This is a genomic window from Verrucomicrobium spinosum DSM 4136 = JCM 18804 (assembly GCF_000172155.1).
Taxonomy (GTDB): Bacteria; Verrucomicrobiota; Verrucomicrobiia; order Verrucomicrobiales; family Verrucomicrobiaceae; genus Verrucomicrobium; species Verrucomicrobium spinosum.
In genome coordinates, this window is sequence record NZ_ABIZ01000001.1 from 3,915,167 (window position 1) to 3,972,837 (window position 57,671).

Annotated in this window: 41 protein-coding genes and 1 pseudogene (2 of these 42 running past the window's edge); 22 read left to right on the plus strand and 20 right to left on the minus strand. The window is 59.6% G+C overall.

Annotated elements, in window-relative coordinates; translation table 11 throughout:
• On the minus strand, window positions 1-575 hold the 5' portion of the coding sequence (locus VSP_RS15765; protein ID WP_009961842.1) for a golvesin C-terminal-like domain-containing protein. The gene continues 82 nt to the left of window position 1, outside the view; only the first 575 of its 657 coding nucleotides appear in the window; the start codon lies at window positions 573-575; its stop codon lies off the left edge, out of view.
• A gap of 80 nt (window positions 576-655) precedes the next feature.
• On the opposite strand from VSP_RS15765, the gene VSP_RS15770 reads away from it, so the two are divergent.
• The 16 genes and pseudogenes from VSP_RS15770 to VSP_RS15845 all read left to right on the plus strand — a co-directional run bounded on the left by VSP_RS15770 (window position 656) and on the right by VSP_RS15845 (window position 22,455).
• A complete protein-coding gene (locus VSP_RS15770; RefSeq protein WP_009961844.1) occupies window positions 656-1,900 on the plus strand; it encodes an MFS transporter in 1,245 nt (414 codons plus the stop codon).
• A 235-nt stretch (window positions 1,901-2,135) separates the two neighbouring features.
• On the plus strand, window positions 2,136-6,080 hold the full coding sequence (locus tag VSP_RS15775) for an FG-GAP repeat protein (RefSeq protein ID WP_232289572.1): 3,945 nt from the start codon (window positions 2,136-2,138) through the stop codon (window positions 6,078-6,080).
• Between the two features lie 68 nt (window positions 6,081-6,148).
• On the plus strand, window positions 6,149-7,564 hold the full coding sequence (locus VSP_RS15780) for a hypothetical protein (protein ID WP_009961846.1): 1,416 nt from the start codon (window positions 6,149-6,151) through the stop codon (window positions 7,562-7,564).
• A gap of 73 nt (window positions 7,565-7,637) precedes the next feature.
• On the plus strand, window positions 7,638-13,868 hold the full coding sequence (locus VSP_RS15785; protein WP_009961847.1) for an RHS repeat-associated core domain-containing protein: 6,231 nt from the start codon (window positions 7,638-7,640) through the stop codon (window positions 13,866-13,868).
• Between the two features lie 13 nt (window positions 13,869-13,881).
• Entirely contained in the window at window positions 13,882-14,475 is a 594-nt protein-coding gene (locus VSP_RS15790) for a hypothetical protein (RefSeq protein ID WP_075090662.1), read from the plus strand.
• A gap of 325 nt (window positions 14,476-14,800) precedes the next feature.
• The gene (locus VSP_RS15795) at window positions 14,801-15,970 is read left to right on the plus strand and encodes an RHS repeat-associated core domain-containing protein (RefSeq protein WP_009961849.1); all 1,170 of its coding nucleotides are present in this window, start codon (window positions 14,801-14,803) and stop codon (window positions 15,968-15,970) included.
• Window positions 15,967-17,004 (plus strand): IS630-like element ISVsp12 family transposase, encoded by a 1,038-nt coding sequence (locus tag VSP_RS15800; protein ID WP_009959040.1) that lies wholly within the window; start codon window positions 15,967-15,969, stop codon window positions 17,002-17,004. Before VSP_RS15795 ends, VSP_RS15800 begins: the two co-directional genes overlap by 4 nt.
• A 21-nt stretch (window positions 17,005-17,025) precedes the next feature.
• A complete protein-coding gene (locus tag VSP_RS41050; protein ID WP_081452568.1) occupies window positions 17,026-17,733 on the plus strand; it encodes an RHS repeat domain-containing protein in 708 nt (235 codons plus the stop codon).
• 9 nt (window positions 17,734-17,742) lie between these two features.
• Window positions 17,743-18,291 (plus strand): hypothetical protein, encoded by a 549-nt coding sequence (locus VSP_RS15805; protein WP_009961850.1) that lies wholly within the window; start codon window positions 17,743-17,745, stop codon window positions 18,289-18,291.
• A gap of 364 nt (window positions 18,292-18,655) precedes the next feature.
• The gene (locus tag VSP_RS15810) at window positions 18,656-18,889 is read left to right on the plus strand and encodes a hypothetical protein (RefSeq protein ID WP_009961852.1); all 234 of its coding nucleotides are present in this window, start codon (window positions 18,656-18,658) and stop codon (window positions 18,887-18,889) included.
• 125 nt (window positions 18,890-19,014) lie between these two features.
• On the plus strand, window positions 19,015-19,398 hold the full coding sequence (gene tnpA, locus VSP_RS15815) for an IS66 family insertion sequence element accessory protein TnpA (protein WP_009961854.1): 384 nt from the start codon (window positions 19,015-19,017) through the stop codon (window positions 19,396-19,398).
• Window positions 19,392-19,598, plus strand: a complete 207-nt coding sequence (locus VSP_RS35710; RefSeq protein ID WP_009961855.1) for a hypothetical protein — start codon at window positions 19,392-19,394, stop codon at window positions 19,596-19,598. The genes tnpA and VSP_RS35710 overlap by 7 nt, the downstream gene beginning before the upstream one ends.
• A gap of 25 nt (window positions 19,599-19,623) precedes the next feature.
• Window positions 19,624-20,202, plus strand: a complete 579-nt coding sequence (locus VSP_RS15825) for a hypothetical protein (protein ID WP_009961856.1) — start codon at window positions 19,624-19,626, stop codon at window positions 20,200-20,202.
• A complete protein-coding gene (locus VSP_RS15830; protein ID WP_009961858.1) occupies window positions 20,199-20,774 on the plus strand; it encodes a hypothetical protein in 576 nt (191 codons plus the stop codon). Before VSP_RS15825 ends, VSP_RS15830 begins: the two co-directional genes overlap by 4 nt.
• Before the next feature lie 263 nt (window positions 20,775-21,037).
• Window positions 21,038-21,328 (plus strand): annotated as a pseudogene (locus VSP_RS15840) (transposase); the annotation flags it as partial.
• A 71-nt stretch (window positions 21,329-21,399) separates the two neighbouring features.
• Window positions 21,400-22,455: a transposase gene (locus VSP_RS15845; RefSeq protein ID WP_009961862.1), complete on the plus strand. Its 1,056-nt coding sequence runs from the start codon at window positions 21,400-21,402 to the stop codon at window positions 22,453-22,455.
• Between the two features lie 658 nt (window positions 22,456-23,113).
• Here VSP_RS15845 and VSP_RS15850 read toward each other — a convergent pair.
• A complete protein-coding gene (locus tag VSP_RS15850; RefSeq protein WP_009961863.1) occupies window positions 23,114-23,443 on the minus strand; it encodes a hypothetical protein in 330 nt (109 codons plus the stop codon).
• Window positions 23,444-23,733: 290 nt separating this feature from the next.
• Here VSP_RS15850 and VSP_RS15855 point away from each other — a divergent pair, with 290 nt between their 5' ends.
• On the plus strand, window positions 23,734-24,402 hold the full coding sequence (locus tag VSP_RS15855; protein ID WP_044134448.1) for a class I SAM-dependent methyltransferase: 669 nt from the start codon (window positions 23,734-23,736) through the stop codon (window positions 24,400-24,402).
• Between the two features lie 74 nt (window positions 24,403-24,476).
• Here VSP_RS15855 and VSP_RS15860 read toward each other — a convergent pair whose 3' ends face one another.
• The 3 genes from VSP_RS15860 to VSP_RS39535 all read right to left on the minus strand — a co-directional run bounded on the left by VSP_RS15860 (window position 24,477) and on the right by VSP_RS39535 (window position 28,031).
• Entirely contained in the window at window positions 24,477-26,282 is a 1,806-nt protein-coding gene (locus VSP_RS15860; protein ID WP_009961865.1) for a hypothetical protein, read from the minus strand.
• Between the two features lie 122 nt (window positions 26,283-26,404).
• Complete coding sequence (locus VSP_RS15865; RefSeq protein WP_029190489.1) at window positions 26,405-26,836, minus strand: response regulator; 432 nt, start codon at window positions 26,834-26,836, stop codon at window positions 26,405-26,407.
• Window positions 26,811-28,031 carry a sensor histidine kinase gene (locus VSP_RS39535; protein ID WP_198141401.1) on the minus strand — a complete coding sequence of 407 codons (1,221 nt, stop codon included), beginning with the start codon at window positions 28,029-28,031 and terminating at the stop codon, window positions 26,811-26,813. Before VSP_RS39535 ends, VSP_RS15865 begins: the two co-directional genes overlap by 26 nt.
• A gap of 518 nt (window positions 28,032-28,549) precedes the next feature.
• On the opposite strand from VSP_RS39535, the gene VSP_RS42330 reads away from it, so the two are divergent.
• Window positions 28,550-28,723, plus strand: coding sequence for a hypothetical protein (locus VSP_RS42330; RefSeq protein ID WP_009961869.1), 174 nt, complete (start codon window positions 28,550-28,552; stop codon window positions 28,721-28,723).
• A gap of 392 nt (window positions 28,724-29,115) precedes the next feature.
• On the opposite strand, the gene VSP_RS39540 is transcribed toward VSP_RS42330, so the two are convergent.
• Window positions 29,116-31,536: a DNA/RNA non-specific endonuclease gene (locus VSP_RS39540; protein WP_009961871.1), complete on the minus strand. Its 2,421-nt coding sequence runs from the start codon at window positions 31,534-31,536 to the stop codon at window positions 29,116-29,118.
• A gap of 573 nt (window positions 31,537-32,109) precedes the next feature.
• Here VSP_RS39540 and VSP_RS15895 point away from each other — a divergent pair.
• Window positions 32,110-32,550, plus strand: a complete 441-nt coding sequence (locus VSP_RS15895; protein ID WP_009961873.1) for a hypothetical protein — start codon at window positions 32,110-32,112, stop codon at window positions 32,548-32,550.
• Between the two features lie 222 nt (window positions 32,551-32,772).
• Here the strand turns inward: VSP_RS15895 and VSP_RS39545 are convergent, their stop codons facing one another.
• The 5 genes from VSP_RS39545 to VSP_RS35730 all read right to left on the minus strand — a co-directional run bounded on the left by VSP_RS39545 (window position 32,773) and on the right by VSP_RS35730 (window position 38,262).
• Window positions 32,773-33,546, minus strand: a complete 774-nt coding sequence (locus tag VSP_RS39545) for a helix-turn-helix transcriptional regulator (protein ID WP_009961874.1) — start codon at window positions 33,544-33,546, stop codon at window positions 32,773-32,775.
• Between the two features lie 106 nt (window positions 33,547-33,652).
• On the minus strand, window positions 33,653-34,585 hold the full coding sequence (locus VSP_RS15905; RefSeq protein WP_029190490.1) for an MBL fold metallo-hydrolase: 933 nt from the start codon (window positions 34,583-34,585) through the stop codon (window positions 33,653-33,655).
• Window positions 34,586-35,459: 874 nt separating this feature from the next.
• On the minus strand, window positions 35,460-37,121 hold the full coding sequence (locus tag VSP_RS15915) for a sulfatase family protein (RefSeq protein WP_198141402.1): 1,662 nt from the start codon (window positions 37,119-37,121) through the stop codon (window positions 35,460-35,462).
• 125 nt (window positions 37,122-37,246) lie between these two features.
• A complete protein-coding gene (locus VSP_RS15920) occupies window positions 37,247-37,765 on the minus strand; it encodes a GNAT family N-acetyltransferase (protein WP_009961881.1) in 519 nt (172 codons plus the stop codon).
• 68 nt (window positions 37,766-37,833) lie between these two features.
• On the minus strand, window positions 37,834-38,262 hold the full coding sequence (locus VSP_RS35730; RefSeq protein ID WP_009961883.1) for a GNAT family N-acetyltransferase: 429 nt from the start codon (window positions 38,260-38,262) through the stop codon (window positions 37,834-37,836).
• A 255-nt stretch (window positions 38,263-38,517) separates the two neighbouring features.
• On the opposite strand from VSP_RS35730, the gene VSP_RS41055 reads away from it, so the two are divergent.
• On the plus strand, window positions 38,518-44,004 hold the full coding sequence (locus tag VSP_RS41055) for an FHA domain-containing protein (RefSeq protein WP_009961885.1): 5,487 nt from the start codon (window positions 38,518-38,520) through the stop codon (window positions 44,002-44,004).
• 214 nt (window positions 44,005-44,218) lie between these two features.
• On the opposite strand, the gene VSP_RS42335 is transcribed toward VSP_RS41055, so the two are convergent.
• The gene (locus VSP_RS42335) at window positions 44,219-46,186 is read right to left on the minus strand and encodes a hypothetical protein (RefSeq protein ID WP_157210928.1); all 1,968 of its coding nucleotides are present in this window, start codon (window positions 46,184-46,186) and stop codon (window positions 44,219-44,221) included.
• A 349-nt stretch (window positions 46,187-46,535) separates the two neighbouring features.
• Between VSP_RS42335 and VSP_RS15955 the strand changes: the two genes are divergently transcribed.
• On the plus strand, window positions 46,536-47,465 hold the full coding sequence (locus VSP_RS15955) for a LamG-like jellyroll fold domain-containing protein (protein WP_009961889.1): 930 nt from the start codon (window positions 46,536-46,538) through the stop codon (window positions 47,463-47,465).
• 150 nt (window positions 47,466-47,615) lie between these two features.
• Here VSP_RS15955 and rpsI read toward each other — a convergent pair whose 3' ends face one another.
• The 5 genes from rpsI to VSP_RS15985 all read right to left on the minus strand — a co-directional run bounded on the left by rpsI (window position 47,616) and on the right by VSP_RS15985 (window position 53,237).
• Complete coding sequence (rpsI, locus tag VSP_RS15960; protein ID WP_009961891.1) at window positions 47,616-48,008, minus strand: 30S ribosomal protein S9; 393 nt, start codon at window positions 48,006-48,008, stop codon at window positions 47,616-47,618.
• 33 nt (window positions 48,009-48,041) lie between these two features.
• Entirely contained in the window at window positions 48,042-48,473 is a 432-nt protein-coding gene (gene rplM, locus VSP_RS15965; protein ID WP_009961893.1) for a 50S ribosomal protein L13, read from the minus strand.
• Between the two features lie 295 nt (window positions 48,474-48,768).
• Window positions 48,769-50,016: a sialidase family protein gene (locus tag VSP_RS39550; RefSeq protein WP_009961897.1), complete on the minus strand. Its 1,248-nt coding sequence runs from the start codon at window positions 50,014-50,016 to the stop codon at window positions 48,769-48,771.
• Window positions 50,017-50,157: 141 nt separating this feature from the next.
• On the minus strand, window positions 50,158-52,350 hold the full coding sequence (locus tag VSP_RS35740) for a TonB-dependent receptor family protein (RefSeq protein WP_009961899.1): 2,193 nt from the start codon (window positions 52,348-52,350) through the stop codon (window positions 50,158-50,160).
• Window positions 52,351-52,823: 473 nt separating this feature from the next.
• Window positions 52,824-53,237: a hypothetical protein gene (locus tag VSP_RS15985; protein WP_009961901.1), complete on the minus strand. Its 414-nt coding sequence runs from the start codon at window positions 53,235-53,237 to the stop codon at window positions 52,824-52,826.
• Between the two features lie 174 nt (window positions 53,238-53,411).
• Here VSP_RS15985 and VSP_RS42345 point away from each other — a divergent pair, with 174 nt between their 5' ends.
• Window positions 53,412-53,816: a hypothetical protein gene (locus tag VSP_RS42345; RefSeq protein WP_157210931.1), complete on the plus strand. Its 405-nt coding sequence runs from the start codon at window positions 53,412-53,414 to the stop codon at window positions 53,814-53,816.
• 45 nt (window positions 53,817-53,861) lie between these two features.
• Here VSP_RS42345 and VSP_RS15995 read toward each other — a convergent pair whose 3' ends face one another.
• From VSP_RS15995 to uca, 3 genes are all read right to left on the minus strand, one after another.
• Entirely contained in the window at window positions 53,862-54,986 is a 1,125-nt protein-coding gene (locus VSP_RS15995) for a tetratricopeptide repeat protein (protein WP_009961905.1), read from the minus strand.
• A 90-nt stretch (window positions 54,987-55,076) separates the two neighbouring features.
• The gene (atzF, locus tag VSP_RS16000; RefSeq protein WP_009961907.1) at window positions 55,077-56,747 is read right to left on the minus strand and encodes an allophanate hydrolase; all 1,671 of its coding nucleotides are present in this window, start codon (window positions 56,745-56,747) and stop codon (window positions 55,077-55,079) included.
• A 118-nt stretch (window positions 56,748-56,865) separates the two neighbouring features.
• Window positions 56,866-57,671: the end of an urea carboxylase gene (gene uca / locus VSP_RS16005; RefSeq protein ID WP_009961909.1), read on the minus strand. It continues 2,809 nt past the right edge of the window; 806 of the gene's 3,615 nt are visible here — the last part of the coding sequence; its start codon lies off the right edge, out of view; its stop codon occupies window positions 56,866-56,868.

Genomic DNA, 57,671 nt, shown 5'->3' on the forward strand with positions numbered 1-57,671 from the left:
GTGCTGATCCGTACGAAGCCGGACTTCCCTGCGGTGAATTCAAAGACGCCCAGACTGCGAAAGAGCCGGTCATGGGCTGGCTCTTCCTGCTGATTGATCCGAACGAGGGTGTCACCCCCGGCATGGTGGATGGTCACCGGGGTGTTGGTCGCACGGCGGACGTTGTAACAATGGGCGACTCGCACCTCATACCGACCCGCCTTGGGCAGATCCGGGGTGAAGGTGACGGACTTGGTGCCTTTGCCCGCCTTCATGTCGTGGAGGTAGCCCAGGCCGATGAAGGGTGGGGTATGGGTGGAGTACTGCCAGTCGCCCACCAGTTCGGCGGCGGTCTCATCCACCACGATGCCCGGGAGTTTGGAGGGATCAGACACGATGAATGGCACCAGCTCTGGTCGATCCACCTCGCCCGGAGCATGGATGTTTGCCACGGCCTTGGGGTGGGGTTTCAAGGTGGGAGGTGGCGGGTCGGCATGGCTCAGGCCCAGCAGGAGCAGGAACGGGGATCCCGCCCTGAGGGTGAGGGGCCAGCGCCGCAGGGTGGCGGGATGAGATGAAGGTCTCGGGCGGGGCACTCCAACGATACGCCAATGTTGATGGCGGCTTGCAGAATTTGCATTGCAGGCAAGCCCGGGCAAAGCGATGAAGGAGGGGAATGTTCGGAAAAGGTGCTCCAGGAACAAAGCGCTTGTGTGCCCTCTATGCACTCAACGCGGCCGCCTTGGGGCTCTGGAGTGTGAACTTTCCCAGTGTGCTCAAGGCCCACGGACTGGAGAGCTTGGTGCCCTACACCTTTGCCTGCAACGCCTCTGCCGCGCTGCTGTCACCCTTGGCGGTGGGGGCGTTGGCGGACCAGCGGATGGCCCCGGAGCGGGTGCTGCGTCTGCTCGGCCTGGGTACCATCTTCTTTCTCGGGCTGCTGTTCTTCGGCATTCAGCATGGCTGGGCTCCTGGCTCGGTATTGGCTCTCGCGCAGATCCACGCCCTGTGGTCGGTGCCCACGTTTGGGCTCACCACCAGCCTGGTGATGTCGCGATTGAGCAAGCCCAAGGAGCAGTTCGGTCCCGTGCGGATCTGGGCCACGCTGGGCTGGATGGGGGCCTGTCTCATGGTGAGCTGGGTCTTGCACGCGGACACGTCCGTCATCTCCGGTTACGCCGCCTGTGTCGTCTGGGCCATCACGGTGGGCATGACCTTCGCCCTCCCGTACAAGGAGCGTCTCCATCTGCCCAAGCCCCGCCGCACGGTGAAAGAGATTCTGGGGCTGGATGCGTTGCCCTTGTTGCGTCATCCGGACCACATTGTGGTGTTTGTCAGCGCGGGTCTGCTGAACATGGCGCTCGCCGCCTTCTATCCCTTTACCGTGCTGCATCTGGCCGACCATGGCATTCAACAGGTGACCGCCGCCATGAGCCTTGGTCAGGTCACGGAGATCATCGCCATGCTGGCGCTGTCCTCCATTATCACGCGGATTCGGCTTAAGTGGATCTTCCTCGCTGGCATCGCCTTTGGCGTGCTGCGCTATGCTTTGTTTGCCTTGGATAACGTCCCGGCGCTACTCCTCGGAATCTTTCTCCACGGGTTCTGCTTCACTTTGTTCTTTGTTACCGCGCAGATCTATCTGGAGCAGCGCATCCCTTGTAAAATGCGCGCCCGCGCCCAGGCCCTGCTCACCCTCATGATGGGAGGCTTTGGCAATCTCTTCGGCTACCTCGGCACCGGCTGGTGGCGGAGGTATTGCCAGTCCACTTCACCAGACGGTGCCATCACCAGCACCGCCTGGTCCACCTTCTGGATCGGCATGACCTTGGTGACCCTGGGTGTGTTTGTGTTTTTTGCGTTGGCATATCAAGGGAGGAAGAGGGGGGCGGGGGGTGAAGGCCATGGCGAGGAAGTTTGAATCGGGATTGCCATCGGCCTGACGATCGCTCTGCAAGGATTGTTGCAGAAACACCAGTGGGTGATGAATGCGACTCTTTATTGCGATGTGAATCTCACGATTTATGCCATGCAGGTTTTGACGGAAAAAACTTGTCACTAGGGGATTGTTTTGGCACTTTTAAAGGAATCCCCCATTTTTTGTTTCTATGCGAGCCTGCCTTCGTGGACTGGCGGTAAGACGCTTCTTGCTGCCCATGTTAGTCATTATCGGTGTTCATTCCCTGAACTATGCGCAAGATAGTGCCTATTACTGGAATCCAGCGCCCCTTGGGATTGGTTCGACACTGCCGACTGGATCGATTGATGCCGTGACGACGCCGGGATCTCGGATCTTGACCACCAATGCGACCGGCTTCGGTGCAGCCACGCCCGCTTCAGAGAGTCTGCTGTTCGCATCCATTCCAAGCAGCCCCTCCGGTCTGATCGAATGGACCGCCCCAGACCCTTCTGGAGGGGCCATGACCAGCGGAAGCGTAGCTGGCGTGATGCTTAGGTTCACGGAAAATACCAGCCCTGGTGCTCCCTTCGTGTTTGCCGGGGTGCGACAGGGAACTTCCGGTGTGGAGTTGCGTTGGCGCGTGGCGCAAGGTGGGGAGGTTAGAGCTGTTGCCGGAGCCATCAGTGGCGCAGATTTTCCCGCGGCAAGCCGACTCAAGTTGGAGTTCATACAGGGGCGGGTATTCCTCTCATACAAGAAATCTAGCGATGCACCCACGGACCCATGGAGAAAGCGGTTGGCCGTAGAAATCACAGGTACGGGTAATGTTTATTCAGGGCTGGTGCTGGCCACAGGCGGCAGCGGTAGTGCCACCCTGACCGTGAGCAATAGTGATGTTCGTGTTGTTCCTGCCAGAGGAGGGGAACCCTGGGTGAGATTGGTGGAGCCATTTGAGCCCGGGTACGGCAATGATAGGATAAGCACCAGAGAGTCAATGTTTGGGTGGGAAGATTGGTCCTTTGAATCCACGGTGGACGTTGAAACGGGGCCAGCAGCCCAGATCTACTCTGGAGGCGACTACTGGAAATGGAGCCGGGAGGCTTCAGCCTGGACTATTGATCCCGATCTGGAAGATCGCGTCACGGTGTACATGACAGACATACACCCGACGACGGCATCAGAAGATGCAACTGACGTCTATGTGCGATACGGTGCCATCACGAGCCACACTGCTTCTCCCTCCGTCGATTCGCTTATCTGGGATGGTGAATCGGTGCTGAGCAGTCACCCTGTTGCCGGTGTGTTGGGAGAGGGTCTCTGGGTTTTCCTGGCCACGCTGCCCAAGCCCGTTTATGCCGATACTTCCCTTCAGCTCATCATGGGCTGGACCTTTACCCAGACGCCTGGCGGGCTAAAGAATGAGGCATCGCTCGACGGATTGCTTCTCGTAAGTCAGGGCCCTCAGACAGACAGCAATGGTGACGGTTTGCCGGATGAGTTTGGCGGGCTTTTTGCCCCGTGGTTGACGTCAGACGGGGATTTTGATGGAGATGGCCTGACCAATGCCGAGGAGTATGTGCTGGGTCTGTCACCTACAACCTCCAGTTCCGGGGTGCCTCCCACCGTTTCGGTGGTTAAACCTGGTTCTTCGCCTTGGCTTCTCGCACGAGGTAGATGGTCCGCAACGCCAGCCGAGGTAAAGGCCGTGTATCCTGGCACCTCTCCCCCAGTGCCGATCAAAGGCTATGGATTTTATCTCAAGACCTCGGAGAACACCATCGGATTCGGCTCTTCCCGGAACGCCGCTGCTTGGAAAGGGGACTATCTCACCACCACCGATTCGTTGGGGGTGGCACGTGCCTACCTCTGGGTTGATGCGGAGTGTCCGACGCCTGCGGGCTCTTCGAGCACAGGCTACGATATCAATGTGCGGGATTTTTATGCCTCCTTCAAGGTGCGGCCCTATGACAATACCTCTCCGGGTCCCATCGACATCTTGGGGGCTGCCCAGTACCGATTGACCCCCTCAACCTTTATGTCGCTTTCCTCCAGTACCTTCAGTCTTTTGGGGGAATGGCTGATCAGCGCCGACACCACGGGGGCAAACCTGTGGCGATGGAGTCCGTGGGATAATTCGTGGTCATCACGGCCTGGTTTGTTTTCTGGCCTTTCGATGAGTTCAATCACAGGGGATTCAGACACCTTTGTCGTGAGCGGAAATCAAGTTCACACCGGGATTTACGATGCTGGGCAGGAGGTGTGGTCAACGTGGGGCACTGCCTTCTCTCCCACGGTGCCTGTGCAGCCCACTCAACCTGTAGGATATACCCCAAGAACGGGCGACTATGAGTGGGCGAGCCAGCTCGGTTTTATCAACCTCTATCAGGGCTTTCCCCGCGCTTTGGCCCTGCGAGGAGGATGGCTGGCGGTTGGTCAGGCCGATTGGAACGGCACGGTCGAGCTCTACAAGAAGGAAGGATCTGGTTGGAGCTTGCACTCAACTCTCGCACCCTCCTCTGGGAGCCACTCTGATACATTCGGCTACTCGGTTGCTTTTTCAGAGGATGGGCAAAGGCTGGTGGTGGGGGCGCCCGGAGACGCGCGGGGACATGCGGCGGGAATGTATGCCCTGTCTTACCTGCCCACCATCTTGATCGACGTGCCGCACACGGAGGATGTCTGGGGTTGGGGGGAGGATGAGTTTGGGAATCCCATTTGGACCGTCATAGGGCAGAATACCTGGAATGAGGTGACGGTAGGTATGACAAGCGGCTCTCCTCCTCCCTCGGCACAACCGTCGGCCTATGTGTATGAGTTAGATCCCAATGACGATTGGAACCAGGTCGCCCGACTCGTTTCTTCAACCACGGGCCCCTCTGTGACCTATGACTTGGAGATGTTTGGTGCCTCGGTTGCGGCAGTGAATAATTGGGTGATTGTCGGTGCGCCATACTTCAACGAAGGTGCTGATATTCCTACATCCGAGCCTTTACCGCAGGGGAGCGTCTATGGCTTCAAACACGATGGCACAGCCTGGGTTCAACAAGATGTGGTCCGCCGGAGCAATCCAAGATTTGGCGAAAAGGTATTGGCGAGTGGAGACCGGGTCCTGGCAGTGACCCCTCCCACGTCCTATCCCATCGAGCAGGCCTCACTGCCGGGTTATGCCGCCGTCCTCCATCCAGGGAACACGGATCTGAACCCGGTGGGCGAAATTGCCAATCCTTACAGTGCTCCTTCATCTGCTGCTGATGAAAGCACATTTGTCAGCAAGACTTCCGCAACCACGGCCCAGGAGTACCAATGGCTGCCTGCGGTGCCTTGGGATGCCACCGAAGGTACCACCAAGGTGGGCTGGCTCACCGTCACCGATGAGGACCTTGCCAACGCGAATGCCAGTCTGGAACAAATCACCCTGCTTGCAGGTGACTCACCGCGCTGGTTGCTGGATACCTCCTTGTCGCAGCCGGGAGCCCCAGCCCATGAGGCCTGGCAATCTGAGCCCAAGGCGCTCAAGGTCAAACTGGGGGCGGACCTTGAGTCCTTTGCGCCGGGCATCGACTGGCTGGAGGTCACCGCCCTGGATCGGGCGGGGGATGCCTACACAGAGTACTTGGGCATTCGTGTCACGGGGCAGGCCCCCAGTGTGCCTGTCTTGCAGTCAGTCAGCGGGGCAGGAGGTCGGCAGGTAAGAGTAGCCTGGAGCGCCTCGTCCTACTCTCCAGCCACTTATATTGTGGAGACGGCTGACCATGCCGTGATTGAGGACTTGTTGAACAACGGCGGCACGCCGCAGCAGATCAGTGATGCCTTCTCAGAACGGGCCAGGGTGATGGGAACTCAGACGTCCTATTACCACCAAGTCGCAGCACCTGGCGATACTTATACCCTGAAACTCGCCTTCCGCGTGCGGGCCCTGAACGAGGAGGGACTTTCGGATCCCAGCAACTACATCATCGCCAATCTCGACGAGGATGATGATGGCCTGCCGGACTGGTGGGAGGCGTTGCATGGGGGCGATCTAGATCCCACCCTGGATGACGACAGTGATGGTCTGACCAACCTCCAGGAATACGCCGCCGGTACGAATCCCCTGGTCGCCGACTCGGATGGCGACGGCACCCTGGATGGGGCGGACTCCGAGCCGCTCAATGCCAAGGTCAACAGTTTGTCCTTCGTGCTTTTCACTCCGGTGGAGTGATTGGCGCAGGGCGACTCGGTCGCTCCCGCCGGACGGGTTTGCTTTTTCATCTCTATTTTTCCGCGCCTATGTCATTGCCCACATGCTTCTCTGTTCCCCTTCTGGGTTGTCTGCTCGCCCTGCCATTAAGAGCGGCGGAGAATCAGCCTGCTGCCGCCAAGCCGGACCAGAACTCCGGCTGGGTCTTGGTCACCCCGCGGCATGCCAAGGAGACTGTCCTGCTTGATTCACATGGCAAGGAGGCGCATGTCTGGCCAGCCAATTGTGAGGCCGCTGGTTCAGCCCGTCTGCATCCGGATGGCAGCATCTTGCGCTTGGGCCGCATGCCCTTGCCCGCTCCCTTTGACAAAGCAGGGCTGCGCGGGGGGCGACTCCAGATCATTGGCTGGGATGGCAAGGTGGAATGGGATTTCCTGGATGCGGTGGGCGATCACTTTGCCTTTGGCGATGCCATTCGCCTGCCCAATGGCAACGTGCTCACCGCCGTGCTTGAGTACAAGAGCCGTCAGGAATGTGAGGCGCTGGGGCGGGCGGGGGATGCGGTGACGGATGCGGGCTTGTATTTCCCGGGCCTCATGGAGTTCAAGCCCAACGGCAAAAATAGCGGTCTCCCCGTGTGGAAGTGGAGCCTGGCCGATCATGTGTTTCAGGGGCATCACCCCAGCCTGCCGCATTACGTTTATCCAGGTGAGAAGGCGGGGAGGGTGGATGTGGGCGTGAAATCCCATCTCAAAGGTCCGGTCTGGCTGCAACCGCTGGAGATCGACTACCATCCGCAAGAGGATTTGGTGCTCATGGTCATGGGCGGCACCGGAGAGGTCTGGGTGATCGACCACTCCACCACCCTGGCAGAGGCGGCCACTTCAGGAGGTGGCAAACGGGGGCGTGGAGGCGACCTGCTCGTGCGCTGGCGGGGACCGAAGCCAGCGCCGGGCATGGAGCAGAAGTCAGTGGTGCTGTCTGCGGAGTGGACGCCCGTTGAGGGAGGTGCTCTGGGTATGAATGTACTGCGCATGGATGGCTCGCCAGCAACGACAACGGTGGAAAGCGTCCGGCTAGAGAAGGACTCCTTTGGTGTTTCCGGCCTGGATCTGGTGTTAAGGGATCGAACCGCCCCGGCCGGAAACGGTGAGGCCAGCATGCTCGGGGTGTTGCCCACCTCCTTCTCTTTTGACCCGGGCTCCAAATCGGTGGTTTTGACAGAAGGCTTGCGCGGCCAGATCCGGTTCACGGGGGCCACTGGCCAGTGGGCTCACAAAAATGAGAGGGGAGGCGTGAAGATGAAGATTCTGCGTGGTGCCTCCACTGGACAGGAGTGCTGTGGGAACCAAGCCCAAGCGACTGGGTCCACGGCACCTCGCACGGGAGGGCCAGTTCCTGCCGCCCTGCCACCACCACAGAAGGTGGAGGAGGTGCAGACGGCCCCCACGGCGAAGGCCCGCCTCTATGGGCCCGATCTCCTGGACCGGCCCCCCTCCGTCTGAGCTGATTCTACCGCAGTCCTTTCACGCGTTTCCTCATTTCTCTCCCCTTCAGGTCATGTTCCTTCGTTCTTCAATGCGCTTTTCCATTCCATTCTTCTGGCTCGCGCTCCAGATCTCGGTTGCCGTCCTGTTGATGGGCAACGGGTCCTCCTTGATGGCTGACTGTTACCAATGCCAGACGATCAAATACGACCTGACGCTCACTGGCGTAGGCACCCTGGAGATCGGGGGGAAAACGTTCACGATCGAGGAGAACGACCCGCAGATTCGCACCACCTTGGAGGTCGAGCCCAACAGTGACGGGGAGGTGCCTTTCAAGCTGACTTACCCTGATGCCATGAACCTGTCGGCTCACTCCGGGTTGATTACGTTGCTGGAGTTCGGCTGCAAGGCGTGCAATGTGGGGCCCTATGGTGCCATCACGGGCGAAGGCCGGATGGTCTGTGCGTATGTGGCAACACCGGAAATTCCCTGTGCTCTGGTGGATGACATGTGCTTTGGCGATTGCGAGTACATGTCGTTCATCGTGGTCGAAAATCCGATCCTGGAAGGGACGAGGAAAGTCATTGCTGACGATTCATCCTCCCGTGACCCGGGAGAGATTCTGCCGCCGACATCACGACCTGAATCTCCGCCCGCAGACCATGAGCGGGAGGATGTTCCCACCGTGGTGTCGCAGCAGATGAGCCTGGGCCGCAATAGCGGTGGCCGTCCCTTGGGCCGCTTGAAGTGGGGCTTGGGGGTGAATGCGGCCTCAGTGGATGCGAGCCAAATCCATCTCGATTTGGCCATCAACGGAGGTTCCACGGTGGAGAAGAGTTTCTCAGGCGGTCATCGTCAGGTGCTCAGCGAAGCCATCCTGGCGGACATCACGCCGGTGGATTCCATGGATCTGGCCAAAGGGTTTGTGGTGACCGCTTACAGGGCGGCGGGTCTGGCCTTCCCTCCGGGTGATGTCTCCATTCCCACCCCAGCCGCCTCCGCCAAGATCTCCCGGGTCACGGTGCAGAAGACTTCGCTGACGCGGGATGCCGTGACGGTTCCTGGCATCAAAGTGGAAACGCAGAACGAGGGCTCGGGCACGCAGGATTTTGCGTTATACGCGGAGACCAATCTCACGGGCGACGCGGGAGAGTGGATTGAGGCTCGCGGGGCCACCGCCACGCGCACGGTGCGCTCACCCCTGGACGGCGGTACGCGTACCGAGTTGGTGGAAGAACTGCGGCGGGATCCGGATACTGGGGACTACTTTGTCACGGCCTCCCGCACGCTGGAGTATGAGCAGTTTGCCTGGGGTGAGGAGATGGTGTCCACGACAGAGGGTTCGGGAGTCAACACCCGAACCTCCACGACGAGCTATTACACCACCCCAGCCGTGCTGGCGGGAAAGGTGCATGTGCAGATCAATGCGGATGGTTCATGGAGCCGCTCGGTTTACAACGAAACCACGGGCGATCTGGTGGCGACTTATCGCCCCTGGCTGGATGCGGGCGGTGCCGGAGCGCTGACTCCGGCGGCGGTGGCCGCCATCCCAGCCAGCGAGTGTGAAGTCACCGAGTACTCGGAATCTCCCGGTTTTCCCTTCACTCGTACCACCACGGTAAAGATCAAAGGCCAGCTCATGAGCCGGCTGGTCACGACGGAGAAGACACTGATCGACAGTGTCACCGGTACGCCCGTGATCGAGGTGCGGACGGAGCAGTTTCGGGCGGACGGTCAGCGTGTCTCGGATGATCGCGCGGGATATGCGCAGGTGGCGGGTCCAACAGGAATGGAAAGAGGTTCCATGGTTTATCAACTGGCCGGCACCGGCGCTCGCACGACTTACCAGGAGACCCTGGTGGAAGGGGTGACGCCCACCCGAACCTCCACTGTGACTCGGGGCACGCAGGCTCATCCGTGGGGAGAGCCTTTCAAAGGCACTCGGGAGATCACGGTTTCGGGAGCTGATGGGGTGATCAGTCAAGAAACCCTGGTGGCGACGGGGGGAGGGCAGTTCTCCAGTGTCAGCCTGCGTACCTACGCGACCGCTCTGGTGAGTGGCGAACTTGTGACGACGGAGACCTGGGACGGCGTGGTGAGCCAGAGCACCGCTGTCGCGGAGGATGGCACCACGACCACAGCGGACGAGGCCGGGCAGGTGACCATCAGCGCGGAAGATCCTCTCACGGGGGTGCAGACGACGACCCGTGTGGGTTTGGCAGTGGTGGACAGCAGCGTAACACTGCATGATGGGGCGGACCTGCAGACCATCGTGCGCTATTCACCTCGGACCACCGGGGTTGGGTACTTGCAACAGATGGAGCGCAAGTCGGGTGCAACCACCTTGTTGGAGTCTGAGCAGGTGTACGATGAGTTTGGGGATTTGGTGGCCTCCAAGGACCAAATGGAACGCATCACCACCTTCACCTACGGGGTCAGGTCTCAGGGCGGGCGTCTGGTGACGGAGACGCTGCCTGGTGGCGGTACCCGCATTTCTGCGTATCATCGGGATGGTCGGCTTGACAGTGTGACTGGCACGGGAGTGGTGCCGGAGTATCACTCTTACGAGATCACCAACGGGTGTGTGGCTGAGACCGTGCGCCTGGGCAGTGCCAACTCCCCTCGCTGGCAGCGCACGTTGGTGGATGGCACTGGGCGCACCGTGCGGTCAGAGAAACCTGCCGCGGGTGGTACGGGAGAACTGGAGTGGAGCAGCCAGATCTACAATGATCTGGGGCAACTGGTGCAGGTGCTCAGGTCCGGTGGTTTGGCACCTCAATTGACCGAGTATGATTCGGCGGGGCGGCCTTGGCGTCAAGGGGTGGACTTGGATCTGGATGGTGCCTTGCTGACCGGCTCTGAGGACCCGCTGGTGGAGACTGAGGAGTTGTACGAACAGGTCAACGGGCAGTGGTGGCAGGTGCAGCGGCGCACGACGTATCTGGTGGCGGGTGGTGACGCTGGGTCTCGCCGGACCGGTGTATCCCGTCAGCGACTGGGCGTGGGTCCCAACAGTGTTTCGGAGTCCATTGAACGCGGACGGCGTACCGTGAGCACGGTTGCCGTGAACCGGTCTTTGAAGAAGCGGGAAGTCGCCACCACCGTGCCGGGAGCGACGGTGACTGGCGTTCAAACTTATTTGAATGGCCTGTTGTTCTTCAGCCGGCAACCTGCCGATCTGGCGCAGACCGTTTTTTCTTACAAGGAGTTTGACCGGCTGGCAGGGAGCAAGGGCCCAGAGGGCACCGTCGTCTATACCTACGAAGACTCGGGCAAGCTGGAGACGGAAACTCGCACTGGCTCTACAGCGGATGTCTGGGTAACGACCTATGAATACATCGCTTCGGACCAAGCTGGAGCCGGAAAGGTGAAGAAGGTGACAGCGCCGGTCAGCCCCATGAAAGTGGCCACGCTGGCCAGCACCTCGTATAGCTATGATTCGCTGGGGAGACGGGAGGGGCAATGGGGAACGGGTGCCTATCCCATCCTGTATGGCTACAACACCTACGGTGAGATGACTTCCTTGACGACCTATCGGACATCATTTGGGGATGACACCAAGCCGTGGGATGACCTCTCCACCACTCCCGCACAGACGTCTGTCACCACTTGGGTTTATGACGATGCCAGCGGGCGCCTCCTGGGTAAGAAAGACGCTGCGAATCAGACTGTCGCCTACGCCTACAATGCTGCAGGCCTGCTGAGCACTCGCACTTGGGCGCGGGGCGCCGTCACGACTTACACTTACGATGGCGCGGGGCGGTTGGTACTGCAGGACTACAGCGACGCCACCCCGGATGTGGCTTACACCTACTACCGTCATGGAGCGGTACGCAGCCGCACGGATGCCGCAGGTCTGCATGTTTTTGACCAGTTGGACGGGTTGGGTTCACCTAGCTTTGAAACGGTGGGTGACGCGCCAGCCGGACCCTCGCTGTTGTCGGGTTTGAGGTTTCACACCCTCAAGGATGAAGCAGGCCGGGTGGCCGGTCATCAAGGGATCCTGACACCGCCCGGTGTCAGCAGTCCACCCCTGGTTTTGCCTGGAGTCCAGTATCAATATGACAGCAAGGGGGAATTGGGCCAGGTGAAGAGCGGCTCCCGGCAGGTGGACTACTTGCGAGCCTTGGTCAGCGGGAGGAAAGTGCTGACAATGAAGAGGCCACCCTACGAGGGGCACGCCACAGGCTTCTCCTCCCAGCGGGTCACTGATCCCGTGGTGGGGATCGTGAGTATGACTCACATCAATGGTCAGGCCTCCGGCACAAGCTTGATTTCACCTGCCGGAGGATTTCAATCTCGCAGCCGGACTGGGTTGAAAGTGGACCAACGAGACGTCGCTCCCACGGCAGTGAGCACTAGCTGGACCTATGGCGTGGACAGCCGCGGGCAGGTGATCAGTGGGCAGAAACGGGTGGGCACCTCGGGCACGGGCACCATCTTCAAGGGGTGGGATGCTGCTTATGCCTATGATGACATCGGCAATCGCATGGAATCACGCTTCGGCGGCCTCGGAGGCACTAGTGATCCGGTCGGGTCAGAGACCATTACCTACACGGCCAATGCGCTCAACCAGTACGAGGAGATTGCCAACCCACGGGCCGCTTATGTCACGGGCACTGCGGCCTATTCGACAACCAATCCGGCATTGCACACGGAGGTGGTGATCAACGGCCAGACGGCAGATCGTGTCGGTGTTAACTTTGTCGAGAAGCTGACTCCGTCAGGCACGGGGCCGAAGTGGGAGCCGTTGAACTTTGAGCTGGTCCGGGACTCTGTCACCCAGAGCTTCCAGCAGCATCTGTACGTGCCCCCTGTCCAGGAGACCTTGAGCTATGACCTGGACGGCAACCTGACTGGGGACGGCCGCTGGACCTACACTTGGGACGGGGAGAACCGTCTGGTGGGCATGACCACGCAGGCCGTGGCCGAGACGGCAGGCGTGCCGGGGTTGAAGCTGACCTTTGCCTACGATGGCGTGAGTCGCCGGGTGCAGAAGAAAGTGGAGGGGCGCATGACTTCAAGTGATCCTTGGGTCTTGCGTTCGGATACGCGGTTTGTGTACGATAGGTGGAACATGGTGGGCGAAGCAGAATACCTGGCCACGGCGGCGGATGCGCCGCCGACTTTTGGCGGCGGCACGGCTGGACCGTACTGGCGTCGGACCTATGTCTGGGGGGAGGATCTCAGCGGCAGTTTGCAAGGAGCCGGGGGTGTGGGCGGGTTGCTCTTGATCAACCGTCATGAACGCGGCAGCAAGCCGTTGCGGACAAGCTGGGCGACCAGCGACCTCAACGGCAACGTCATTGGACTGGTGGAGAGCAACCTGAAGGCAGTGTATGAATACGACCCCTTTGGCAAGCCGATGCGGGTGAGCGAGCCTGAGGAGGATCTCAATCCGTTTCAGTTCAGCACGAAGTACACGGATACGGAGACAGGGTTGTGCTATTATGGTTATCGGTTCTACGACGCTGCGCGGGGACGATGGATCAACCGAGATCCGATTGAAGAGAGAGGTGGGGTTGCGCTTTATCAGATGGCAGGAAACTGCGCGGTAAGCCAAATCGACAGTGATGGTAGAATGGTTTTGCCTGGAACACTCAGTGACAAATTGCCTGCCAACATAATAGTCATTGTGAGGATGCTAAATGAAGGGGGGTTGGCTTTGGAGGAGGCTGCCCGATTTTTGGCAGGGGTTAGTCTTAGCTACCTGTTGGCAGATGGGGTTGCTGATGTTTCGCAAGATTTGTGGCGATATTGGGAAAAGTTGACCCCTGATCAGAAGAGTCAATCGGATAGATATCGGCGAGGAGTGATAGATCTAAATCTCGAACTTAGTAGGCGAGGTTGCCCGCCTGTCTGGCCGGTTTTTGAAGACATCACCCCGAAAATCTACAAAAATACTGTTGGCCATATTGGGCGATTCCCCCATCATAGTATTCTTCACTACGATGGTTTGTATGCCAAGCATCCAGACAGGGCCCGAAAGAGGCGAGATGCGCAAGCTCCAATTTGGAAGATGCTGGGGGATCTGTATAAAACTGATCCGGCTGCTGCACTAGCCCTCTATGACGGCTCATTGCACAACATAGATGAATTTCCTTTTGCTAGCACGCTAGAAGGGGGCGCTGGCGCGACGGCTAATATTGTGCCCGCATGGGAGAACACATTGCAAGGTGTGGCGCTGGCTGTTTTTTATAAACTTCCTCTCTGGAATGACAAACCGGCGGTCGCGGGTTCGGAGTTTGAAATCTTGACTGTGCCGCGGGTGCTTGGTATTGATGTTGGTAAGATTCTTAAAGCGATTCAAGAAATGCAATAAAAGGAGCTCAAAAATGCGCCGCCTCTTAAATGATCTAATCGAAGTTCTGACTCTTAAAGGGAGTAAGATTCGCAGTTTGATGCTTTCGCCTCTTTCAGACTCTGAAATGATCGATATTGAAAAGCAGCTTGGAGGAGGGGTGGCTCCTGATTTGCGCGACTTTTGGGTCCTGCTCGGAAGGGGGTTTGAGAAGAATAGTGGGCGGCATGTGGATACTCAGCTTATTCCAGACTTTGTTCCGTTTACTTGTCAGGGCGCAATTCTGATGAGGAATCACTATAGGCGATCTGACGTACTGGGTGCCGATTTATTGAAGGGACTGAAGTTGAAGGTGGATATTGTGCCGGTAATGAGTAATGGGCCCGACTTCATTTCTTGCTTTTCATCACAAGTGGATCAAGGGTTGCTTGTTAAGGTAAATGCCTTTGGATACCCTTCTGAGTTGTGGGGTTCCCTTGAAGATCTATTGAGATATAGTCTAAGATGCTGGGAACAGGGGGTGTTTTGGATAGATCAGGATAATGACGAGATTAAAACGAAATGGGAAGAAGCCGCGACGATTAAGAGATCTGAATTTAATGTGTTAGAGATTGGTGGGCGCAATTGAAGGGTAACAAAAAGTGACAACCCATAGCAGGCCGTGCCAACAGACTGCTTCCCGAAAAATAAGCACCAAAACAAGCGTCTCGTGAGCAGAGGCTTTATGGGCATGCTCTCTTACCATCCGAACGCGTCAACACACGGTCCCGCCACCATCCAGTGTTCGTCCTCGGCAACCGTTGGGGAGGGTGATGCGGTGTTTTTCAACCTGCCTCTTGCACACGAACCGGGTTAGACGCGCGACTTGTCTGGCTATGTCATGGGCAACATGCTGGCAGGCCAGTTGCTGTCAAGAATCGTGCGGCACGGAGAGTCTTCGTAGGACCTATGGCGTGGACATTCGCGGCCAGGTGGTCAGCGGGCAAAAGCGGGTGGGCACCTCGGGCACGGGCACCATCTTCAAAGGATGGGATGCCGCTTACGCCTATGACGACATCGGCAATCTCACGGAATCGCGCTTTGGCGGCCTCGGAGGCATTGGTGATCCGGTCGGGTCAGAGACCATCACCTACACAGCCAATGCGCTCAACCAGTACGAGGAGATTGCCAATCCGCGTGCCGCCTATGTCATGGGCACGGCGGCCTATTCGGCAACCGATCCGTCATTGCACACGGAGGTGGTGATCAACGGCCAGACCGCAGATCGTATCGGCGTTAACTTTGTGGAGAAGCTGAGTCCATCAGGCACAGGACCGAAGTGGGAGCCGTTGAATTTTGAGCTCGTGCGCAATTCTGTGACGCAGAGCTTCCAGCAGCATCTGTACGTGTCCCCTGTCCAGGAAACCCTGACGTATGACCTCGACGGCAACCTGACGGGGGACGGGCGCTGGACTTACGCTTGGGACGGGGAGAACCGTCTGGCGGGCATGACCACGCAGGCCGTTGCCGAGTCGGCAGGCGTGCCAGGGCTGAAGCTGACCTTTGCCTATGATGGCCAGAGCCGTCGGGTGCAGAAGAAAGTGGAGGGGCGCACGACATCGAGCGACCCTTGGGCCTTGCGTTCGGACACCCGTTTTGTGTATGATGGCTGGAATATGGTGGGCGAAGCGGAATACCTGGCCACAGCAGCAGATGCGCCGCCGACGTTTGGTGTCGGCACGGCCGGACCCTACTGGCGTCGGACCTATGTCTGGGGCGAGGATCTTAGTGGCAACCTCCAGGGAGCTGGAGGCGTGGGTGGGTTGCTCTTGATCAACCGTCATGAACGCGGCAGCAAGCCTTTGCGGACAAGCTGGGCGACCAGTGACCTGAACGGTAACGTCATCGGGTTGGTGGAGAGTAACCTGAAGGCGGTGTACGAATACGACCCCTTCGGCAAGCCGCTGCGGGTGAGCGAGCCCGAGGAAGATTTGAATCCGTTCCGGTTCAGCACGAAGTACACGGATGCCGAGACGGGGTTGTGCTACTACGGCTGCCGATACTATACTTCTCTGCATGAAGATTTCGGATTCGGTTGTTATGTGGTTGCTAGTAGGTTCGATGGAAGTACTATAGACACATGATCAAGATTGATTTGTGCAGCGAAGACCTTGAAGCTATTGCCGAAGAACTCGACGATCCAGAGATTGACCTGCGGACCCGCCACCGGTTGATGACGGTGCGGCTGCATCATCTCAAGGTCCCACATCAGGCCATTGCCCAGGCGCTCAGCCTCTGCGAGGACACCGTCACCAACTATCTCAAGCTCTACCGTGATGGCGGGTTGGCCGGGCTCTTGGAGGACCGCTATTACAGGCCCACCAGCAGTGTTGCTCCATGGCTGGAGCACATTGCCAAGTCTTTTGAGCAAGATCCGGTCGCCACCTCAGGTGAAGGTGCTGCCAGAATCGAGCAAATCAGCGGCATCCGGCTCTCCGACGCCCAGGCCAGGAGGATCATGATCGGCTTGGGCTTGAAGTTTCGCAAGACCGCCGCGGTGCCCGGGGGAGCAGATGTGCAACTGCAATTTGAGTTCCTTCATGAAGAGTTGCTGCCCCGCCTGGACGAGGCTCAGCAGGGGCGAAGGCGGGTTTTTTTCGTTGATGCCGCCCATTTTGTGCTGGGTTCGTTTTTGGGCATGATCTGGTCTTTCACCCGGATCTTCGTACCCAGCGCCAGTGGGCGGCAACGTTACAACGTGCTGGGAGCCGTGGAGACCCGCGATCATGATTTTGTCAGCATTCGCACCACGGACTCGATCAATGAGCAGGTGGTGTGTGACTTGATCACCAAGATATACGAAACCTATGGAAACGAGCCCATAACCCTGGTGATGGACAACGCTCGGTATCAAAGAAGCCGGCTGGTGGGGGAGGTGGCTGAAGGGCTTGGCATAGAGCTACTCTACCTGCCACCCTACTCACCGAATTTGAATCTTATCGAGCGGGTGTGGCGACTGGTGAAGACTCGATGCTTGAGAAACAAGTACTTTGAGAGCTTTGCGCTCTTCAGGGCGGCAATCGATGAGTATCTTGACTCACTGAGCGAAGCCAATCGCAGATATCTGCAATCCTTGGTAACTGAAAACTTCCAGCTCTTTGAAATCCCGAATTCTTAATGCAGAGAAGTATATGACGCGTTGCGTGGTCGGTGGATCAATCGGGATCCGATTGAAGAAGAGGGAGGAAGTAATCTCTATTGTATGGTGAATAATAGTGCGCTTACTGAGATTGATCCTCTCGGGTTGGTTTCGTTTGTGTATATCGGAAGTCTGGATTCCAGTGCATCTGCGCAAAACAAGATCTACTATGCTGGGCAAATTAAGAACGTTCCCGAGTTGGAGAGAGCTAGAAAGGCTGGTGGTAAAGGAATTTGTGATTTAAGACTTGGGTTTCACGGAAATTTGTCGGGCATTGCTTTAAATGGCTTTTATAAAACAGGCAAAGAGCCTTATGATGCGAAAAATGACAAATCCTTTCCTTCGGGGATGAACAATATGAGTTACTGGAGGCGGAGTCCTCCCTCTTGGGTGAGTGGGGATGATGCAATAACGTTTGTTGACAAGAACAACGCTGCTAACTTTGGTCAGTTGCTGGCGAAGGCTGTGCCCTTCGATAAATCTGGATGTGTTATTTGGTTGGCTGTGTGTGAAGCATCAAAGTCAGGTGTCACTTTTGCGATAGCAAAAGCGACGGGTTGTGATGTGAAAAGCACTGAGGTTGGCGTACGACCTGATCCCTTGAACATAGGCCACAGTGAAGGTAGAGAAGGGGAGTATGCACCTTGGGATACTACCAAACCGGATGGCACGATGACTCCAGATCCTCGATTTAAAAATAAGAGGTAATAATTATCTATGTTTCCCTCGACGATATCAGTAAAAAAGCGGCTAAAGCAGTTCTTGGTGACCACAATTCTCGTGATGATCTCATCGGAAATATGTTTTGCCACGGAACGGAATGCGAGCACTGAAGTGCCTCAGTCTGCAATTGTTTTGTGGTCATTGAGAAACGGTCCGGATATTTATGTCGACTTGGCCAAAGACACTTCAGTTGAACTTGGACGTGCGGTCGAAGCTGCAAAATTGGATGCGTCAGGCTGGATTTATAACGAAGAATATACACGTTTTGTGGTCACTGGGGAAATTAGAGTCAAAACTAATTCTGAATGGCAACAGTTTGTCCTGTCGGATCGCAGCATTCTGGTGATCGAGCAAAATAGATGGAAGCGTTTGAGACTTCCGCTGGTGGAAAGCATCTATGATTGTTATGTGGAATCTTATAAACAGATGCTTGATTCTAAGGGTGACTTGTCCGCCTGCGCATTGTATTTGCAGAAGTTGTTAACTCAAAAAGGAATTCGATCAAAAATTCGCAGCCCGGAGAAGAAAAGTGACAACCCCTAGGCAGTGCCAACAGCCGCCATTGCGCAAATAAGCACCAAAACAAGCGTCAAAAGTGACAACCCATAGCAGGCCGTGCCAACAGGCTGCATCCCGAAAAATAAGCACCAAGACAAGCTCCTCGTGAGCAGAGGCTTTGTGGGCATGCCCTCTTACCATCCGAACGCATCAACACACGGTCCCGCCACCATCCAGTGTTCGTCCCCGGCAACCGTTGGGGAGGGTCAAGCGGTGTTTTTCAACCTGCCTCTTGCACACGAACCGGGTTAGACACGCGACTTGTCTGGCTATGTCATGGGCAACATGTCGGCAGGCTGGGTGCTGTCAAGGATCGCACGGGGCAGTGAGCACTCATTCGACCTCAGGGATGGACAGCCGCGGGCAGGTGATGAGTGGGCAGAAGCGGGGTGGGCAGAAGCGGGTGGGCACCTCGGGCACGGGCACCATCTTCAAGGGGTGGGATGCTGCTTATGCCTATGATGACATCGGTAATCGCACGGAATCACGCTTTGGGGGCTTGGGTGGCAACAGTGATCCGGTCGGGTCAGAGACCATCACCTACACGGCCAATGCACTCAACCAGTACGAGGAGATTGCGTAAGCGAGTAACCAAGCCCTGCACCCACGGGGCTTGGTTACTCGCTTACCTATGAAGCGTTGTCACCACCGGTCGTAAGCGTCACGCCCAGCGCCCTATGATGTCTCTGGCATCATAGACGTCGAGGTTTGAAAAGGTATGACGTCTATGAGTACGACGTCATTGGTATTGAAGCAGGACGGGCTGGGCGGGTGCACACCCCGGCGGCACGCCGGGAGGAGCTCCTCGCCGAGTTCGCGCGCAGCGGTCTGAGCGGGGCCCGTTTCGCCGCGCTGGCTGGCGTGCACTATCAAACCTTCATGGGCTGGGTGCACAAGCAAAACCGCCGACCGGGCACAACTGTGTCAGCCCGGCGACCGCCGCGCTTTGTGGAGGTGATGGCACCTCCTGCTCCGGAGCCGCCCCAGCCTCTGACCATCGAGCTGGCCACGGGCATCACCCTGCAACTGCACCATGCCAGCCAGGTGCCCCTGGCCGGTGAACTCCTGCGCAACCTCGCCCGGCCATGTTGAGCTTCACCGGCAGTCTCAAAATCTTTGTGGCCCTCGAACCCTGCGATCCCGCAGGGCGGGACAAGGGCTTTGGCAGCCTCTGCGGGGCGGTGTGCGACCAGCTCAAAGAAGACGCTCGCAACGGGGCGCTCTATGTCTTTGCTGGCTTTTGTATAGCCTGTCTCTTCGCACTGCCACAAGATAGGGCAAGAGGTTTTTGACAACCCTAAGTATGGGCCATGGTTAATGGAACTAGGCTTCGAAAAAGATGCGGCAGCCAACTTGATAACGCTTCCCAACAAACTCGGAAAATGTTTGCTCGGCGCTGGGGGCGGAAGTTCCGCCAGAAGGACGCTTCACGAAGGGCGCCACTCACTGAAAGACTATGTGGAACCGGTGACTAAGAAGCTGGACGAGATATTAGATCTCCACAAGAAGGGAAGTATATCTGATTGTGATGCTCGTGCTGCTGTGGCTGAACTACAACGTGAGCTCACGGAAGGATTAAGGAAAGGCAAACTGAAGCTAAATGAGGCAGAGGCTCTTGATCTCGGCGAGGGAGCGGTAAATTTTATGGGTTTGGCAGTGATCAATTTGGATTCTGTTGACAATTTCATCGCAGACGTTCGAGTGAAAGTGAGCGCTTCAAATTACGTAGGGGATAGTCCTACAGGATGCATGATCGGAACCGTGGTGGACTTTTTCAATCCGTTCACTGATTACGTTGATGTGGCGGGTGATTTTTGGGATATGTTGGACAATCTTTGGGATCAGATGCCGTTTTCTGATATTCCTTCGGACGCTCCATGGTATCCTGCCTTATGAATAATATGATCAATAATAATATTCTGTACATGCTTTCTCATCAGCCTGGTTCTCGTTTGCCGAAGTACGTTACCGCAATCGATGAGCGAGGTGTGTCGATATTTGCAGAGGGAATCCCGAAAATCCGGCCTCATCGAGTTTTCGTGAACTTTGAAGGAGTTGAGGTTATGGACCGAATGCTCACGTCGGGTGTTGAGTTGATTCTCAGCGAAAAGACCGCCAGCATTTTGAGGGCATTCAAGAGACCTGAAGATATTGTGGAGATTCCTTGTGAAATTATTGGGGCGCGAAATGTGGGTGTTCAGTATTTTCTTTGGTATGTGCATAGGGAGATTGATATCCTCAATTATAGATGCAGCAGTTTGAAGCTGATTCGGAATCATGTCCTCAGTGTCCTTGCATGGGCTGTAGATGTAGGGAAAGTGCCAAATCTTGATCTGTTTCTAGGCAATAAGAACGAGTGGTTCGTTTCAAATGACATTGTGGAGTGTGTTTTTAGGGAAAAGTTGACGGGATTTGGGTTTATTCGTGTGCCGTGTTATGACGAAAGTGAAAAAAGTGACAACCCATAGCAGGCCGTGCCAACAGCCGCCATTGAGTAAACCCCAATGTTTCATAACACCGCGAACCCGAACCCCTCAAGGGCGGCCCTGAGGGCGGGAATGTCGGGCAGCGTTAGCGTCCATCTGCCCTGCGGGTGCGTTAGCCGACCGACTTGATACAACACCGTGCGGCGCAAAAAGTGACAACCCATAGCAGGCAGGCAAATGCAAAAAGACAGGCTATTACAAAAGAAGAATGGTTGACGTATCAAGTATCGCCCGCGATAGGGGGCATGGCCTCGCCTCGATACTTTGCGGATCCTTCGGTCCCCGTTGCCTATTACCATTGCATCTCCAGGGTGGTGGAGCGGCGGTTGGCGTTTGGGCCGGAGGAGAAGGAGCAGTTTGTCCGGCTCATGCGGGCCTATGAGGGGTTCTGTCAGGTGCGGGTGCTGTCTTACTGTGTGATGTCCAACCACTTCCATATCATGGTGGAGGTGAGGAATCGTCCAGAGGGAGAGGTGTTCTCTGACGAATGGCTGCTCAAGCAGGCAGCATTGATCTATTCAAAACCGGTGATGCAGTGCAAATAGACAGGCTATTACAGAGAAGGAATCCGCAGACGATTCAGGAATCGTTCGCGATAGGGTGGAGTATGGCCTCGCCTCGATACTTTGCGGAACCTTCGGTTCCGGTCGCGTACTACCATTGCATCTCCAGGGTGGTGGAGCGGCGGTTGGCGTTTGGGCCGGAGGAGAAGGAGCAGTTTGTGCGGCTCATGCGGGCCTATGAGGTGTTCTGCCAGGTGCGGGTGTTGTCCTATTGCGTGATGTCCAATCACTTCCACATCATGGTGGAGGTCAGGAAGCGGCCTGAAGGGGAGGTGTATTCGGATGAATGGCTGCTGAAGCAGGTGGCGCTGATCTATTCCAAACCGGCGGTGCGGATGCTCAAGGAGACGCTGGAAACCTTTCGCAGCCAGGGGCATGACGCGGCGGCAGAGGAGCTCAAGGAAAGATACCTGGGCCGGATGTGGGATGTGAGCCAGTTCATGAAGGAGCTCAAACAGCGCTTCAGCTTGTGGTTCAACAAGAGGGAGAATCGCAAGGGAACCCTGTGGGAAGAGCGTTTTACCAGCGTTTTGTTGGAAGGCGAGTTGGCGACGCTCTCGGTGATGAGTGCCTACATCGATCTCAACCCGGTGCGGGCGGGATTGGTTCAGGACCCCAAGGACTATCGTTGGTGCAGCTATGCGGAGGCCGTGGCAGGTGGTCGCAAGGCATTGTTTGCCCTGTACGCGATCACCAACGAACACCGGGCTCATGTGCCAAATCAGCCAGCCCCGGTGAAGAGGATGCCTAGCGCGGCCAGAGTGCTGGCTGGCTACCGGGTGTGGCTCTTTGGTCAGGGGGAAGAGGTTCGAGAGGGTCACTCTACCGACAGTCAGGTGCTGCGCAGAGGGATCAAGCGTGAGGTCGTGGAGCAGGTGCGTGCAGAAGATGGAAGGCTCACGTTGGTGGAGACACTGCGGCACCGGGTGACGTATTTCACCGCTGGGGTGGCCCTGGGGCGAAGAGAGTTTGTGAATGGATTCTTTGAAGCCCGGCGGAATCAGTTTGATGCCCGACGGAGCCAGGGGGCGAGGACGATGAAGGGAGGAAGCTTTGCCGGGATGTTTGCTTTCCGGACACCGAGGATTGGTGTGGTGTAGGGGCTCATCGGGGGGATGGTGTGAGTAGTCCCGCATGCGGGACTGGACTCCGTACAGAGTATTGTGGAGTCCTTATTGTGCGGGCAGACTCTGGAGCCGGGGGCGAAGGATGCGAAGTTGCGGGAATTGCCGCGGTAGGGGGAGTTGGGCGTTGGACCTTGCTGGACAGCGAAAGGTATGAGGAGATCACAAGGGGCGCGAAAGCGGTGATGCTCACCGCAGTCCCAAAAGCGCTGCGCGCTCAGGTGTTGGGAGCGTGAGATAGCGGGGTGGTTTGGAGAGACTTCGATATCGGAGGCTCTTTTGCGTTGGAGTCACAGAATCGGGTGCAGCATCTGGCGACGCAGTCGCTTTGGAGTGCGGCGAGAATCGCCGCTTTCGCGGGGCTGGTAAGGTGGTAAGTCCTCTGCCCGTGTGTCGGTTTCGGGGCGAGCGGAGGGGGCATGGGCGGAGGGGATAGATCGTCGAGGGACGATTGAGGCGTGAGCCGGTTGGGACAACCGGATTACGTCGGAGACGGAAGCTGTTTGTAGTGCAAACTTTGGCTTGCTCAGGATGCGCTACGGAAGATTGACTGAGCAGTCCCGCATGCGAGACTGAACTCGGTACAGAGCTTGGCGGGGCTTGTGTGTTTCACAATCCTTTGCTGTGTTCAAACTCAGCCGTTGGAATCATCTTGATCTGCATCCTTGTCCTCTAAATCTCTCAGTTCGTTATCTGCTTCTTCGACACCGGCATTCACGAGATCTTGGGTGGCGGCGAATTCATCTTCCAGGGGAGTCTTGTTGGCTCGATGGCCGAGGTCTGCTCCCAGTCCGCTCCAGCTCTCCACTTGGGACGACGCAGTTTCTTCAGGCTCCTCCGTGTCGGGGATGACATCGCTCTCTTCTGCAGGAAGGACATCTTCCGTATTGAGGTCCTCGATGATGGCGTCGGCGGTGGAATTGGGATCTTCGAGGGTGGGAGAGTCAGGTTCGTTGAGATTCATAAGCGTGGTGGTGATTGCGTGAAGGCAGGAAATCCGGGCGCGGATTCTCTGGTGGGGCTGCTGGCATGGAGAGTCCGCACAAAGGTGTATCGTATGGAGTGCCGGGTACGGTTGGATGGTTGGCCTGATGAATAGGTGGCGACGCTGCCGGATAACGATGTGCTTCTCTGGAGAGGGGTTCCGTGGGTTGACGCTGGTTGAATCCGACGGCGTAGCGAAGACCCGCCGGGAAGGATTTTTCTCGGCTTATCGATTGCCGGATTCTCATTGCCATGTATGGCAAAGTCCCAATGGAAACGCTGTTGGATCTGGGAAGAGAGTATCAAAATCGCTTCGCGGCGCTAGCGCCTTATCGGGACGCGGTGTGGAAGGTGCTGGTGAAGGGTTTTTTCCAGAACTTTGTCGATCGCAATGCCACGGTCTTGGATCTGGGAGCGGGGTGGGGAGAGTTCACTCGCAACATCCAGGCGGGTCGGCGGATCGCGATGGACCTGAATCCCGACATGCCGGCAAGGGTGGGGCCCGGAGTGGAGACCATCCTGCAGGACTGCTCCCAAACTTGGCAACTGCCGGACAATTCTTTGGACGTGATTTTCACGAGCAACTTCTTTGAGCATCTGCTGACCAAGGATGCCTTGCGCCGCACGCTCATCGAGGGACTGCGGTGCCTGAAGCCTGGGGGAAAGATCATCGCCCTGGGGCCCAACATCCGGGCGCTGCATGGGACCTACTGGGACTTCTGGGATCACTACCTCGCCCTGAGTGACCGGACTATGACGGAGGTGCTCACGCTGACGGGGTATGCAGTGGAGCGGGCGGTGCCCCGCTTTCTGCCGTACTCCATGTCTCTGGGGATGACACCGCCGGTGGTGCTGGTGGGCCTGTACCTGAAGCTGCCCTTCCTGTGGCGCTTTTTTGGGAAGCAGTTTCTGGTGGTGGCGCGGAAGCCGGTAGAGTGAGCTTGCTGGCGAGCAGATGTGACGTGTCCTACTTGGGGAAGCCTGGCCTCGGCATGAGGCTTTCCGCTTGGCGTCTATTTTGTCTCGCCCGGGCGTTTCGACCGGGTATCACACGTTGCTCTGGCTCTCAGGTACTCAGAACCGGTCAGGGGTTTGCCATCATCGTCTTTGACGATGAAGACGGACCACTGATCGTCGCCAGGTGGATAGGTCTCGATGAGACCGTGTCCGCCAGGTGGAATTTCCTGAACCTGGGTCGCCCAGTGAGGTGGGCGAATCGCTGTGGGGGCGGTGGCGCAGAGGCCGGGCATCATGCTTGCGAGCGTGACGGCAGCGAGTCCCTGTAGAAGGCGCAGACGTGAGGAGAAGAGGGTTGCCAGTGCAATCACGATGAGGGCATAGGGTATGACATAGTAGCGTTCTCCACCGAGCCAGGAGCGGCTCGTGCCCTCGGATCGAGCCCATCCTGCTGCTGCGAAGAGTGCTGCGAAGGCCAGCATCCAGACGAAACGGGCGCGTCCCGGTTGCCCGCCCTTCCAGAAGAAAAGGCCACTCGTGAGGAGCAGCAGCAGTCCGCCAGCGAGAACGGTTCCCCAGAGTTCCGCCTGGCCTGAGGACCATGCGACAGGCTTGCCGAAGAGGCCCAACGCAAAATCCGCCACCCAGGGGAGCAGCGCGCCCTGTGCGGTGGCAGGTGTGGCGGGATGGTAGTCTGTCACGGTCAAGACGGCCATCTGGGTGCTGGCCGCAATGACTTGCGAGAGGGCCAGGATGATATCGAACCGGGTGCGACTGTGCCACGCCCGCCAGATCATGGCGGGCAGGGTAATGATGGCAAAGGGGCCTGAGAGTGCGGCGGCTGAGGCGATCACGATCAAGAAAATCTGTCCTCCGACATGGGCAGGCCTGGGGGCCGGGTGGACGGCCAGCAGAGCAAGCGCCAGGCCTGTGAACCATTGCAGATTGGTGGGAGAGTACATGAGGTACCCGCCCATGGGGGCGAACGTGAAGAAGGCCGCGACGGCGATGCGTTCAGCCCAGCTCGTCCAGGTGCCGATGAAATAGAACGTGACGCTCACCAGGCCCATCGTGATCCAGACCAAGGCCGCGGGCTGTGAATGCAGTGGGAAGATACCTCCCACCCAGGCGATCAAACGGGGGAGTACGTGGAGATAGCCCGCGTAGGGGACAACGAGGCTGCCGATGCCATAGGAGAGGTTGTCCTCAATAAAGATAGAGCCATCCTCCGCCACCAAGTAGGGGGCGCTGAGTTTTTGCCAATTGGCCGCTGCCAGGGTGGCAGAGGTGGCTGCTGCGTAGGCTGCCAGCGCTGCGGGGTGGAAGGCTACGCGCTCGAAGGCCTGAGTGGCGGCTTGCCATCCGGTCTGCATCTCCACGATGCAAGTGTTCCTCCAACGGCTGCGCCACAGGGAGGTCGTGACCACAAGGCAAGTCCCCGCCCAGGACCACCAGAGCCACGGAGGTGAGGTCCAAGGTCTGACCAAAGAGTAACCCTTTGGGCGGGATCCTGGAGCAGGGGTGACAGCGGGCCTGATGTGGAGCGAACTCTTGCGCAGGACAAAGGACGCTTCAGCTCCCGGTCGGGACAATTCGTGAATGGCCTCTCTTTTCGTAAAGCGTTTGCCATCGTGTGTGACAAAGGCGTGGCGGAGATCTGTGGGGGTGAGTGCGGGCAGGGCGTCCTTCTTTGCACGCAATAGTTCGCCACTTAAGGCAAGTCGTCCCGGCTTTAAGCTCACCGTGGAGCGGATGACCCCCAGTTGACCAAGGAGCGCTGCCAAGGGGAGACCAAACCAGACGGCGCAGATGACTGTGATCAAGATGCGGGCGCCGAGTGCTCCCGGGAGCAGGGTCAACATGGGGAAAGGGGAGGTCCAGGAAACGGGGCTGTCTAAGGCAGGGCGGGCATGGAGGTCACGATGAGCGCGGTACGTGTATGGCCGAGGTGGGAGGTGTGGTCAACTGCGGCCTGAATGAGGGGTCAGTTTTTTGGCAATTCGCCATGCATCACCCGATGGATGGCCTGGACGAGCGAGTGGGAGGTGATGGGCTTGTCCAAGCACTCCGCCACACCGAGGCGCGTGCATTCGTCCTTTGTCTCCTGAGTCCAGTACGCGCTCATGATGAGCACTGGCAGGCTTGGGTGCGTGCTTTTGATGACACTGAGAATGAACTTGCCGCTTGTCACAGGCATGCGCAGATCGGTCAGGACGACGTCGAATCCCAGATTCGGATCCGACATGAGTGCCATGGCTTCTGCCGTCGAGCAGGCAGAGCATACCTGGGCTCCGGCACGGCTGAGCACCTTGGTCACGGCGCGCAGCATGGGCAGGTCGTCATCCACCACCAGCAGTCTGTATGGGGCACGGGTGAGTGAGGCAGTCTGGTCAACAGGCAGGGGAAGGCTGGACATGGAGTTCATGGGATGATGAGGCTTGGGGATTGAAGTGATCGAGTGAGAGCGAGGGAGGTGAAGTCGATGGGGAGAGAGCTTGATCCGGCAGGAGGGGCAGCGTGATGGTGAACGTGGTCCCTGATCCGGGGATGCTCTGGCAGGAGAGTTCTCCATCATGCTCGGCGATGATCTGGTGGGACAGCGCCAGGCCAAGTCCGGTGCCATTGGCCTTGGTCGTGAAGAAAGGGGTGAAAAGGCTGGGCAGGTCCTCCTTGCGGATGCCGCAACCGGTGTCTGTCACGGTGATCTGCAGTGCAGTCCCAGACTGCCGGGTGGCCACGCGCAGCACGCCGCCTGCGGGCATGGCGTCCCGCGCGTTCAATACGAGATTGAGCAGGACCTGCCATAGCTGCACCGCATCGATGTTGGCGGTACGCACTTGCGGATCGTAGCTCTTGATGAGGCGCACATGGGCCTTGCCCAGTTCGGGCAGGAGCAGGGCGAGCTTCTCATCCAGGAAAGTGTGCAAACAATGGGGGGCCGGCATCACCTTGGGCAGCCGCGCAAATCCGAGGTAGTCCCGCACGACCTTCTCGACACGTTCCACCTCGGCACGGATCTGATCCACCAGGGCGTGGGCTTCATGCGGCGTATGGGTTGCTGGAGTGGGGGCGCTGCTGGCAAGCTCGGTCACCTCGCAGGCCAGAAGGTCGAGGTTAAGGGAAATAGCTCCCAGGGGATTGCGCACTTCGTGGGCCACCTGCGCCGCCATGGTGCCTACTTGCGCCAGTCGTTCCGCCCGTAGTCGTGCCAGCTCCGCATCGTGACGTCGCGTCATTTCCTCCCGCAGCTGACTCGTCCTCAGGCGCACCCTCCGTTCCAGAGAGTTCATCATGTCATGGAGGGCGGACAGCAACAGGGCCACCATGAGGAACACCGTCAGAAACATGAGTGCATTCCAGAGCAGGCTGGATTGCCGGGCATGAATGCCGCCGATTCCGACTTCCGCGGCGAGCCAGGTGCAGGCGGAGAGCAAGCTGAACGCCATGCCCCAGCGCCGCCCTGCGACCCATACGACAAGAGACACTGGCAGCAGGTAGAGCGCCACCACCTGGCACTCCTGCCCTGTGAAGTAGTCCAGTGCGCCAATTGCCACGGTGAGCAGCGTGGCCAGACCAAGAGCAATCGCAGGGCGCTTGAGGGCTTTCTTCACCGTGTTCATCACTGATGATAAACTGCCACGAAAGTCGTGTTTGGACCGTTCGCCGGTGCCCATCTTGAGTAGGCGCTATGCCTATTGCGCGGGTTGCAATTCGTAACGTGAGACGTCCGTTGGGGTGTCCATGGAGATTGCCGGATGGAGGGGGGTGTTGGGGGCAACACGTTGTTGTTTCCCCCGGCAAACGATGGTCGTAAACTGGAGTGAGGGTTTTAGGTAAGTATCTTTCTATGGCGTCTGTGGTGATGAACGCTTGGAATTTCATGAACCCCGCGTCGTGGCGGAATTCTTGAAAAAATCCCGCCTCTCCATCGCCCCGCTGGCCGCGTACGGGTGCAAGGGTGGTGCCAGACACTTATTCACATTTTCACGTCGGGAGGTGTGACTTGCAGCGGGTGCGGCCCTCGTGAGCCAGTCCTGCATCTTTTCGTGACGACAGACTGCCGCAGGACTTGCATACGGCGGCCACATGGGGTACCAGATGCGCACCTGGAGCCATGCTATTTCATCCCATGCAAGAGTTCAAACCCGAAGTCGTCGAAGCCCTGTTGAAACTGCCCGGTCTGGTGGGCTGGCAGGTGCGCCTCTGTGAGGCCGCGCTCTACGGCGACGAGTACTCTGAGTACGATCTGGCGGACCTCATTCAGTCCCGCTGGCGTGAGCTCATGGAGATGGGCGCAGTCTGATCCGGTACGCCGGTAGTTCAGAGGGGCAGTCATTCAGTGACACGGTGAGCCAGCGGTGTCGTTGGGGAATCCCGTCCCGGCATTCGCGGGCCTGTGTGATGGCGGTCGGTGTTGTAGGTGGGAACCGTGCACGCTTCCGGTGGCCCCTTGTCATCGAGCTCATTCATCCGGCAGAGTTCCATAGGGATCTCGGTATCGAGGTCATGTGGGCGGCGAGCCAGCTGCCGGTGTAGCCGCCGCCGGAGAGGGGCAAGGCAGATGCGGTGCGTCAAGCTGGCTGGAGGCTGGTGATGCAGGGTGAATGACCGGTTCGAGGATAGAGTTCGGTGATGAAAAACGGCTGCTGGGGATGAGGAAAATACGGCGGGCGCAGACGACCCTGGTCGCGTCGTTCAACCGCGGCTGCGTCGGCGTGTGGGGGGCGGGCTGCCCGGATCCCCGGTGGCGGCTGTGGGTCGGCGGCGGGGGCGGGGACACTGGGGGGCGATCTCTGGTGCGGCAGCAGGTTGGTGGGTGTCTGCTGCGTGAAGATTGGCGGGGAAAGTGAGGGTGCCGCCCAAGGCCGTCTCAAGCTCCGCCACGGAGACCTGGTGGGGCCGCCAAGTGGCGGTAACATCGAACTCCAAGAGAACGCTGCTGAGGTCCTGGCGCAAGATGAAGGCGAAGACCTCGAGCCGGTTGTCCCTGCGGGCAATGATCATCTTCCAATAGCGTTGCGGGATTTTTACCCGGAGCATGCGGCCCTCTTCATCCCGGCCGCTGAAGGTGCGGTCGTCGTCGTCATGGGTGCCGTCTTCGTCAAAGACCGGGCCGGCAAAGATGCAGTAGCGCTCCTGCTTGCCCTGCCGCTGGACCTCGTTCTCCAGGTCGCCCCAGATGCCGTCGGAGCCTGACTGGTTAAATCCTTTAACCTGGGGTGTGCAGTTGGTGAGGTGGAAGGTGTCGCCGTTGGCACGCTGGACCTCGGCGTAGTCATAGCCCCAGCAGACGTCGTCACGGCGGACGACGTGGCCCTTGTCAAAGGCACCGCGATCCTCGGTGTAAAAGCTGTCGGGGACCTGATAGCGCGGCTCCATGCGGCGGTCGATGACCCACTTCTCCGCGATGATGTCGCGGCCTTCCATCGGGAAGCCGTTGAGGGCTTTGCGGCCGTAGTCGCGGCCTTCCTCGGGCCTGCGGCTGACTCCGTTCCAGTCCACGTTGGAGGCGGTGAGGAGGGCGAGCCGTCGCGTCTTGTGCATGAAGACGCTGAAGTGCTCATACTTGAGCTCATGTTCGCCGCCGTCCGCCTCCCTCACAGGGGCGGCGATGTCATCGGTGGGGATGGGAAGTTCGACAACGAGCGCAGGATTCTCGGGCTCGCCCTCGTCCATGAGGAACCAGGTGTTGAAGCCGGTGCGATTTTCGTACTGGTCATCGATTTTGGGTTCGAGGTAAACGAGGCGCTCCACGAGGGCGGTCTCAGCCGGTGGAGGTCCTGGGGCCGGCAGGGGCGGCGGTGCGGGCGCGGGCGCGGGCGCAGCGGGAGCGGCTTTGACAAGAGCGGCGGGCAGGATGAGGGGCTGGCCGTAGAGGCTGAGGCGGAGATCCAGGTTCACAGGAAGCTGGAGGCCATGGCCCTGGGGAGGGGGGAGGAGGTGGGACCCGTTGCTGGCTGATGTGGGAACAGGTGGGGTGGCATCTGTGCGGTTTTCGAGCAACCTTTCCAGGGGACTCGCGCCGGCATGGCGGAAGGCTCGGGAGAGGACATCATCGCTGCCTTCCATCGCGGCCTTGAGCTCGGTGATGTGCCCATTTTGGTCTGGCAGGGTGAGCAGGGCGGCACAGATGCGGGAAATGCGGATGCCAGCGTTGGAGGTCCAGTCCACCAGGGAGTCGTCGAGACCTTCGATGCTGGCCACCTTGCGGCCGTCCTTGAGAATGTAGAGGCCTTGGGCATCCCGGCGGGCGCGGCCGGCATGGTGGAGCGCGGCGATGAGGAAGGAGTCATTGAGCACGGGCGAGCCGGAGGAGCCCTGGGCGGTGTCGCTCTTGTACAGGAGTGCGTCGGGCTCATCGGTGCTGATGCACTGGTTCTCCCGGATGGCGAACTGACGGCGGGCCCCGCCGGGGTGCTGGATGATGGTGAGCCATTCGTCCTTTCCCACCTTGCCGGTGGTGGGGATGAGCCGGTGATAGCCAAAGGAGGACAGGGGTCTGCCCTCCGTGACGGAGGTGGGTTCTACAGAAACAACTGCAAAGTCGAGCCCCTGAAAGCTGTGGAAGAAGAGGTCGGGCCGGAGCCGGAAGGTGAAAAAGGGCTCGGGATTGCCGGCAACGTCGTCCCGGTAGTTGAACTCGGCGACTGACTCCACTGCGGCGGCGGCGGTGGGGAAGACGTGCCAGTTGGTGAGGAGGAGCCGCGGCGAGATCATGAAGCCGGTGGCAAAGCCCTTGCCAAGGGGCGAACGGACATTGAGCCGGGCGACGGGCTGGGCGGCCAGGAGGGCACGCAGGAGGTAAAACTCGTCAACCAGATCATTGGTGCCGAGGATGCGCTCCTGCTCACTCTTGGAAGGAGTGACGCCGCCGACCGAGAGATAGGCGGCGCGGCGGGCGATGGTGCGCATGCCCGGCGGCGCGCTCGTGCCGGAAGTGATGACAGGTGAGCCGCCCGCATAGGATGCCGCTGGGGCAGCGGCCGCGGTGGCGAACTCTGCGCCTGGGGCGGTAGGGGTGGTGGGTGACGCTACCGACGGGGGCGCTGGCGGAGGGACAGGCACGGACTGGAGGCGCTGCTCGGCAGCGGCAATGGTAGCGCGGGGCAGTTTCATGGAGAAAGGCGTGCAGGGGGAGGATTGCTGGCTGGTGGCTGCTACGATGGCAAGCCACGTGGGGAGCGGCTGGGAGGTGACACAACAACTGTGGAACCCTGCTCTGTGCATGGTGGCAGAGCAGGCCTGACGATGAACGTGCAGCGGGCGGAGCGAGAGCCCTCAGGGAACGGGGCTCATGAAGGCTCTCGTCAAAGTTACACGAACGTCAGAAGCGCATGAGGCGCTGTTAACTTAAAAAGGTGGGAGTTGAGTTGGCGAAAGGCAGGGCGTGGACGTCACCATGTCACATCGCTTGTCTTCAGTATTTGAGGTCCCGGAGTCGGGCGAAGATCGTTCACGCCCGGGCCAGGTCAAGTGAATGAGTGATGCCAAGTGGCAATGAGAGTTTAGGGGTGGCTGGAGAAAAGCAGGCTGACGTGTCCGTCGGAACTCCGCTCTGGGGAAGACATGCGAGAGTCTCCAAACTTCCGGGTTTGCGGATGCTTTGGAAAACTCAGCCACACGTCGCAGCAGCGCCGCTTCCGCCTTGAAGTCTCACGTTTGGGCATGCAGGTTGGGTTGCACGATACTATGGATCCCGCCCACCTTGCCACCTCAGAGGCTGACGACTTCGATGCCGAGCGCCTCCTCCACGCGCTCGTCCAGTCCGGCGATGAGGTGTCTCTCAAGGCTGCCTGCTGGGCCATTCTCACTGCGGAGTGCTTCCCACCGCGATTAGGGGCGGCCTATGCTGCGGTGCAGCAGGTGGATGCTCATGCTGGATGGCGGGAGGAGTTCTGGGGCCGCATTCTGAGCGGTGCGGGAGGGTGGACTTCCGCTCAGTTGGCCAACTGGTTGAGCGGACACTACTACTTCGCCTACACCGCGGGTGACTTTGAGAAGTTCGTTGAACTCACTTCCTCCATCGCGTCAATCCAGGACCGACGCTGTGTCGCCGTCATGCTCTTCACCTGGCGGCGTTTGGGGCGAGATGAGGCACGAGTCTGTGAGTTTATTGATGCCGCCATTTAGGCGGGCGGGCGCACTGACCTGTACAATGGCCCGGCGCCGCCCGCGCCTGCCGTGGTTCAAGGTATCAATAACGCGGTTGGCTTTGGTGCTCAGGTCCCTGGCTTCTTCAGGCTGTCCAGGTTTTATCACGCCATTGTGGAGTGCCAGAGCAGCCTTGAAAAGGAAAGTTCTGGCGAACAGGAGTGCTTGACTCTGGGGTTGCGGGATGGTTGCGGCGGTAAGCTATGCTCCAAACCGGGTCGGGTACAGTTTCTCCAGGGCTATGCGGCTCGCGGACATGCGGTTTTCCACCCCCAGTTTGGGGTAGATGCGCTCCAGGTGGACCCGGACCGTGCCAGGGGAGATATTTAGGATGGTCGCCGTATCCGCGTTGGTCTTCCCTTCTGAGATCCAATAGAGCACTTCCTGTTCGCGAGGCGTCAGCCCAAGACCCACCAGGCGGTCAGGAGAGGGGGCGCAAGACCCTGACCCGGGTGGGTTCAACATCAAGAGGTTGCGCAGGTGGGGCAAAAGCAGCGTGAAAAGGAGCCGGTCTCGCTCCGTGAAATTGCGCTTCTCGCGGATGACGCATCCCTGGAAAAGCTCTCCCCCTGGCAGACGCAGATCCACGCCCAGATCGTCTTCCAGACGCACGGATCCGCGGTCCACATTGTACAGATCCGTACGCTGCCAGCGGGCCTGACTCAGAAAGTCGGAGACGCTCAGCACTTCGCCGCGCGGCCCCGATTGCAGACGCGGATGCGATTGCAAGAGCCGGAATTGCTCCGGGCTCCAGTCGAAGGCGCCGTGTTCAGAGAGGGCAAACCCCGGCGCTTTCTCTGGCAAAGCCGGGCTAAGACAGGCTGCTGCCACTGTCCCACCCACCACGGTCGCCAGCGTGCGGGCAATCACGGGCAGCGGCTCTTCTCTCAGTGCGCCTGCATAGAGCGCCGCCACATGATCATTGAACCGACGGCATTCAGCCGCGGACAAGGCAGGTGGAGAGGGGAGGTTCATGGAGCGTAGTCGGTGAAGGGGCGCATAAGAGAGCAGAACTTCGGCGGCGGGAAAGGGGAATGTGCCGGTGCGTCAGTGCGTCAGGCTGGGCCCTCCCGTGCCAGGCTTACGCGCCGATGGCCTTTAGATACCGCTTTGCCGAAAGGCGGACCCTCTCCTTGGCAGATTGGCTCACGATGCTCGGCCAGAAGGCCCCGTAGAGGTGCTCATAAGGGTACGGATCCAGGGCATCCGTGATGCGGCGGATGGCAGGAGCGTCTAGAGGAATGAAATTGGGATAGCTGTACATGAAGCTCACCCACTTGCGATCAGCCGCCACCTGCGGCTGGTCTCCGCTCAAGATCGCCCCTTGGCCCTGTGCGCCATTGCTCCAGTGCAGCACTTGAAACCCGTCGAAGTGCCCGCCGGTGTTGATCAGTGTGAGATCCTCCCCCAGCTTCTTCGTCTCGCCCTTCCAGAACTGGTAGTTCACCCCAGCATCCGGCCGCATGACCCACTGCCGGTCCGCCTCGTGCAGATGGATGGGCACGTTGCCAAAAGCCCGGCTCCACTCGGCCATGCTGCTGTAGTAGTGCGGGTGGGAAATCGCGATCGCTGAGATGCCTCCCAGCTTCTTCACGGCTGAGATTGTGGCCTCGTCCAGATAGCTGATGCAGTCCCACAGGATGTTGCCCTGGGGGCGCTGTACCAGCAAGGCCCGCTGACCGATCCCGAACTTTGGCTCGGTGCCAATCCCGTGCAGCCCTGGCTCGAGTTCCCGGATGATGTTCTTCCAGGCGCCCCGTTGTTTCATCGTCTCCAGGGTGTTCCACTCCTGGCCATTGGCTCCTACATACTGGCGTTCGTCCAGGCAGATGGGGCATTCCTTGGGCGGTCCGTCTGTGGGGGAGAACTGGGATCCACAGGTGATGCACAGGTGCGGATGCGCTCCGCTCGCTGCGGCAGTTTGAGCAGCCGGTGCTGTTGTCATCCGGGAAAGCGTGCCGGTAGCGGCGGCGGTTGTCGAGAGGAAACGGCGGCGGGTAAAGGAGGGGGGCATGCTGGGGGAGGGGATGTTGCTGGTTTTTTGATTTCCGCCATTCTGAAGGGTGGAAGGGGCGTGGAGAAGTGCTTTTAAGGTTGGGCCATGCATGCCTGGCGGGTATGGCACCAAAAATCCCTTCATGGGGAGACAAAAGTTTGCACGAGCGCGACTGCGAGTGTGACGAGAGTCAGTTGGGATTTATTTACAGATGGCTTTTGAGGTGCTTTGCAAGCCGCTGAGGCTTGGAGGGATGCAAATGAACGGGCGTTGAACGGTGTCGGGGTTTCTGTTCAACGGGACGGGGACTTCCGTTGAACAAAAGAGAAAGGAAATAGGAAGAGAAAGAGGAAGAGGAATGAAAAAGGAAGGGAACGAGGAAACCAGTGTGGCGTGCGCGTTTTTCCAATGGCCGTTGAATCAACTTGCAAGGTGTGGGTGCTTAGGGTGCACTCTGCTTATGGATTGGATGACCAAGCACCCGTTGACATGGATCACCTGCCTTGGGTTGCTGTTGGCGTGGGTGGTGACTGCCTCTGGCTGGCAGTATGACAGCCCCGGTCTGCATGGGGCGGAGTTTTGGGCGGCTTGGCTGTTTGCCTTGCCTGTGTGGGCGGTGGGGGAGGTTAACTCGGCTTTGGGACTTGGGGCACCCAGTTGGGTGTTGATCGCAGTGGCTCTCGTAATGTGTTGGCTGATCGAGCTGGGCGTTGGCAATCTGGTTGGGCGAGGGCGTCGGAGTTTTTCCAGTGGGTCTTGAAAAAAGACTCAGGCGGTCAGGAGTTGATCTGTTGACTGGACCCTTTACACTTCGTCAACCTGCGGGACCGGAGATCCCGCTTCCCTTGCTTAGCGTTCTTAGTTGTCAGAGGGTTTTTTGTTGATGGGAATGCTACCGGATTTTTGCCTCGGGCAACTCCTTCTTTACGCCTTCATCGATCGGCATTTTGTCTTCTTTCAATCCGGCTTCGTCCATCAGTACGGCAAGCTGGACCTGCAGTTCCCGCTTCCTGGCGTCGTGGGCGACAAGGTTGATGAGGTTGTGGTTCTCGCCGGGATCGGTTTTCAGATTGTAGAGCTCGGCCATGTGGCGATCTTCGGAGTCATCGCCATGGGGGTAGTGGATGTACTTCCAGTTGGCAGTGCGGATGCCCCTGACGTTGGGTGTATAGGGGAACTGTTTCTCGTAGTTATATTCATAGAACCACGCGGTGCGCCAGGACTTGTCTCCTGACTTGACCAGCTTTACCCAGGATTTGCCCTGGGCCTCGGTCAGCGGGGCGGCGTGGCAGAGTTCGAGGAGACTGGGGGCGAGGTCCAGGGTCAGCACCTGCTGGGACACAGCCTTGGACTTGTCCGTGGGGACGAGGCCTGGGTACCGGACAATCAGGGGGATGCGGATGCTGGCGTCGTGCATCGCCCGTTTGTCCACCATGCCGTTCTCGCCATTGAGCAGACCGTTGTCGCCCATGAAGACCACCACGGTATTGTTGAGCTGGCCGCTCTCCTCCAGTTGCTTCGTGAGTGCGCCAATGCTGTCGTCCACGCTCAGGATCACCCCCCAGTAGCCGTGGATCATGTTTTCGAAGTCTTTGACTCCTTCAGGTTTGTTATTGGGGAACTCCTTGCGCCACTCGAAGAGCGGGCCGTAGATGCCGTGCCAGGTATTGAGGCGGTCGCGGTACCAGCGGGGCTTGTCTTTCAGATTGAAGGCGCTTTTGGGGTAGGGGACGCGGATGTCGTCAAAGGTGTGGGCGTACTTCTCCTCAGGCGTGTAGAAACTGTGCGGTGCCTTGTGGCCGAGCATGAGGCACCAAGGTTTGTCATGCGACTTTTTGATGTAGTCGGTGGCCAGTTGGGTGACGCTGGTGGTGTAGTAGCCGGGCAATACCTTGCGTTCCCCCTCGATATTGAACTCGGTATCGAAATACTTCCCCTGGCCTTTGTGCGACGCCCAGTAGTTGAAGTGCGGGCGTTTTTCGTCGTTGTCCTCGCCCATGTGCCACTTGCCGATGTAGGCGGTGTCATAGCCTGCCTCTTGAAGACGCTGGGGCAGGCTGGCGATGTTGGAGGGGAACTCGGTGAAGTTGTCCCGGACGCCATGCTTGTGTGCGTACATGCCGCTGAGGATGGAGGCGCGGCTGGGGGAGCAGAGGGACGTGGTGCAGAAGGCGTTCTTGAAATGCACGCCCTCCTTGGCCAGGCGGTCGATGTGGGGCGTTTTCAGGTTGGGATGGCCCGCGCAGCCCAGGTGATCCCAGCGCAGATCATCGCAGAGGACAAACAGGAGATTGGGCATGGCGGGAGCAGCAGGCGGCAGTGGGGCGGGAGAGGGGGCTTCGCCCTGGGGTGGGGAAGGGGGCAAAGTCGGCCCGGCGGAGGGCTGGGTGGACGGAGCAGAAGCTGGCTCAGGAGCGGAAGTTGAGGCCGTGCGAGATGCCGGAGTCTCGGCAGGTTCCGGGGCGGACGGAGCGGTCTGGCCGGGTAGGGGGCTCGCGACGGAGAACATCGCAAGTCCAAGCACGAAATAGAGGCAGTATAACGACGGGTTCATGGAATAGTGAAGCAAGGGAGTGGGCGGATGTCGCAACGCGGGCGCTCAGGTGAATGAAACGTCGTTAAAATGGGGAAAATGTCTCCGGGCACGCAAAGCTCCTCAGGCAGGACCGAGCCCTCCCTCTATTCACTCTGTGCCGGACGTGGGGCCAGAAAGGTGTTCATCTCCTTCGTCGTCATGCGGTACAAGAACCATTCGCTCAGGCGACGGGCCCCGAGCTTCTCTTCATACACGCGCTGGGCATTTACATTCCAGTCCAGCGCCGTCCACTCGACACGCCCGCACGCTCGCTCAGCGGCCAGTTCCACGGCCTTGCGGAGCAGCCCGCCCCCAATGCCCTGCTTCCTGAAAGGGGCATCCACAAAGATGTCCTCAATGTAGAGGGTGGGTCGGGCGAGGAAGCTGGAGTAGGTCTCCAGAAAGATCGCGTAAGCGACGGGTGCGGCCTGATCGGGCACAAAGGCGAGCCAGGGCTCAAAACGGGGGAGGGGGCCAAAGGCGTCCTCGATCAGCCGTGTACGTGCGGCGTGATCTGGTGGCTCCAGTTTCTCAAACTGCGCGAGTGCTTCCACAAGGTCGAGAAATGCCGCGGCATCCTCCCGGGTGGCGGGACGCAGGGTGAAGGTGGCGGGGTTGCTCATGGGAGAGGGTGGGTGAATTCCAAAAGTTCTAGGGCATTACGCTCGGGAGGTGCGAAGTCTGGCTCGCGTCACGCCGTGCGGCGGACCATGAAGGTGTACGGGTAGGCCCCGGGCTCCGTGATGTCGCGGAAGCCCAGTCCAACATACACCTGTTGGGCGTCTTTGGTTCCGAGCGTCCAGGTGCTCACGGTGGCGAAATCTGGGTGCTCCAGAGCATGTTGCACCATGCGTCTGGCGAGTCCCTGACCTCGATGAGGAGTGTCCACCCAGACGTCGCAAAGGTAGGCGAAGCGGGCCTTGTCGGACACGACTCGCAGGAATCCCGCCTGGATGCCGGAGGTGGTGCAGGCACTCAGCACCAGTGCCGAGTGCCGCGAGGCGTGCTCGATGCGGTCCCGGCCTATGCCTGGTGTCCAATAGGAACCGGACAGCCATTCGTGCACCCGGGCGAAATCCACGTGCTCCAGACCTTCAAAAAGGGAGTAGGTTTCTTTCATGCGGGGGTTGCGTCGCTTTATAGAGGGCTTATGGTCCGGGGGTCAAGAGCAACCCTCCAAATCCAGGTCCGGTTTTGGAGGGAACGGCACGAGCTGTTCGCACTGAATTGAATCCTGCTTGGCCTTGGAATCGGCTCCCCAGCGCGGTTACCCAGGGTTGGGCGTCTTTTTTGATACGTGAGTCTCAATTGGGAGGTTGATTCCTTGCTTCGACTGCGTTTTGATGGGAAAACTTTATTTTTTAACCCGGCTGGAATGGCGAAACTGATCTTCATCCTCGACGACGAACAGGAAATCGAAGTCCCCCTGCCTCAGCAGGTGACAGTCGGCCGCCAGGAGGGAAACGATGTTGTTGTGGATGATCCGCGAATTTCCGCGCGTCATGCTGTCGTGGTGAGGGATCGCAACGGGAACTACGAGGTGCGAGATCTGGGCTCCAAGGCAGGCACGTACATCAATGGCGTGCGCCAGGAGCGGCACCTCCTCCACCCGGGAGACAAGCTCAGCTTCGGGCCACTGAAGTGCATCTTCCTCATGGAGGAAACGGAGCGCCCCGTGAATCGTCAGCGGCCCGGTGGCTCGGGGGGGCACCCGGTGCTCACCGGCATACTGGAGTCCACCTCCGTGCGGCCTCACGCCGAGCAGGATGGTCCCCGACTGACTGGCAACGCCTTTGGCTCCAGTGCTGGCGAAGGGAAATCGCCGGCGCCAGTCCCGGGTAACTCAGGCATGGTGGTGACACCGCGCCTCATGCAGCCTCATTCCAGCGTCACTTCCCCCCGCTCGCCTTACGATGATCCGCTGGATAAAAAAGCGGCGGGAGGGGCTGGCAAACCTTCTGCGAGCAAGGGCACCGGCGGGGTTTTGAAGTCCTTTTTGCGCAGTGTCGGCGCCATCCGCCACGAAGAGCAGGAGTCTGCTGAAGATAAAAACCGTAATACAGTGAGCCCCCGTCAGGCACCGCCGTCGCGTGATGACGAGCGTGCTGGCAGCCAGCCTGTGGTGAGGCCAGTCAGCGGGGACCAGACCGGACATGTCTCTCATCATCAGCAGCAGCCAACGCCTATCTCTCAGCGCAGTGCCGCGCAAGGGCGGGACACTGGCAGTGGTGTGAAGCCACTGGCCGGGATCAACAAAGGGCCGCAACCGAGGGATGTCGGCCTTGGTGCGGGCGGCGAGGGAGCTCCCCAATCTGAGCTGATCGAGCGCGTGCCGGTTTACACCTATGCGGTGCAGCCCAAGGCGCGCCCTAGTGCTCCTATGGATGAGGATGCCCGCCGTCGTGAAGACGAGGTGCCCCCAGTACCTGTCCCGAGCCAGGAGATCCCTCGTCCGACCCAGCTTTTGGTTCCACCAGCGCAGTCGTACTATCCCCAGCAACCTTTGCCGCCGCAGCCACTTGCCCCAGCACCGGGGCAGGGGGGGGTGCCGTCATCGCTTTCTCCACTACCGCCCATGCCAGCGGGCATGGTGCGTCCGCCCTTGCCTCCGCTGCCAGCTCTGCCAGCGACCTTGAAGCAGGGGCTGCCTGAGCTTCCATTGACTCCGGTGCTGCCCTCCACGGGCCTTAATCCACCTGGCGGCAATACGAGCCCGGCTGGTCAGAGTCCAGGAGCGTTGCCCGCCACGGGAAGGGCGGCTGGCAGTGGATTCAAGGTCCGCATTTCGCCATCCTCCGGAACGGGGAGCTCCTCCCCTGCGCCCGCTCCCTTGCCTAGTCCCGTTCCTCTCGATTCGCCCATTGCATCTGCCGCCACTCCTGCACCGGTCCCTGTAGCGCCGCCAGTCCAGGCTCAGTCGCGCCCAGTCGTGGCACCACCCGCAACAACGGCACCCGCGCCGGTAGAGAACAAGACCAAGCCACCTGAACGCCCCGCCCATCCGCAGGCAGGTGAACCCGTTTCAGTCCTTCCAACTCCTGGCGCGCTCCATAAGCCGACCGTCGCCCACCTGGCTCCTGAAACGGTTGAGGAGCCAAAACCCTCCCTGCCTCCAGAGGCTGCTGTGAAGCAAGTCGTAGCGCATCCAGTTCAGACGGATGAGGTTCTGCCTGACGTTTCAGCCAAGGTCGAATCTGAACAACAGGCAAAAGCAGCTTCCTACCTCGCCGCCCCGGTGATCTCCGTTCCGAAGGAAGAGCCTGACCGAGTTGACAAAGTAGCGAAATCTGGGCCCTCGACGGCCGATGCTGTAGAAGGCCTTCCGCCGAAGGTTGGGCCAGTGATCGCAGAGGTTCCAGAGGAATCTTCGCCAGATACACCGACCGTGTCCGCAGAAAAGGTAGAGGCTGTTGAGCATGCCAAAGCGGCAAAAGCCTGGGGCGTCGAGACATCCAGTCCTCTCGCCAGTGTTCAGACCCCGAGTCCAGCACCAGCGGAAAATCTTGCACCGGAGGGTACACCTGCTGCCGCAGCCCCCGTCGCACAACACCAGCCGGAAAAAGCATCGTCCCCGGCACCCGCCATGTCAGCTTCTCCCGTTGCGGCAGCGCCACTTTCTTCTTCCACAGCTGCATCGGCTCCCGTGGCGGAAGGCGCAGGCAAGGCAACAGAGGTGGCTCCCGAGGCGAAACCTGCCCCAGCAGCGGCTGGGCAGAATGCAGAACCAACGGCAGCAGAACAACCCCAGTTCCCCCTCTCCACCATGGATGCCGATCGCGCGCATGTTTCCCAACTCGTCAAAGACCTTGAGGGCAAGCAGAGCAATCTGATGCAGTCCCTCAGGGCTCTGACTGACAGGAAACACGCCACCCAGGCGGAGATGGAGCGGATGATGAATGAGGTCCGCCGCTCGGTGACCGAGTTGGAAGGGCTCAAGAATCAGATCCTGGCCCGCCAAGAAGAGCTGCGCGCCATTGACCGGGAAACGGAGTCCCGGCGTGCCCATCTCACCCAGCTTACTGCTGAGCAGCAGCGTCTGGCTCCCATGACGACGGCCCTACAGCAAGCAGAGGTCCGGCACAACGAACTTGTCGTCATCCTGCATGCTTTGGTTGAGCAACGTCAGGCGAGAGAGGCTGATCTGCAGCGCGCCGCAGAAGATCTGCAACAGCGCTCGCAGATGGTCTCCCGCCTCCAGGCGGAGCAGCAGCGCCTGTCTCACGTGACTGCGGCCCTCATTGAAGGGGAAGGGCGCTATAGTGAGATGGTGGTTGCGCTGCAGACTCTCGCCGAGCAGCACGACGTCACTCAAAATCACCTGAAAACTGCCTCAGAAGAGGTGCGGCTGAAGGCGGAGCGAGTCTCCCAGTTGTCCGAGCAGGACGAGTGGTACGTGCAGTCGATTTCTCATCGCCAGTCTGAACTGGCTGAGGCAGAGCAGAAGCTCACGCAGACGCTCGAAGCGATCACCCAAGGGGTGGCTCGCCACGAGGAGTTGGTGCGTGGGTTGGAGAACCTGGACGTCGCCTGTGGCAAAAGGCAGCTTGAGTTGCAGCAGCTCGCCGACGCGGCAGCAGCCTCCACCCAGGATCTTGAGGCGATCCGAGCCAAAGTTCAGAACACAGAAGGCCAGTTGCGAGACACCGATGGGCGACTTCGGACGACCGAGGGCACCCTCCGGGGCATTGAACTCGACATTCAGTCCAGGCAGAAGGTTCTCGACAAATTGGGTGTGGATGAAAAGCGCCTGCAGGCCGAGTTGGAGGCTCTCAAGGAGCGCGAACTCGCCTTCCAGGGGGCTGCCAACGACGCCGAGGCCAAACACGCCGGATGGCTGACGGCCATTCAGGGGCTCGGGCTCCAGCACGATCAGAAACAAGCTGAGATCCAACGTCTGCACAACGCCTCTGAGGCTGCCCTGCGGGAGTTGGAGGCCATGACGGCGAACAAGGAGCAGATGTCTGTGCACCTGCTCAGTCTGCTGAAAGAGCAGGAGGCCATTGACTCCCGCCTCACGCACATGCGCAAGCAGTCGGACGACGCTGAAGCGCGCGTGGCCTCACTGAAGGCCCTGGTGGAGAAGCGTGAGGATGAGGCTCGTGAGCGCCAGCAGGTGCTGGCCGAGCTGGAGATCAAACGAAAAGGGCTTGAAGAGCGCATCGAAGCGTTGAACGGGACCGAGGAAAAGCTTCTCGCCGCCAAGCAGCAGCTCAAGGAAACCGAACAGGCTCAGGTGCGGGTAGGGGATGAGTTGACGGACGTCAACAACCGTCTCCAGACTGGTAAGGGAGAGGCGACGGAGCTCGAGTCGCGCATCAGCGAACTGCAGAACAGACTGGAGAGTCTGCATGTGGAGATCACGGAATCTCGTGCCGGGCTGGCACGTGACCAGAAGACACACGAGGACTTCCAGTCTGCGGCGTCCGAGGCACGCTCGAAACAGGAGAGCTACCGAGAGGCGCTGGACAAGCAGCTTGAGACCCTGCGAGCAGATCTTGCCAAGGAGAGCCAGAAGCTGGCCGAAACCATGTCCCAGCGCGAGGAACTGGACCGCCAGTGTGCAGAGCTGATTGAGACGACCGCCAAACTCGCGGAAACAAAGGCCTCCCTGCAGCGCAGCGAGGCAAAGAAGACGGAACTTGACTCCTTGAATCGGGAACTCGAGGGCAAGCGCGACAGTCTGGAGCAGATCGTGGGAGGTCTCCATGGAGATGAGGAAAGCACGAAAGGTCGCCTGGAAGTGTTGCGCACTCGTGAGAAGGATCTGCGTCAGGTTCTGGATGAGCTGGCGGACCGGGAGCGCAATGAGCGTGAGCGTTTTGAAGCCCTGCGCCGTCTTACCGCAGAGGCTGACAAGGAGCACAATGAGCAACGGGAGAGCCTGCTGGCCAAGCTGGACGGCAAACGTCGCGAGCTTGCTGATCTGGAAATGAAGCTGACACCCCTGCGGGAGTGGAAGGAGTGCATGGATATTCGCTATGCCCGCCTGGCCTCACTGCCGGAGGATTCAGATGCGGCCCGCGAACTCTGGCGCGAAATCGAAGGTGAGAAATCCAATCTTCGCAATCTGATTGTCGGGTCCCCAGGAGGCTCCCGCGGCGTGAGCCTGAGTGAAGCGGTGCTGCGTGGGCTCAGCGCTCCCAGTCAGCAGGGGGGCGTTGCCTCAGATAACGTGCCGCACACGGACGAAGCTGTGGGCGCACTGGATGGCGATGAGTCGCGGAGATCGGGCGGCATGTCAGCCCGCAAAGGGCGGTTCGCCAGCGGCGCTGGTAGTGCTGATGAAATGATGACGTCCGAAGAGCGGAGCAATGTGGGGCAAACTGGCACGGGTGCCATGCATTCCGGCACGGGTCAGGAGATGGCACTTAAAGCTCGCCTCAATCGCTTGCGCGAAAGTGTGCAGCGTGAGGCCACCCGCCTGGAATTTCTGCGTCAGGAGCGCGCCCGTGAGGAGCTGCGTACGAAGGGGGGATCCACGGGCGAACCCATGCTGCGTGAGCAGGAGCGCCAGTTGGAAACCAAGATCCGTCGCGAAGAGGAGAAATTTGCCACAGTGCAGCGCAAGCTGGAACTCGCCGAGGTGGAGGAAGAGAAACGTCGCGAACGCATCACCGAAATGGAGCGCAAGCTGGCGGAACTCAAGTCTGCCATCATCGATGCAGAACGTGATCGAGGCGCAGCCCGTCATCACGCCGAAATTGCTCAGGCCGAACAGAAGGCGCAGGAGGAGAATCTGAAACGTCTCAACGACAATTCAGGGACGGGCACCGAAGAAACGAGCGTTCTTGCCGCCCTCATCGGTGGTAAAAAGAGCCGTGGCCCCTCGAACCTGAAGCCCATGGGAACGCCGAAGGAGTAGCGCGGTGTTTCGGTCGCTCAGCGCGTCAAGGGGGCGGCCAAATCGGGGCTCGTCAGGTGATGACCGGCAGCGGAGATTGGCAATTTGCTGTGCTGCCGATTGGCTATCGCCATCAGTGCATCACTTGATGTGCCAAGCAAGTGTTGTCGCATGCCGTCCCTGCAGACCCCGAGTGATCCCATCCCTACAGCCCTGACGCAACGCCACCCGCACCCTACTCAACCAACTCAGCCTTTACCGGGGCGGGAGCGGCTGCGGGATTGCGCCAGTTGTACTGGGGCACAGCGGTGAGTTCGACCCATTGCTGGCTGCCCTCTTTGCGCCATTGAATCTCAACTATGGCGGCAGCTTTGGAGACCTCCCAGCCCACGTAGCGGTCCAGGTCGTGTGCGAGCGGAGTGGCTCGACGGGCGAAGACATGTCCGGTGAACCCTGGCATAGGGGGCTGAATCTCGAAGCAGGTGAGCTTGTCCAGGCCTGGAATGTCGTCGTCAAAGTAGTGCGTGCGCCGCATCATGACATGGAAGCGCTTGGGCTCGTCCTGATAACTTTCCAGGAAACGCTGGAGGAGTTCGTCCTTGAACTCAGTGAAAGTGAGCCAGTCCACCTTCCAGTTGCTGCCCTCTTCCTCCACCATCACAGGCAGGGGTTGTTTGAGATCACCGCCGGAGACCTGAAAGACGCAGTGGGGTGGGCCGCCGGTGTTGGGAGTCTTGTCATGGCGCATGAGCTGGATCTGCCTTACGGCGATGGGCCCATCAGGATTTTGGTGATAATACTGCTCCATCAACGGCCGCACCTTGTCGGCAGTCTGCACCACCTTCTGTCGCTCGGTCCAGTTTGGTGCCGCCAGGAATTGCTTCAGAGCATCCACGGCACCCTGGCTCTCAGGCGTGGCGTTCTCGAAGATCCTGGGAGGGGCAGCGTTGGGGCTCAAGGACACTGGCTGTTCGGACTTCCGGATGGAAGCAGGTGGGCCATCCATGGACCTGCGATCTTCGGCGGTGATGGGAAGCGGAGGGAGCACGGTTACGGGCGGGGCCGTGGGCGGCATGGCTTGCGGTGGTGCGAGCGTAGCCGGATTGGACACGGGGGAAGCTGCTTTCGCAACGCTGGAGGCCGCAGGCGCGGGTGCCGTTTGTGGCGGGAGAGCAGTCTGTGCAGGCGGCGTGTCTCCAGGTCCTGGTGGGGGTAAAGCCGGGGGCGCACCGGGTGAGAAGGCCGCAGTAGGTACGGCTGGGGGTGAGTTCGTCGTCAGGGGGCTGGATTCCTCTTCTGGCGCGTGCTGCAACGTGTAAGTGATGTAGGCTACGCGAATCTGGTCTCGGAAAAACCACCCAATCCCCAGCAGTACGAGCAGGGCCATCACCAGGGTGGCGGCCATGGCACCACGACGGCCAGTGGGAGCAGAGCGAATCTGCCGCCGGCTGTTGGCAGGCATCGCGGGAAGGCGGGTCTTGGGGGCTGCGGGTGCCGAGGCTTCTGGACTGCCAGGACGGCTGTATGCGGGGCCGGGCAGGCCGCCCAGTCCGACACCTGCGCTCGTGGCGGGTCCAGTCGGGATGCCAGCCCCCTGAATAGGGAGCAAACTGCCGCTGCCCAAGCCTGACTGAAATCCTGTTCCGGTGGCAGCCCCGACTCCCTGGCTTGCTACTTGGTGCGGGTGCCATGGCAAAGGAAGTTCCTGGCCGACAGGCGGAACACCCTGGGGGGGCAGCACGGAAGGAATCTGAAGCACATGGCTCAGAACCGGGTGGGTGCTGTCGGATACGGTGGCGGGTGTTCCCGGTGGTCTCGGTGCCGGAGCGGTAGGAAGGGCTGAAGCTTGTCCTGACTGGGCATTGGGCCACGGGGGCAGCGGTGAGGCAACTGGCGACGGGCCACCCGCTGGAGGAGGAAGCGCGCCGGGAGGAGAGGGCCAGGCAGGGGCATCCCTGGTGACAATGGTTGGACGCGGATCCAGCGCCTTCGGCACCGCTAATGGAGCGGGTGGCAAGGCCGGAATTCCACCCGGAGCTGCCTCAGGCGGGGCGGCAGCCTTCTGCCCCAAGGGAAGCAACGAGGGACCGGTACCCGGCAAGCCCGCTAGCGCAGGCCCGGATGGTACCCCCTGAGTGGGGTGCACGGTCGGCACCGTGACGGGCCCCTGGGCGACGGGCTCCGGCTTTGGAGAAGTGATCATGGACCCACAGCCAGGGCAGGGCCCTGAGGCTCCAGCCAGCTCCATCGGCACAGTCAGGGGCATCCCGCAGGCATGGCAGGTGAAATGAATCACGGTGGGGGTTGGAGTCATGTCTGCAGCTGGGCAAGGCGATGATGGAAACCTGCGGGCCCCCTCAGGGGCTCAGACATGAAAGGCGTGCTTTCAGCGTTTGTCTCATCAGCTGGCAAAATATCAATCAATCCCAATCAAGGCAAGGGGAACTGGATGTGGCTGAAGGGAGATAACCCAGATCCTGATCGTGACAATCGTATCGATAAGAGATTCGTGAGAACGCGGATCGCCGGTTGGGGCAACGTATTTGTGGTGCATGAAAAGCCCGACGCTCTTGTTGCTCCCGATCATCCATTCCATCACTCTGCTGGTCGGAGCCTCGCAAGAAGCGAGCGCACAGTCTCCGGCGGCGGTCTCTGAACGCTCGCCAATGCCTTCCGTGCCGGACCTTGCGGCCTTGAGACCGCACATCGTCCTTGCAGCCTCATTCGACCATGGCGTGGATGCTGATCATGCCGCGGGAGATGGCAGGGTCTTCCATGCCAGTACGGCGACCCGGCTCGACAAGCAGCCCGGGCTGCCTGTCGAGGGATGGGTCCAACGTCTGCCAGATGGCGGTCGCTCGGGTGGGATGCTGGCCTTCACCAGGAAGATGAAGCCTGTCGTCTTCTTTGAGGGCGGACCCAACATCGCGCACAGCCCATCCAACTGGCATGGCACAGTCTCCTTCTGGCTGAAGCTTGATCCAGAAAAGGACTTGGAGCCTGGCTATTGTGATCCTCTCCAACTGGTGGGGCAGGCGTGGGACGCTGGTCACATGTTTGCCGAGTTCAGCAAAGATCACACTCCGCGGCGGTTTCGGTTTGCCATTCGGCCAGTCAAGCAGCTCTGGAATCCCGCCAACGTGAAGTGGGAGGACTCGACAGAGAAGCCGCGACTGATGTCTGAATGTCTGGCCCCTCCTTTTCGTAGGGATCGATGGACCCATGTGGTGATGACCTTCACGGGCGTAAATGTGAAAGGCAAGGAAGCGGAGGGAGTGCTCTATCTGGATGGGAAGGAAGTCGGTCGTTTCCGACGTGAACAGATCCTCGACTGGGAGGCCGCCCGTAGTGCCCTCACCATCGGGGTCAGTTATGTCGGAGGATTCGACGAATTGCTCGTGCTCAATCGCGCCCTCACTCCAAACGAGGTGGTGGCGTTGCACCAGTCAACAGACTCGGTCGCAGAGCTTGCTCGCAAGTAGCATGAGCGTGTTTAAGCGCTCGCCATCGGTTTGCCAAGGGCTCTTCAGGCCCCAATGGCCAGCCCCCAGCCAAAGCAACAAACCAACAAAAAAGCACCGGATGAACCGGTGCTTTTCTGAAAACACAAAGATGAGTGAACCCAGCAGCGATTAACGCTTGGAGAACTGGAAGCGCTTGCGGGCACCTGGGCGACCGGGCTTCTTACGTTCTTTCATACGGGAGTCACGGGTCAGCATGCCATTCTGCTTGAGGACACCGCGGTTCTCGGCGTTCGCAAGGATCAGTGCACGGGCGATGCCCATGCGGATGGCACCCATCTGGCCGGTCACGCCACCACCGTCCGCACGGACGTTGATGTCATAACTCTGAGCCGAGTTGGTGAGCTGAAGGGGAGCGAGAAGCTGGTTCTGAAGGCTGACCGTAGGGAAATAGTCGTCAAGGGGACGGCCATTCACGGTGATGGTGCCGCTGCCATTCTTGAGATGGATCCGGGCGACGGCGTTCTTGCGGCGGCCGGTGGCGTCAAACGAAGTGGTGCTCATGAGCGAACTGCTGAGAGTAAGAATGGAGTGGAATTAGGCCAGTTGAAGGGCTACCGGGCGCTGGGCTTCATGGGGGTGCTTGTCACCCTTGTAAACCTTGAGCTTCGTGTAAACAGCGCGGCCAAGACGGTTGTGGGGAATCATGCCCTTGATGGCCTTTTCAAGCATCAGTTCTGGATGCTTCTGACGCAGGCGCTCAGGATTGGTGCTGTGATGGCCACCGACATAACCAGAGAAGGAGGTGTACACCTTGTCGGTTTCTTTTTTGCCAGTGAGGCGCACGTGCTCCGCATTGATGATCACCACATGGTCGCCAGTATCCACATGGGAGGTGAAAATGGGCTTGTTCTTGCCGCGAAGGATATTTGCTGCGGTCACCGCCACTCGTCCGAGCACTTGGTCTTTGGCGTCAATGACCCACCACTTGCGCTCGACTTCTTCGGCTTTGGCGGAAAACGTTTTCATGTCTTGTGTTGGTTGCTAAACAGGGTTCTAGAATTTGGGAGGGCAAAAGTAGGAGAATCTTTCGGACAGTCAAATGAATTGTGAAAAAGTGAAGAACGTGCAGGCGGAAAATGTGGTGGCGGTTGCCCCGTCTTTCCCTATATAGACGCCCATGGCGACCAATCAACCTCGCGGCACTCCTGGTCTGATCCTGCTGGCCTTCGCCGTGATCGTGCTGGGAATCGCCCTTGTAGGCTGGATCCAGCATTGGCAACGGTAGGTGAAGCAGAACCTGGGCCCGCAAGGAGCCGATCAGCTATCGCTTGCTCAAGGTAGGCGCGGTCAGCGGTTTGGAAGACCATGCAGCCGGGTGATCGCCGTGACTTTGCGTCCAGAAGACGCGAAAACCAGCCTCTGTGTCTACGATCCGCCCATGCGTGGCGCTAAATACAGGATCCGAAAGGACGATGGGCTCACCCCAGGTGCTGCCACCGTCAGTGGAGACGACCCCTTTGATCACGGCGGCATCACCTTGTTTGGCATTCCAGACGGCGGCCACCTGACTGCCAGAGACAGCGACATCCGGATGAGATGCGGAGCTGTCCCCCAATCGTACCGGGTCTTTCCACTTGGTGCTGCCCGCCAGCCCTCGATTGACATAATAAACGCCCATGCGGTCGGGTTGGCCGGTCCACACTGTAGCATGTAAAGCCGCTCCCGCAGACGGTCCGCCCACGGCCAAGCCGCCACCCACATGGGGGCACCCTTCGAACTGCCATTCAAAATTTCCTACGGTGGCGGGTTTGGACCAGGTTTGGGCTCGCTCACCCCCCGGCAGCTCAACCAGACTCATATCACGGGGCGACTTGTCACGGTAGAGGATGGCGACCCTGCCGTCTGGACCAGCAGCGATGGCATTCCAGCAGCATTCGCACGTTTCGGCATCCGGGGTCTCGTTGGAGGACCATGTCTTCCCAGCATCCGTGGAGCGGGCGTAGCGCAGTCCTCTTTGCTCATTGCGGGTGTCGAACCAAGTGAGGTGGAAGGTGCCGGTGGGGCCGCCGACCATGTCGATGAAGCCGTGTCCGGTGGTCGAACCATCGTCAGCGGGGTTGGGGCCTGCGGTCCAGGTTTTCCCCCCATCTGCCGAGAGGGCTGTGGCCATTGGTCCGCCGCCAAAGCGGTCCGTTCCCGGGGTCATCCATGCCGCGACCAGCTTTTCGCCTGATGCGGCGATCTGAGCGTCCATCCCGCGGTGGGGCATGTGCGCCTGGGTCAGCCCTGCATCGACTTGGGTGGGCTTGCTCCAGGTGCCGCCCCCATCCAGGGAGCGGAGATGTTCCAGTCGGGCACGTGGTTCGCCTGATGCATAGGTGCCGAGAAAGAGGTCCAGCGTATTGCCTTGGGCTGCGATATCCAGAGACTGTGTTCCCGCGAGCCCCTGATTGCCATGGTGACCAGCGGTGTGTTTCTCAGAAGCCGGGAGTGTGGCTGGCAGGGCGGCAGTGGCGACGAGCCATGTGCCGAAAAGCAGGTGGGAGGGGAGGGTGGCGAAGGGGGACATGAGGTAGGAGGCGGGAAACTAACCTCAAATACGCCGATGCAAACAGCTTGGCGTCACTCTGGTTGATCTTCGGTTGCCCCAGAATGGAAAAGGGTGCCTCCCGCACGCAGGTGGAGAGGCACCCTGGTATGGGTGCGCAGGCTAGAATTTGTATTCTACCCCGAAGAAGAACGAGCGTCCGTCGCCGGGCAGGAACTGGGCCTGGTTAAAGGCACCCGCACGGTTGATGACGCCGGTAGTGGCCGCGTAGTGCTCATCCGTCAGGTTGCGGGCGTCCACATAGATGGACAGTCCCTTGGCCGTGCGGTAGCCGACCTTGAAGCCGAGGATGGCATAGGAGTCGGCTGAGAGAGTGCCAGCGAAATCCACCGGGTAGTCGTTGAACACCCACTCAAGATTTGGCCCGAGGTAGAAGCCGGAGGGGTGCTCATAGACGAGTTCCGCACGGTAGTAGTGCTCGGGCACGCCAGCGAGTTGGTTGTCACCAAACTCCTTGTCGTTGTCGAACCGGAACCCGTTGTAGAGGTAGTTCTGGCGAAACACGAGGCGATCCTGCGGCGCGGGGGCGGCCAAAGGTTGCACAGCTTTGGCACCTTTCGCACTCGCAAGGGCAGGGGCAGGGGCGACGGTGCCACGGGCAAAGATGCCTTCGAGCAGTGTCACATCGAGACCGAGTTCCACCCCTTGGTGGATCGTGCGTCCGGCGTTGATTGTCTGGTTCAGTCCCGGAGCCACGGAGAGTTCCAGCATTTCATCATCGATCCAGGAAAAGTAGTAGGCGATGTCCCACTTCACACGGTTGTTGGCGCTCTTTCCACGGGTGCCAATCTCCAACGTGGTGGCAGTTTGCGCCTCCAGTTCCACAAGACCTGCGCCGCCGAGGGCGGAGTTGCTCAGTTCGCCAAACGATGGCGGCTCGAAGCTGCGGCTGGCGTTGAAGAAGAGCTGGGCGCTCTCTGTCAGTTCATAGAGCAGGCCCACCTTCGGGCTGTAGCCCCACCAGTCCTGCACATCACTGTTGTCAGGGTTCGTGGCGCTAACAGGGAAGCGGTCCTCGTTGTCCCGGCGTGCGTAGCTGATCTGGCCGCCCACGGAGACTGCGAATCGGTCGGTGAGGTAGTACAGGTCCTCAATGTAGAAGTCCACGTTGGTGGACTGCTGGTAGTTCTGCGCGAACTTCGCGCCGCGTTCGCCCAGAACGTTGGCAAAGCGTACATCATCCAGCAGGCCGAAGGTGGGGCTGATGCCAGCGATGAAATGGTTCTTGTGGCCGCCGAGATCCGCGTTGTTCAGGTAGTTGAGATCGAACCCAAAGTCATGGCTGACTTGATCGATCACAAAGAGGATCGGGTGGTCCAGATCTTTGTAGGCATAGAAGCTGGAAAACGAGAGTTGCTGGTCTTCGCCCAGATTCCACGTCGTGCGGTTGGCGATGCGGAACAACTCAAAGTTGCGCTGCCAGTCGCTGTCGATGTAGTCGAACTGTTTGGCGAAGGCATTGCGTTGGGCGCGATCCGGATGGTTGCGGAGTTCCTCCTTGGTCAGGTTGCCCGGGAGTTCAGAGTCCGTGTGCACATAGGTCAGGAAGAAGCGGGTTTCCACGTCTTCGGAGAACTTGTAGCCCACATTGCTGAAGAAGCGTTGTGTGTTCTGGTCGCTGTGGTCGCGGAAGCCCTCGGTGCTGTAGTGGGTAACAGTCGCGTAGTAGTCCAGATTGCCCAGCACGTCCGCAGCGCTCAACTGCCCACGGAAGGTGTTGAAGCTGCCGTACTCAAAGCGGCCCTGGAAGGCCGGGGCCGTGTATCCGGTGGGGGAGACAAAGTTGATGGCACCACCCAGTGTCGTGGAGCCATAGCGCAAGGCGTTGGCACCACGGTACACTTCGATGTAGTCAGCAGCGAGTGGCTCGATGGATTGCATGTCGAATCCGCCGTCGGCCAGGTTGATGGGCACGCCGTCTTGCAGCACCTTCAATCCGCGACCGTGGAACGTGCGCTGGATGCCGGAGCCCCGCACAGAGATGCGGGCTTCCTCCGTCCCGAAGCGTGGCTGGGTGAAGACGCCAGTGGCGAAATCGAGGGCGTCCTTGAGCGTGACCGCCCGACCCTTTTTGTAATCCTCAGCATTGACCACGCTTGCGCCTCCAGTGACGAGCGCGAGTTCCTGCTCGGCTTGGGCGATGGTGGGTACGGTGAGAGATTCGGGTGTGGCGGTCACCGTGACGGTCGGGAGTTCCGTCGTGGTGCGGACGCTGGTCGCAGGCGTTTGCCCGTGACTGAGCTGGGAGGGGAGCACGCCTGCCAGTAGGAGCAGCAGGGATGGAGTGTGTTTCATGTGTTGTAGGTTGTGATTTGACGATGAATGGCGAAAATAGAGGCGGCGAACCGGCCTTGTATGTCGGAAGCAATTCTGGACATGCGCAGTCCGCTGACGGCCCGCCCCCTCTGCCAATACCGGTGGCAGAGGGGGACGTGCCGCGATGTTCCAGGTACTCTGCTCAGGACCTGAAAGGGGAGGAGAGAGGGAAAAGGGAAGAGGGGCAAGGGATAAGGCGAACTCCTCGGAGCTCGGAAGACGGCATGGGAATGGCCATCCTCGATTTGGTGCACTCATGACGTCCGGCCATGAGGCTCCCTGTAGCGACTCTGCCTACGATGTGGCACTAGTTGTGCGCTGATCCGCTTGCTCTATCTTTCAGCGAGGTTCCGAAGATTCGGATGCCTTTGAAAGAGAAGTCAGGCTGTCATGACGACAGGACAGACATAAGCTGGCGCAATCCGGCGCGAAGATGCCAACATCGCCCCTCTCTACGCGAGAATCCGGGGAGGCGGAAGCTGGGGCGCATCATGACGCCCGTCTGTGAAGTTATTGAACCATTCTGCCTGGGGCAGGCTGGCGATCTCATGGGCCTGCGGCAGGGCCAGCGGGCTCATGGGAACAAATTCTTTGAGCTTGGTCAGCTCACCTTTGGCTGGAGCCTTGGAGCTGGACGAGGTGGCGGGAGATTTTTCTTCCGTCACGGCTGCTTCCTTGACCATCGAGCAGAGGCGGCACGGATGGTCGCCATCGAACGTCGTCTTGACCGCTTCCGTCAGGCCCTGTTCTGCCGTGCGCGTCGCGATCATGCCGCTCCATGCGGCCACCTGCAGCACCAAAAGATCGCCACCCGCGAGACGCAGGGAGGCGATGGCAATCAGTATCCAGGCAAGAGCGCGAGGCATGTGCAGGGGTGAGGTCTGCTGTTTAGACCGCAAAGAGAACGTTGTGGCAAGCCGAATCCTTCACCTGCGACGTTTTTTCCTGTGCGACTGCAATTTGAGACAAGGTGCGGACGTTTCGGGACCACACAGATCGAGAGGGCGACGACGGTAGGTATTTGGTGATCGACAGCCACTATGAAAACCCTATTCACAGGCAATATGGTTGGAAGCTGGCGTTTCGTCCGATCTACCCAGCCACGCTACAATGGGAGAACCCTCTATCACTTCACCGGGGCAGGCCTGTGCTACTGGGAGTTCGATGACTGTGGACGACGAGCAATGGAAGCCGTTCCATACAAGTTCGAGAACGGTGAGCTCGCTTTCGGTCATGAGAATGGCTTCTATCCGGCTAGGGAAGCCGTGCAGGAGGACGATGGCTCCGTGCGTCTGACCAATGCCAAGGGCGATGTTCAGTGGTGGATGGTGCGGCTTTCTGCGCCAGAGCCTTACTCCATGGCATTCGTCAACTCCGAAGGGCAGATGGAGACCATCAAGACGGACGAGTTGCTGCATGATGGAGATGCCAGTGACGTCCGGTGACGATGAAAGGGGCATTGGACAACCTTTTTATCAATGCGGTGATCGTCAGCCTTGGGCCACGAAAGGGCGTACTTTGACGCAGAGGCGGTCCACTGCGGCCTTGGTTGTCAGATTCGAAGCCTTCTCGTCAGCGTTAGCGAGCCAGTACCTCGTTTCCAGCAGATCTCCCAGATGATGATGCGCGATCGCCAGGTGACTCGCGCAAACGGACTGCTCCGCCTTGGTCAGGCGCTCCAATCCCGCCACGGGTTCCAGGAGCGCCAGGCCTTCGGGAATGCGGCCGTCCTGAATCAGCAGGCATCCCAGGGTCATCCGAAGCTTGGCGGAGTCAGGAAAAAGCGAGTGAGCCTGGGTCGCGAGTCGCAATGCGCGATGATGAAGTTCTGGGGCATCGTGAAAAACCGGGATGGAGGCGATGGTGTCGAGCAACCGGGCGCGTTCCCCAGGGGCAAAGTCCACGGTATGAAGCAGCCGTTTGCAGTGCCAGACCACGGAATCATAATCACCACTGGCTGAGTCCAGATGGACCTCCAGGAAACGCCTCCAGATGGCGGGTGGCATGTGGGTCAGGATTGGGGAGTCTTGCTTTTGGAAGCCTGGGTCATAGGCCCGGACCGATTTCACATAGTGCTCCACCATCTTTCCGGGTACATCAGAGAATCTCCCCCACAGAAGTGCGAGTAGCAGGTTCCCATCCGAGTAGAACACGGGGTCTTGTTTGGACTCGCCATGAATTTCCACCGGCATGAGGTTCAGCACGGTCACCAACAGCTGGGCATAGGGAAGGCAAAGGATGGGCACTGTCCATAGTGGAAGCACGGGGTGCGCGGTGTGCAGAGCTTCCCGTGCGGTCATCATGGCGGCCAGCAGGGAGATATCCGTGGCCACCGCCGCCAGGATGCAGGCGGACCAGCGCCAGATCAGGCCCAACTGGGAAGGCATGTGGAGTGTGGCCTGACTGAAGAGCGGGGCAGGTGTCCACTCAACCCAAGTGCGGCCGACCCGGTGACTCCACCATACATTCCCGATGCCGATGGTTACGGTGCGAGGTGCATATCCCACCAGTCTCGCCGCGATGCCCCGCACCAGTTCATGAAACACCCTCGACACCACAAGCCACACGTAGAAGGTGACCAGGAGCCCGAGGAGGTACAGAGGCAGGTAGGTCACGAGGGAGAGGGAAAAGGGAGCAAGGGAAGAGGGACAAGGGATTTGATGCGCCCGGGGAAGGCGGGTGGAGAGGACTTGGCGAAGTGCCTCTTATCGACTCAGGTACGCCCGCCATCCACCGTAGGAGGTGATGTCTGTGGCGTCTGCCAGCACGTAGGGTTCACACATGAAGCCTTTCACCCAGGTGCCATCTGCTAGTTCCAGATTGCCTATGGTCATGGGGGCGGGAACTCCGGCCGTGAAGCGGCCGAACGCCTCGGCAGACAGAATGTAAACCTCGATCTCGATGGCGGTGCCGCCTTGTTTTACCCGTTCCAGCCCCGGCTTGGGTGGGGTGGTATTTGCCAGGGCATAGAGCTTGTAGGCGGCGGCCGTGGTGGTGCGCTGTTGCAGGGTGGCCCCCAGTTGGACCAATTGCCCGTGCAGAGGCTGCCCTTGCAAATGAGCTCCGACGACCGCGAGTGAAACGGGGCCTTCTGGTGACGCCATGCGCTTGGGCAAAGGTTCCCCCAGGAAACGAGCCGCGAGGTCCAAGAGGCTGTCATCAGCAAACGCGGGGGCTACCAAGTTCAAGCCAAAACCCACGCCGTGGCTCCAACGACCTGCGGGGACGGCGACTGCCGCCAGATCGAGCAGGTTGACGAAGTTGTTGTAGGTGCCCAGCCGACTGTTGAGTTCCACGGGATTCGCCTGAACTTCCGCGATGGTGTAAACGCTGGGGACGGTGGGAACGACCAGGAAGTCCACTTTGGCGAAGACTTCATCGCTGATGCGCCTCAACTCGGCGAGTCTCACAGCGGCATGGTAAACCGCGCTCGCTTTGAGGTCGCGACCTCCCAGGATGATCTTCGACACGGTTGGATCCGCCTCCGCATGATGCTCCTCCAGCCACTCGCCGACGGCGGCGTAGCGCTCAGCAACCCACGGGCCCTGATAGAGCAGCGCGGCGGCTTCGGCGAAGGGGGCGTAGTCGATCTCGATCTTCGTGCCGCCCAGGCTGGTCAGCTTGTCGCAAGCCGCGGCATAGAGTCCTGCGGCTTCACTGTCGCCAAAGAACTGCAACTGCTCTGGCCTCGGCACGGCAAAGGTAAAGGCACCCTGTCCCCGGCCATCGCGCACGGAATGCCAAGGGCGGGACATGGGATCCAGGGGATCGTACTGGCGGGCGTGGGGCGCAAGCTCCCGCAGCTCGGCCACGGTCCTGGCCATGAGGGTGATGCAATCCAGGGAGCGACAGGCGGGGACAGCATTGCGGGTGCTGAGCACGCCCTTGGTGGGCTTATAGCCTACGATTCCGTTGAGGATGCAGGGCACGCGACCGGAGCCAGCTGTATCCGTACCGAGGGCGAAATCTACCTGCCCGCTGGCCACCGCCACTGCAGAGCCGGAACTGGAGCCGCCGGAGATGTAGTCCGGGTTCAGGACATTACGGCAGATGCCAAAGGGGGAACGCGTGCCCACCAGACCGGTGGCAAACTGGTCCAGCGTGGTCTTGCCCGCCACTGCCGCACCGGCAGCTCGCAGGGCGGCCACGACGGGATTGTCCTCTGTGGGTTGGTATCGGTAGGCCGGGCATCCTGCGGTGGTGGGCAGAGGCAGGGCGTCGATGTTGTCCTTCACTGCAAAGACCCTGCCCGCCAGTGGGCCAGTGGCTGCCGCCAGTTCCATCGCGAAGGCTTCAGGAGACACCACGTCGATCCAGACGGGGCCGTTGCGTTCTGCGTAGAGGGTGGCATGGCGGTCAGCGGGGGAGTCAGGCACGGGGTGGTAAAGGGTGAGAGGTAGAGGTCAGCGGTGGTCAGGATGATGATTCCAGTTATTCAAGCATGTCGCGTGCCTGTTTGGCCGGTGGTTGCAGTAATTTTGGAGGGCCTCCGCATCAAGCGGCGGTGTCCACCACGATCAGAGCCTGACCGGACTGGACTTGCTTGCCCGCCGCCACCCGGATTTCCCGGACTCTGCCGGTGGCCGGGCTGACAATTTCGGCTTCCATCTTCATGGCCTCCACGATGACGACAGCCTGGCCTGCTTTGACCTCCTGGCCGGGCTCTACGAGCACCTTCCAGAGATTGCCGGTGAGGGGCGTGCGCACCAGTTCGCATCCTTCCGGGGCCAGTTCATCCTCCACAGGTGGCGGCTCGGCCTCGGGTTCGGAGGCGACCACATTTTGCCCGGCTGCGGCCCAGCGTTCGCGTTCCTCCTGGAATGCCTGCCGCTGGGTGATGCGGAAACTGGCGATGGAGTCGGCGTTCTGATTGAGGAAGTCGAGATAGTCGCCCAGTTTAAAAGTGGTTTCCTCAATCTTGAGTTGGAATCGACCGAGAGGGAAGTCTTCGCGAAGCTTGAGCAGCTCCTCCGCGCTTACCGGATAGAAGCGAATCTGGTCAAAGAAACGCAGCAGCCACGGCTTCCCGCCCGTGAAGTCCTGGGTCTGCCGCCAGGCGTTCCACATTTGAATGGTGCGTCCCACAAACTGGTAGCCGCCAGGACCCTCCATGCCATAGACGCACATGTAGGCCCCCCCGATGCCCACGGCGTTCTCCGGGGTCCAGGTGCGGGCGGGATTGTATTTGGTGGTCACGAGCCGGTGGCGGGGGTCCAGCGGGGTGGCCACTGGCGCGCCCAGATAGACGTCACCCAGCCCCATGACCATGTAGCTGGCATCGAAGACGATCCGCTGCACCT

Coding starts and splice junctions, on each gene's coding strand:
- VSP_RS15770 (WP_009961844.1), top strand. CDS start 656: ATGTTCGGAAAAGGTGCTCCAGGAACAAAGCGCTTGTGTGCCCTCTAT.
- VSP_RS15775 (WP_232289572.1), top strand. CDS start 2,136: ATGTTAGTCATTATCGGTGTTCATTCCCTGAACTATGCGCAAGATAGT.
- VSP_RS15780 (WP_009961846.1), top strand. CDS start 6,149: ATGTCATTGCCCACATGCTTCTCTGTTCCCCTTCTGGGTTGTCTGCTC.
- VSP_RS15785 (WP_009961847.1), top strand. CDS start 7,638: ATGCGCTTTTCCATTCCATTCTTCTGGCTCGCGCTCCAGATCTCGGTT.
- VSP_RS15790 (WP_075090662.1), top strand. CDS start 13,882: ATGCGCCGCCTCTTAAATGATCTAATCGAAGTTCTGACTCTTAAAGGG.
- VSP_RS15800 (WP_009959040.1), top strand. CDS start 15,967: ATGATCAAGATTGATTTGTGCAGCGAAGACCTTGAAGCTATTGCCGAA.
- VSP_RS15805 (WP_009961850.1), top strand. CDS start 17,743: ATGTTTCCCTCGACGATATCAGTAAAAAAGCGGCTAAAGCAGTTCTTG.
- VSP_RS15810 (WP_009961852.1), top strand. CDS start 18,656: ATGGACAGCCGCGGGCAGGTGATGAGTGGGCAGAAGCGGGGTGGGCAG.
- VSP_RS35710 (WP_009961855.1), top strand. CDS start 19,392: ATGTTGAGCTTCACCGGCAGTCTCAAAATCTTTGTGGCCCTCGAACCC.
- VSP_RS15825 (WP_009961856.1), top strand. CDS start 19,624: ATGGAACTAGGCTTCGAAAAAGATGCGGCAGCCAACTTGATAACGCTT.
- VSP_RS15830 (WP_009961858.1), top strand. CDS start 20,199: ATGAATAATATGATCAATAATAATATTCTGTACATGCTTTCTCATCAG.
- VSP_RS15845 (WP_009961862.1), top strand. CDS start 21,400: ATGGCCTCGCCTCGATACTTTGCGGAACCTTCGGTTCCGGTCGCGTAC.
- VSP_RS15850 (WP_009961863.1), bottom strand. CDS start 23,443: ATGAATCTCAACGAACCTGACTCTCCCACCCTCGAAGATCCCAATTCC.
- VSP_RS15855 (WP_044134448.1), top strand. CDS start 23,734: ATGGAAACGCTGTTGGATCTGGGAAGAGAGTATCAAAATCGCTTCGCG.
- VSP_RS15860 (WP_009961865.1), bottom strand. CDS start 26,282: ATGTTGACCCTGCTCCCGGGAGCACTCGGCGCCCGCATCTTGATCACA.
- VSP_RS15865 (WP_029190489.1), bottom strand. CDS start 26,836: ATGTCCAGCCTTCCCCTGCCTGTTGACCAGACTGCCTCACTCACCCGT.
- VSP_RS42330 (WP_009961869.1), top strand. CDS start 28,550: ATGCAAGAGTTCAAACCCGAAGTCGTCGAAGCCCTGTTGAAACTGCCC.
- VSP_RS39540 (WP_009961871.1), bottom strand. CDS start 31,536: ATGAAACTGCCCCGCGCTACCATTGCCGCTGCCGAGCAGCGCCTCCAG.
- VSP_RS15895 (WP_009961873.1), top strand. CDS start 32,110: ATGGATCCCGCCCACCTTGCCACCTCAGAGGCTGACGACTTCGATGCC.
- VSP_RS39545 (WP_009961874.1), bottom strand. CDS start 33,546: ATGAACCTCCCCTCTCCACCTGCCTTGTCCGCGGCTGAATGCCGTCGG.
- VSP_RS15905 (WP_029190490.1), bottom strand. CDS start 34,585: ATGCCCCCCTCCTTTACCCGCCGCCGTTTCCTCTCGACAACCGCCGCC.
- VSP_RS15915 (WP_198141402.1), bottom strand. CDS start 37,121: ATGAACCCGTCGTTATACTGCCTCTATTTCGTGCTTGGACTTGCGATG.
- VSP_RS15920 (WP_009961881.1), bottom strand. CDS start 37,765: ATGAGCAACCCCGCCACCTTCACCCTGCGTCCCGCCACCCGGGAGGAT.
- VSP_RS35730 (WP_009961883.1), bottom strand. CDS start 38,262: ATGAAAGAAACCTACTCCCTTTTTGAAGGTCTGGAGCACGTGGATTTC.
- VSP_RS41055 (WP_009961885.1), top strand. CDS start 38,518: ATGGCGAAACTGATCTTCATCCTCGACGACGAACAGGAAATCGAAGTC.
- VSP_RS42335 (WP_157210928.1), bottom strand. CDS start 46,186: ATGATCACTTCTCCAAAGCCGGAGCCCGTCGCCCAGGGGCCCGTCACG.
- VSP_RS15955 (WP_009961889.1), top strand. CDS start 46,536: ATGAAAAGCCCGACGCTCTTGTTGCTCCCGATCATCCATTCCATCACT.
- rpsI (WP_009961891.1), bottom strand. CDS start 48,008: ATGAGCACCACTTCGTTTGACGCCACCGGCCGCCGCAAGAACGCCGTC.
- rplM (WP_009961893.1), bottom strand. CDS start 48,473: ATGAAAACGTTTTCCGCCAAAGCCGAAGAAGTCGAGCGCAAGTGGTGG.
- VSP_RS39550 (WP_009961897.1), bottom strand. CDS start 50,016: ATGTCCCCCTTCGCCACCCTCCCCTCCCACCTGCTTTTCGGCACATGG.
- VSP_RS35740 (WP_009961899.1), bottom strand. CDS start 52,350: ATGAAACACACTCCATCCCTGCTGCTCCTACTGGCAGGCGTGCTCCCC.
- VSP_RS15985 (WP_009961901.1), bottom strand. CDS start 53,237: ATGCCTCGCGCTCTTGCCTGGATACTGATTGCCATCGCCTCCCTGCGT.
- VSP_RS42345 (WP_157210931.1), top strand. CDS start 53,412: ATGAAAACCCTATTCACAGGCAATATGGTTGGAAGCTGGCGTTTCGTC.